Source organism: Sporanaerobium hydrogeniformans (assembly GCF_002735925.1).
In the GTDB taxonomy this organism is placed as follows: Bacteria; Bacillota; Clostridia; order Lachnospirales; family Cellulosilyticaceae; genus Sporanaerobium; species Sporanaerobium hydrogeniformans.
Map to the genome: position 1 here is coordinate 57,672 of NZ_PEDL01000008.1, position 57,671 is coordinate 115,342.

At 34.4% G+C, this 57,671-nt stretch carries 58 protein-coding genes and 1 pseudogene (2 of these 59 cut by a window edge); 53 read left to right on the forward strand and 6 right to left on the reverse strand.

Features of this window, described 5'->3' with window-relative positions; translation table 11 throughout:
• Window positions 1-15, reverse strand: partial view of a flagellar brake protein gene (locus CS063_RS09130; RefSeq protein WP_099449392.1) — the start only. The gene continues 702 nt to the left of window position 1, outside the view; only the first 15 of its 717 coding nucleotides appear in the window; it begins with the start codon at window positions 13-15; its stop codon lies off the left edge, out of view.
• Window positions 16-186: 171 nt separating this feature from the next.
• Between CS063_RS09130 and CS063_RS09135 the strand changes: the two genes are divergently transcribed.
• From CS063_RS09135 to CS063_RS09285, 30 genes are all read left to right on the forward strand, one after another.
• Window positions 187-1,137: a 1-phosphofructokinase family hexose kinase gene (locus CS063_RS09135; protein WP_099449393.1), complete on the forward strand. Its 951-nt coding sequence runs from the start codon at window positions 187-189 to the stop codon at window positions 1,135-1,137.
• 15 nt (window positions 1,138-1,152) lie between these two features.
• The gene (gene rlmD, locus CS063_RS09140) at window positions 1,153-2,505 is read left to right on the forward strand and encodes a 23S rRNA (uracil(1939)-C(5))-methyltransferase RlmD (protein WP_099449394.1); all 1,353 of its coding nucleotides are present in this window, start codon (window positions 1,153-1,155) and stop codon (window positions 2,503-2,505) included.
• A gap of 224 nt (window positions 2,506-2,729) precedes the next feature.
• Window positions 2,730-3,332 (forward strand): hypothetical protein, encoded by a 603-nt coding sequence (locus CS063_RS09145; RefSeq protein WP_099449395.1) that lies wholly within the window; start codon window positions 2,730-2,732, stop codon window positions 3,330-3,332.
• Window position 3,333: 1 nt separating this feature from the next.
• Entirely contained in the window at window positions 3,334-3,525 is a 192-nt protein-coding gene (locus tag CS063_RS09150; protein WP_099449396.1) for a YwbE family protein, read from the forward strand.
• Window positions 3,526-3,861: 336 nt separating this feature from the next.
• On the forward strand, window positions 3,862-4,077 hold the full coding sequence (locus CS063_RS09155) for a helix-turn-helix domain-containing protein (RefSeq protein WP_099449397.1): 216 nt from the start codon (window positions 3,862-3,864) through the stop codon (window positions 4,075-4,077).
• Window positions 4,074-5,864, forward strand: a complete 1,791-nt coding sequence (locus tag CS063_RS09160; protein WP_099449398.1) for a DNA cytosine methyltransferase — start codon at window positions 4,074-4,076, stop codon at window positions 5,862-5,864. The genes CS063_RS09155 and CS063_RS09160 overlap by 4 nt, the downstream gene beginning before the upstream one ends.
• A 14-nt stretch (window positions 5,865-5,878) precedes the next feature.
• Entirely contained in the window at window positions 5,879-7,576 is a 1,698-nt protein-coding gene (locus tag CS063_RS09165) for an AAA family ATPase (protein ID WP_099449399.1), read from the forward strand.
• An 11-nt stretch (window positions 7,577-7,587) separates the two neighbouring features.
• Window positions 7,588-9,075, forward strand: coding sequence for an LlaJI family restriction endonuclease (locus tag CS063_RS09170; protein WP_099449400.1), 1,488 nt, complete (start codon window positions 7,588-7,590; stop codon window positions 9,073-9,075).
• Between the two features lie 179 nt (window positions 9,076-9,254).
• A complete protein-coding gene (locus CS063_RS17865; protein WP_308415472.1) occupies window positions 9,255-10,334 on the forward strand; it encodes a hypothetical protein in 1,080 nt (359 codons plus the stop codon).
• A 173-nt stretch (window positions 10,335-10,507) separates the two neighbouring features.
• Complete coding sequence (locus CS063_RS09180) at window positions 10,508-11,887, forward strand: MATE family efflux transporter (RefSeq protein WP_099449401.1); 1,380 nt, start codon at window positions 10,508-10,510, stop codon at window positions 11,885-11,887.
• Between the two features lie 207 nt (window positions 11,888-12,094).
• The gene (locus tag CS063_RS09190) at window positions 12,095-12,679 is read left to right on the forward strand and encodes a glycosyltransferase family protein (protein WP_099449403.1); all 585 of its coding nucleotides are present in this window, start codon (window positions 12,095-12,097) and stop codon (window positions 12,677-12,679) included.
• An 87-nt stretch (window positions 12,680-12,766) separates the two neighbouring features.
• Complete coding sequence (locus tag CS063_RS09195) at window positions 12,767-13,324, forward strand: DUF4275 family protein (protein WP_099449404.1); 558 nt, start codon at window positions 12,767-12,769, stop codon at window positions 13,322-13,324.
• An 84-nt stretch (window positions 13,325-13,408) separates the two neighbouring features.
• A complete protein-coding gene (locus CS063_RS09200; RefSeq protein ID WP_308415473.1) occupies window positions 13,409-13,735 on the forward strand; it encodes a CPCC family cysteine-rich protein in 327 nt (108 codons plus the stop codon).
• 77 nt (window positions 13,736-13,812) lie between these two features.
• Complete coding sequence (locus tag CS063_RS09205) at window positions 13,813-14,199, forward strand: hypothetical protein (protein WP_143452456.1); 387 nt, start codon at window positions 13,813-13,815, stop codon at window positions 14,197-14,199.
• Window positions 14,200-14,279: 80 nt separating this feature from the next.
• Window positions 14,280-14,471, forward strand: a complete 192-nt coding sequence (locus tag CS063_RS09210; RefSeq protein WP_099449406.1) for a YwbE family protein — start codon at window positions 14,280-14,282, stop codon at window positions 14,469-14,471.
• A gap of 230 nt (window positions 14,472-14,701) precedes the next feature.
• Window positions 14,702-15,760 carry an acyltransferase family protein gene (locus CS063_RS09215; protein WP_099449407.1) on the forward strand — a complete coding sequence of 353 codons (1,059 nt, stop codon included), beginning with the start codon at window positions 14,702-14,704 and terminating at the stop codon, window positions 15,758-15,760.
• An 889-nt stretch (window positions 15,761-16,649) separates the two neighbouring features.
• Complete coding sequence (locus CS063_RS09220) at window positions 16,650-17,936, forward strand: Glu/Leu/Phe/Val family dehydrogenase (RefSeq protein WP_099449408.1); 1,287 nt, start codon at window positions 16,650-16,652, stop codon at window positions 17,934-17,936.
• Between the two features lie 211 nt (window positions 17,937-18,147).
• Window positions 18,148-21,276 (forward strand): PEP/pyruvate-binding domain-containing protein, encoded by a 3,129-nt coding sequence (locus CS063_RS09225; protein ID WP_099449409.1) that lies wholly within the window; start codon window positions 18,148-18,150, stop codon window positions 21,274-21,276.
• Window positions 21,277-21,454: 178 nt separating this feature from the next.
• Window positions 21,455-22,276, forward strand: coding sequence for a helix-turn-helix transcriptional regulator (locus tag CS063_RS09230; RefSeq protein WP_099449410.1), 822 nt, complete (start codon window positions 21,455-21,457; stop codon window positions 22,274-22,276).
• 3 nt (window positions 22,277-22,279) lie between these two features.
• Entirely contained in the window at window positions 22,280-22,750 is a 471-nt protein-coding gene (locus CS063_RS09235) for a VOC family protein (protein ID WP_099449411.1), read from the forward strand.
• A 129-nt stretch (window positions 22,751-22,879) separates the two neighbouring features.
• Window positions 22,880-23,602 carry a DUF5131 family protein gene (locus tag CS063_RS09240; RefSeq protein WP_099449412.1) on the forward strand — a complete coding sequence of 241 codons (723 nt, stop codon included), beginning with the start codon at window positions 22,880-22,882 and terminating at the stop codon, window positions 23,600-23,602.
• Between the two features lie 242 nt (window positions 23,603-23,844).
• Window positions 23,845-24,387, forward strand: coding sequence for a GNAT family N-acetyltransferase (locus tag CS063_RS09245; protein WP_099449413.1), 543 nt, complete (start codon window positions 23,845-23,847; stop codon window positions 24,385-24,387).
• Between the two features lie 182 nt (window positions 24,388-24,569).
• Window positions 24,570-25,160 carry a hypothetical protein gene (locus CS063_RS09250; RefSeq protein ID WP_099449414.1) on the forward strand — a complete coding sequence of 197 codons (591 nt, stop codon included), beginning with the start codon at window positions 24,570-24,572 and terminating at the stop codon, window positions 25,158-25,160.
• A gap of 209 nt (window positions 25,161-25,369) precedes the next feature.
• Window positions 25,370-25,807, forward strand: coding sequence for a GNAT family N-acetyltransferase (locus tag CS063_RS09255; protein ID WP_099449415.1), 438 nt, complete (start codon window positions 25,370-25,372; stop codon window positions 25,805-25,807).
• Window positions 25,808-26,113: 306 nt separating this feature from the next.
• Window positions 26,114-26,587, forward strand: a complete 474-nt coding sequence (locus tag CS063_RS09260) for a GNAT family N-acetyltransferase (RefSeq protein ID WP_099449416.1) — start codon at window positions 26,114-26,116, stop codon at window positions 26,585-26,587.
• Between the two features lie 624 nt (window positions 26,588-27,211).
• A complete protein-coding gene (locus tag CS063_RS09265; protein ID WP_099449417.1) occupies window positions 27,212-27,433 on the forward strand; it encodes a hypothetical protein in 222 nt (73 codons plus the stop codon).
• Entirely contained in the window at window positions 27,423-27,605 is a 183-nt protein-coding gene (locus CS063_RS09270) for a DUF6273 domain-containing protein (protein ID WP_099449418.1), read from the forward strand. Before CS063_RS09265 ends, CS063_RS09270 begins: the two co-directional genes overlap by 11 nt.
• 57 nt (window positions 27,606-27,662) lie before the next feature.
• Entirely contained in the window at window positions 27,663-28,088 is a 426-nt protein-coding gene (locus CS063_RS09275; RefSeq protein ID WP_099449419.1) for a C-GCAxxG-C-C family protein, read from the forward strand.
• A 279-nt stretch (window positions 28,089-28,367) separates the two neighbouring features.
• Window positions 28,368-28,565, forward strand: coding sequence for a helix-turn-helix domain-containing protein (locus tag CS063_RS09280; protein WP_099449420.1), 198 nt, complete (start codon window positions 28,368-28,370; stop codon window positions 28,563-28,565).
• A gap of 105 nt (window positions 28,566-28,670) precedes the next feature.
• The gene (locus CS063_RS09285) at window positions 28,671-29,525 is read left to right on the forward strand and encodes an AraC family transcriptional regulator (protein WP_099449421.1); all 855 of its coding nucleotides are present in this window, start codon (window positions 28,671-28,673) and stop codon (window positions 29,523-29,525) included.
• Between the two features lie 42 nt (window positions 29,526-29,567).
• Here CS063_RS09285 and CS063_RS18205 read toward each other — a convergent pair.
• Window positions 29,568-29,639: pseudogene (locus CS063_RS18205) on the reverse strand (IS3 family transposase); the annotation flags it as partial.
• 195 nt (window positions 29,640-29,834) lie between these two features.
• On the opposite strand from CS063_RS18205, the gene CS063_RS09295 reads away from it, so the two are divergent.
• Both CS063_RS09295 and hcp read left to right on the forward strand, forming a co-directional pair.
• Complete coding sequence (locus CS063_RS09295) at window positions 29,835-30,701, forward strand: SPL family radical SAM protein (RefSeq protein ID WP_099449422.1); 867 nt, start codon at window positions 29,835-29,837, stop codon at window positions 30,699-30,701.
• A gap of 233 nt (window positions 30,702-30,934) precedes the next feature.
• Window positions 30,935-32,563: a hydroxylamine reductase gene (gene hcp / locus CS063_RS09300; RefSeq protein ID WP_099449423.1), complete on the forward strand. Its 1,629-nt coding sequence runs from the start codon at window positions 30,935-30,937 to the stop codon at window positions 32,561-32,563.
• Between the two features lie 72 nt (window positions 32,564-32,635).
• On the opposite strand, the gene CS063_RS09305 is transcribed toward hcp, so the two are convergent.
• The gene (locus tag CS063_RS09305) at window positions 32,636-33,334 is read right to left on the reverse strand and encodes an ATP-binding protein (RefSeq protein WP_099449424.1); all 699 of its coding nucleotides are present in this window, start codon (window positions 33,332-33,334) and stop codon (window positions 32,636-32,638) included.
• A gap of 87 nt (window positions 33,335-33,421) precedes the next feature.
• Between CS063_RS09305 and CS063_RS09310 the strand changes: the two genes are divergently transcribed.
• From CS063_RS09310 to CS063_RS09365, 12 genes are all read left to right on the forward strand, one after another.
• Window positions 33,422-34,081, forward strand: coding sequence for a Crp/Fnr family transcriptional regulator (locus tag CS063_RS09310; RefSeq protein ID WP_099449425.1), 660 nt, complete (start codon window positions 33,422-33,424; stop codon window positions 34,079-34,081).
• A 288-nt stretch (window positions 34,082-34,369) separates the two neighbouring features.
• Entirely contained in the window at window positions 34,370-35,179 is an 810-nt protein-coding gene (locus CS063_RS09315; protein WP_308415474.1) for a transporter substrate-binding domain-containing protein, read from the forward strand.
• A 96-nt stretch (window positions 35,180-35,275) separates the two neighbouring features.
• Window positions 35,276-35,944 carry an amino acid ABC transporter permease gene (locus tag CS063_RS09320; RefSeq protein WP_099449426.1) on the forward strand — a complete coding sequence of 223 codons (669 nt, stop codon included), beginning with the start codon at window positions 35,276-35,278 and terminating at the stop codon, window positions 35,942-35,944.
• Between the two features lie 64 nt (window positions 35,945-36,008).
• The gene (locus CS063_RS09325) at window positions 36,009-36,674 is read left to right on the forward strand and encodes an amino acid ABC transporter ATP-binding protein (protein WP_099449461.1); all 666 of its coding nucleotides are present in this window, start codon (window positions 36,009-36,011) and stop codon (window positions 36,672-36,674) included.
• Window positions 36,675-36,695: 21 nt separating this feature from the next.
• Window positions 36,696-37,298 carry a cytidylate kinase-like family protein gene (locus tag CS063_RS09330; protein ID WP_099449427.1) on the forward strand — a complete coding sequence of 201 codons (603 nt, stop codon included), beginning with the start codon at window positions 36,696-36,698 and terminating at the stop codon, window positions 37,296-37,298.
• 90 nt (window positions 37,299-37,388) lie between these two features.
• The gene (locus CS063_RS09335; RefSeq protein WP_099449428.1) at window positions 37,389-37,709 is read left to right on the forward strand and encodes a (2Fe-2S)-binding protein; all 321 of its coding nucleotides are present in this window, start codon (window positions 37,389-37,391) and stop codon (window positions 37,707-37,709) included.
• A 175-nt stretch (window positions 37,710-37,884) separates the two neighbouring features.
• Window positions 37,885-38,652, forward strand: coding sequence for a sulfite exporter TauE/SafE family protein (locus CS063_RS09340; protein ID WP_099449429.1), 768 nt, complete (start codon window positions 37,885-37,887; stop codon window positions 38,650-38,652).
• A gap of 275 nt (window positions 38,653-38,927) precedes the next feature.
• Entirely contained in the window at window positions 38,928-39,182 is a 255-nt protein-coding gene (locus CS063_RS09345) for a TM1266 family iron-only hydrogenase system putative regulator (protein ID WP_099449430.1), read from the forward strand.
• Between the two features lie 17 nt (window positions 39,183-39,199).
• Entirely contained in the window at window positions 39,200-40,252 is a 1,053-nt protein-coding gene (gene hydE / locus CS063_RS09350; RefSeq protein ID WP_099449431.1) for a [FeFe] hydrogenase H-cluster radical SAM maturase HydE, read from the forward strand.
• Window positions 40,253-40,275: 23 nt separating this feature from the next.
• Complete coding sequence (gene hydG / locus CS063_RS09355) at window positions 40,276-41,694, forward strand: [FeFe] hydrogenase H-cluster radical SAM maturase HydG (RefSeq protein ID WP_099449432.1); 1,419 nt, start codon at window positions 40,276-40,278, stop codon at window positions 41,692-41,694.
• A 23-nt stretch (window positions 41,695-41,717) separates the two neighbouring features.
• Complete coding sequence (hydF, locus tag CS063_RS09360) at window positions 41,718-42,938, forward strand: [FeFe] hydrogenase H-cluster maturation GTPase HydF (RefSeq protein WP_099449433.1); 1,221 nt, start codon at window positions 41,718-41,720, stop codon at window positions 42,936-42,938.
• A gap of 250 nt (window positions 42,939-43,188) precedes the next feature.
• Window positions 43,189-44,874, forward strand: coding sequence for a ribonuclease J (locus CS063_RS09365; RefSeq protein ID WP_099449434.1), 1,686 nt, complete (start codon window positions 43,189-43,191; stop codon window positions 44,872-44,874).
• Window positions 44,875-44,954: 80 nt separating this feature from the next.
• Here the strand turns inward: CS063_RS09365 and CS063_RS09370 are convergent, their stop codons facing one another.
• On the reverse strand, window positions 44,955-45,824 hold the full coding sequence (locus tag CS063_RS09370) for an ROK family protein (protein WP_099449435.1): 870 nt from the start codon (window positions 45,822-45,824) through the stop codon (window positions 44,955-44,957).
• A gap of 224 nt (window positions 45,825-46,048) precedes the next feature.
• On the opposite strand from CS063_RS09370, the gene CS063_RS09375 reads away from it, so the two are divergent.
• The 6 genes from CS063_RS09375 to CS063_RS09400 all read left to right on the forward strand — a co-directional run bounded on the left by CS063_RS09375 (window position 46,049) and on the right by CS063_RS09400 (window position 51,972).
• Window positions 46,049-46,882 carry a transporter substrate-binding domain-containing protein gene (locus CS063_RS09375; protein WP_099449436.1) on the forward strand — a complete coding sequence of 278 codons (834 nt, stop codon included), beginning with the start codon at window positions 46,049-46,051 and terminating at the stop codon, window positions 46,880-46,882.
• Between the two features lie 70 nt (window positions 46,883-46,952).
• Window positions 46,953-47,750, forward strand: a complete 798-nt coding sequence (locus CS063_RS09380; RefSeq protein ID WP_099449437.1) for an amino acid ABC transporter permease — start codon at window positions 46,953-46,955, stop codon at window positions 47,748-47,750.
• A 1-nt stretch (window position 47,751) separates the two neighbouring features.
• Window positions 47,752-48,492, forward strand: coding sequence for an amino acid ABC transporter ATP-binding protein (locus CS063_RS09385; RefSeq protein WP_099449438.1), 741 nt, complete (start codon window positions 47,752-47,754; stop codon window positions 48,490-48,492).
• 137 nt (window positions 48,493-48,629) lie between these two features.
• Complete coding sequence (locus CS063_RS09390) at window positions 48,630-51,026, forward strand: GH36-type glycosyl hydrolase domain-containing protein (RefSeq protein ID WP_099449439.1); 2,397 nt, start codon at window positions 48,630-48,632, stop codon at window positions 51,024-51,026.
• Between the two features lie 65 nt (window positions 51,027-51,091).
• The gene (locus CS063_RS09395) at window positions 51,092-51,631 is read left to right on the forward strand and encodes an NADH peroxidase (protein ID WP_099449440.1); all 540 of its coding nucleotides are present in this window, start codon (window positions 51,092-51,094) and stop codon (window positions 51,629-51,631) included.
• 17 nt (window positions 51,632-51,648) lie between these two features.
• A complete protein-coding gene (locus CS063_RS09400) occupies window positions 51,649-51,972 on the forward strand; it encodes a DUF1540 domain-containing protein (RefSeq protein WP_099449441.1) in 324 nt (107 codons plus the stop codon).
• A gap of 65 nt (window positions 51,973-52,037) precedes the next feature.
• Here the strand turns inward: CS063_RS09400 and CS063_RS09405 are convergent, their stop codons facing one another.
• The gene (locus CS063_RS09405) at window positions 52,038-53,246 is read right to left on the reverse strand and encodes an FprA family A-type flavoprotein (RefSeq protein ID WP_099449442.1); all 1,209 of its coding nucleotides are present in this window, start codon (window positions 53,244-53,246) and stop codon (window positions 52,038-52,040) included.
• A gap of 273 nt (window positions 53,247-53,519) precedes the next feature.
• Between CS063_RS09405 and CS063_RS09410 the strand changes: the two genes are divergently transcribed.
• The gene (locus CS063_RS09410) at window positions 53,520-55,067 is read left to right on the forward strand and encodes a methyl-accepting chemotaxis protein (protein WP_099449443.1); all 1,548 of its coding nucleotides are present in this window, start codon (window positions 53,520-53,522) and stop codon (window positions 55,065-55,067) included.
• Window positions 55,068-55,127: 60 nt separating this feature from the next.
• Here CS063_RS09410 and CS063_RS17640 read toward each other — a convergent pair whose 3' ends face one another.
• A complete protein-coding gene (locus tag CS063_RS17640; RefSeq protein WP_180270741.1) occupies window positions 55,128-55,283 on the reverse strand; it encodes a hypothetical protein in 156 nt (51 codons plus the stop codon).
• A 160-nt stretch (window positions 55,284-55,443) separates the two neighbouring features.
• Here CS063_RS17640 and miaB point away from each other — a divergent pair, with 160 nt between their 5' ends.
• Together miaB and mutS are read left to right on the forward strand one after the other, a co-directional pair.
• Entirely contained in the window at window positions 55,444-56,853 is a 1,410-nt protein-coding gene (gene miaB, locus CS063_RS09415; RefSeq protein WP_099449444.1) for a tRNA (N6-isopentenyl adenosine(37)-C2)-methylthiotransferase MiaB, read from the forward strand.
• Window positions 56,854-56,868: 15 nt separating this feature from the next.
• Window positions 56,869-57,671: the 5' end (the start) of a DNA mismatch repair protein MutS gene (mutS, locus tag CS063_RS09420; protein WP_330401003.1), read on the forward strand. It continues 1,855 nt past the right edge of the window; 803 of the gene's 2,658 nt are visible here — the first part of the coding sequence; it begins with the start codon at window positions 56,869-56,871; its stop codon lies beyond the right edge, outside the window.

Here is a 57,671-nt window from a genome sequence, read left to right on the forward strand (position 1 = left end):
TTCGGTCGTTGCCAAACTAAAACCTCCTCATCTCTATATCCATTAATCCTTATCTTAATTATTATACCTTAGTATTGGATAATCTTTCAACACCTACATACATTTAAAACACTTGCAAATAACAACAGAATGTGCAACAATAAGCTTTGAATAAATTCAAGATCATGAGTTAAAGAGGTTAGTTCCATGAGAAAAATTATTTGTGTCACCCTCAATCCAGCTATGGATCATACCGTTTGTATAGATGGTTACAATGAAGGACATGTGAATGCCATTAAAGAACATTTTTATGAAGTTGGTGGTAAAGGTATCAATGTTGCCAAAGTCCTTAAAAATTTTAAAATTGATAGTATTGTTACAGGTTTTGTAGGAAGTAACTTTCCAGATACTTTTCGTACTAAACTCATGAAAAGAGGTATTGAAACTAAATTTTTTAAACTTTTACAAAATACACGAATTAATATTAAACTGATTGATATGCAAAAAGGGTCTTGTACTACGTTTAAAGAAGAAGGACCTTTTGTACCTGAAGAACTTCTTGAACGCTTTATTAATTCTTTCTCACTTATGTGCCACCCAGGAGATTATGTGATTTTAACAGGTGCCATTCCAACGGGTATCCCTTCTGATATTTATGTTTTGTTAACACAGCTAGCAAAAGAAAAGGGAGCAACCGTTCTCTTAGATTGTGAAGGGCAACTTTTAAAAAAAAACTTGTTTGCTCAACCAGATATTCTAAAATTAAACTATCGCTCTTTAGTTCCACAAAAAAGATGGGGAGACTTAACTAAAGAAGACTTACCTTCTCTTGTTAAATGGATAAAATCTCATTATGAAGGGAAAGCCCTTATTTCACTTGGACAGTTAGGAGCTCTTTGGATTACGCCTCAAGAAACCTATTATGCTGAAGCAATTGAGCTTGGCATTAAACTTAAATATCCTGTGGGAGCTGGAGATGCCATGGTTGCTGCCCTAGTTATGAGCCAAATAGAAGAGTTTAATGATGTTACTACCTTAAAATATGCCATTGCTTGTGCCACAGCCTGTGTGGCTAAAAAAGATCCTTGTAGTTGTACCCCAGCAGAAGTCAATGAACTACTGAGTCAGGTGGTTATTCAATCGTTTATATTGGATTAAAAGGAGTTAGAGTCTATGAAAAAAAGCCAACTTATAGAAGGTCAAATAGAAGAAGTCATTTTTCCCAATCGTGGTCGCTTGACCTTTGAAGACGAACCCGTTTATATTCCTGGTACTTTTAAAGATCAAATTATAAAAGCGCAAATTATTAAGCGTAAAAAAGGTAATTGGGAAGGACGCCTTCTAGAAGTTATTAAAAATCCCCCCCATTTTATTTCACCTGTCTGTCCATACTTTGGCTCATGTGGTGGTTGTAGTTCTCAAGAAGTCCCTTATGTAAATCAAATAGAACTTAAGCATGAGCAAGTAAGAAAGCTTTTACACAAAGCAGGAATAGAAAACTATGAAGATTTAGGTATCTTACCAAGTCCTGAAAAATTTCACTATCGTAATAAAATGGAATTTAGTTTTGGTGATGCTATTAAAGACGGTCCTATGACCCTAGGAATGCACCGTAAACATAGTAGTTATGATATTTTGACAGTAGATGGCTGCAAACTTGTAGAAGAAGATTACAGCCTTATCTTGCGCACAGTTTTAGACTACTGCATAAGCAAAGGCTTACCTTATTATCACAAAACCTCTCACCAAGGCTTTTTACGTTATTTAATCATTCGCCAATCTAAAAGCTTTAATGAGATAATCATTAACCTTGTTACAACCACACAAATGGTTCATGATTGGGGTGAACTTATAGAACAGCTTAAAGCCTTACCACTTCATAATCGTTTAGTAGGGGTTTTAAATACTCTTTCTAATACCTTAGCAGATGCTGTTAAACCAGAAAAAGTTATTTTATTAGAAGGCAAGGATACTTTTATGGAGAAGCTACTTGGACTTTGCTTTCAAGTTTCACCTTTCTCCTTTTTCCAAACCAATACACGTGGTGCAGAAGTGCTTTATAAAAATGCTTTAGACCTTATCGATAACCTTAATGATAAGATTGTCTTTGATCTTTACTGTGGTACTGGAACTATTTCACAAATTATGGCCACAAAAGCTCAAAAAGTCTATGGCATTGAACTTGTAGAAGAAGCTGTAGAAAAAGCTAAAGAAAATGCTGCTCTTAATGATCTTACCAATTGTCAATTCATTGCAGGTGATGTACTCAATCAAGTGGATAAGCTTTCTGCTAAACCAGATATCATCGTTCTTGATCCACCAAGAGAAGGCATTCATCCCAAAGCAATCCAAAAAATCATTGATTTTGGGGCTAAAGAACTCCTTTATATTTCCTGTAAACCCACTTCGCTGACAAGAGATCTTCCTATTCTGAAAGAAGCAGGCTATCATGTTGACAAAGTACTTTGTGTTGATATGTTCCCTCAAACCGTGCACGTTGAGACTGTAGTGAAGCTTAGTAGATAAAACCTATATATATCAAGGCTTAGAGCGATTTTTCGTTCTGAGCTTGATGTGTTTTTAGGGTGTTTTATGGTAACAACATGTTCCTAAATGAGTAGGGGGGATACTAAAGCGCGTAAGTCGGTAGTTTACGCGTAAAAGTATAAGGCAACGCGAAAAGGTTTGTAATTAGTCCATACTGCCTATACAATAATAATAAATGAATTAAAATGTGAAAGGTGATTTATATGAAGAAAAGGTACCTGGTAATAATCTTAGTGTTTATTTGCTTTAGTTCCCTTGTTTTAGCTGGAGATATACCTGAATCAATTATGCTAGGAGAGAATAAGGGTTTGCTTATTGGTAAGCTCTCTATTCAAGCAGATATGTATACTATAATGCCTTCTACTATCATGATGGGAGAAGTACTAGCTGAAGAAATTACAGTTGATAAGTTTGATTCCTATTATGGTACAGCAGATAAACCTTTAGATGGAGATATAATAGTAGCTGTGCTGATAAATGATCATCAAATAGATGATAGTTGGGTATTTAAATGTACATCTGAGGACTATAAGACATTAAAACTTGTTAGTGAGCGCTATAATATAGTAGAACGATATGAGAAATACATTAATGATGGGGAATATTTTAGAGCACAACAAAAGTTAAATAAAAATAACACAACAGATGCTATAGAAACTGAACAAGTTTTAGATACCAATGTGACAGTTAAAGATTCCGTAAATAAGCTAGGGACTAATATACCAGGTATAGGTATTTCTATTCTATTGTTTATCACCTTTATAATCTTCATAGTATTTAAAAGAACACAGAATAGAGGTAAATAGCATGGATGGAACAAAGAGAAGTAACATTAAACTAGGAGCAACTGTTCTAGTTGTTCAAAAGCAGGATCAACGTACTGGAAAGCTAACAGAAGGAATAGTGAAAAAGATACTTACCAATTCACCAGAGCAATATCATGGAATAAAAGTAATGCTAGAGAGCGGTATTGTAGGGCGAGTGAAAGAGCTAAGATAAGACTACTGCTAAAAGATACATAGGGGGATAATAGTAGGTCTACCCGTAACATTGAAGTTTAGACTAACTATTACACATTGAGATGGTAGTAAAGCTTATCAAGTAAAACCTAGAACCATCAAGATTCTAATCTTTTTGCCGTTTGTAGAGTTGTGTACTTTTAGGGTAAAAGTTGGACTATTAAAAAATATGGATGATAGGGATAGCCTTATGCCACAAGGCATACTTTTTAGCAAATAGTTAAACCTAAAATAGAGTATACAGATATATAAAAACGATAATTAATATCGTTTTTTGATATTTAGTGTGATATAATATTATAGGGAGGTGAATATATTGATTAATATAAAGCTAGCTGAACTATTAGGTAAGCATAAGATGACAAGAAAGAGGTTAGCTGAACTAACTGACACCAGACCAAATACGATAGGTGATTTATATAATGAGAAGTGTAAAAAAATTGATATTGAAGTACTAAATAAGATATGTACAGTTTTAGAATGTAATATAGAAGATATTTTGGAGTATAAGAAGGATGGAGACAATAAATGATTAAGTTAGCAACAGCGTTTAGCGGAATAGGAGCAATTGAACATGCTCTACAAAGAATGGATCTAGAGCATAAGTTGATTTTTGCTTGTGATAATGGAGATGTTGATATTTTAACTAAAGATATAAAGGTTGATATTAGTGAAATAGATAAAGAGTTTATTTTGCTAGAACAATTAATTAATAAGGTTAAAAATATTTCAAATGATAAAACTACAGATGAACTGTACGAAGACTTAAATAAAAACAGGTTAGAATATGAGGAGCAATTAAAGGAGCTTAGTAATTTAAATTTTGAAGAAATAGAATACCATACATTAAAAATCTTAAAGAATATTGTGGGACAAGATGATCTTAAGACAGTTAGAAAGAAAGAGTACTGTGGATTTATTAACAACATTAGTAGAGAACAATCCATTAATAGCAAGATAATAGAAGTTTTAAAGTCTACATTAGAAATCTTAAATGATTTTAAAAAGGATAATGACTTATCCCTCTTAGACATAACTGGCACTAGTCTCTATAAGAGTAGCGATAAAATTAATTGGGAAATAGTCATAGATAATCTAAAAAAAGCTAAAGAAATTTTTGAAGGTTATGAAAGTAAAAAAGTGCTTAAGGGAGTTAGAGACATTAGTGAACGTTTGGGTATGTTACATGAAAAGATTAATTCATTTTACATACATAAGGAGTTAGAACAATTACCTACGTATGCCGAAAAAAAGAAATATATTGATAAGTTATATGAAGGAAAAGAGTCTCAAAATAAAGTAAGAACAAGTTATTTAGCTAATTATGATTTGGATCCAAGAGATTTTCATTGGAATGTATCATTTTTGGATGGAAAACAATATCAAAATCAAGTTGATTTGTTTGTTGGAGGAAGTCCATGCCAATCTTTTAGTTTAGTTGGTAAACAAAGAGGTTTGGAGGATACAAGGGGGACTTTATTTTATGAGTATGCACGTTTAGTGAGTGAAATTAGACCAAAAGTGTTTATTTATGAAAATGTAAAGGCCATTTTAAGTAATGATAATGGTAAAACGTGGGAAACTATTAAGCAAGTTTTTACTGATTTAAATTACACATGGAGCTATCAAGTTCTCAATGCAAAAGATTATGGCGTTCCTCAAAATAGAGAAAGAGTATTTGTGGTAGGATTTAGAAATGATTTATTTTTACAAAGACCGTTTGAATTTCCAGTTCCTATACCTTTAGAGAAAAAAATGCAGGATTTTTTATTAGATAATGTTTCCGGAAAGTATTATTTAAATAAAAAGGGCGTGGACTTTGTTACAAGTGAAAAAAATCTTACTAAAAAGTATACACAAATTGATGGAGAAATTCAGCTCTGCCAAAAGAAAAATCAGCAGTTTAATTGGCATGGTGATTTTGTATTCGAAGAAGAGAATAAAGATAAAGAAAAAACTATGAAGGATTTAGAAAAATATTTCTTATCCGAAAAAGTAAAAAAATATGTGCTTGCAAGTGGAACAAAAGGATTCTATTCTAAACCTGAAACAGATTTAGAAATAGCAAGACCGTTGTTAACAACTATGCATAAGATGCATAGGGCAGGAGTTGATAATTATGTAACAACTGATGGTAGACTTCGTAAATTAGCACCAAGAGAATGTTTAAGATTAATGGGATTTTGTGATAGTTTTAAAATAGCTGTATCAGATACATCTATTTATCAACAGGCTGGTAATTCAATTGTTGTAGATGTACTAATAAATATTATGAAACAAATTATATTAAGTTATCCAAACATACTAGATAATAATTAGGGAGATGAGAGATTATGGGGTTTGCACCATTAGTTAATTGGAGAAATTTTACAGTAGATAATTTGAAAGCTATGTTATCTGTATATCCTGACTTAGTATCACAAATAACGTCTAAAGAAGCTCAGGACTTAACACAAATCAACTTAAATAGCTATAAAAAAACGGCTTATCAATTTGCATGCCAATTAGGGCTAGAGGATAGAAGTAAAAATGAATTTAAGGTTCAAGATTATTTATATACATTTGAAGATGACTATTTAAGAAAATATCTTGAATTTTGGTTTAAGATATATTACGCACCCAATCCTTTTGTGCGTTCAGAAGATAAAAGTATTTTATTGTATAGGCGAATTGCAGAAAAGATTTTAGTTAGTGATGATAAACAAATAGATTATACTGAATTCTTTGATAATGAAATCGGGGGACCTAGGAGCGATATTTTACTGAATTGTATCGAGGTTCATGGAGCACCTCTCAAAGTTAAGAATAAAAATCAAAAAACATATATTTATGTTGACCAAGAAGATGTGCTAGTATTACAAAAAGAAATTATTAAGATTGATAAGTTTCCAATGCCTTCAAACACACATGATAGACATGAATTTTTTACAAGATATTCATATGAGAATTTTTGCGAATTTTGGGATATTAGTAAAACTTTAAATATTTCACTTTTAACAACTAATAATGTAATAAAACATCCTCATAATAGGATAATTTTTGGTGCACCTGGAACAGGCAAAAGCTATAATATAGATAAGCAACGAGTTGCTTTTGGAGAAAATTATCAGCGTGTCACATTTCATCCTAATTACTCATTTGCTCAATTTGTAGGGACATATAAGCCCGTTCCTACAAAGGATAGCAGTGAAAGTGAAATTATTACATATAAATATGTACCAGGTCCTTTTATGCGTATATATGCAAATTCTGTTAAATCAATGTATTGTTCAAATCCACAACCATATCTATTAATAATAGAAGAAATTAACAGAGCTAATATTGCAGGTGTCTTTGGAGATGTTTTTCAATTATTGGATAGAAAGTGCGGAGTTAGTGAATATGAGATTGAGTCAAGTGAAGATATAAAACGTTATTTAGCAAGTGCTATTTTTGAAAAAGATTATGAGTCTTGTACGTTAGAGGAAAGAACAGCATGTGATAAGATGCGTATCCCTTCAAATATGTATATTTGGGCAACTATGAATAGTGCTGACCAAGGTGTATTTCCAATGGATACTGCATTTAAACGTAGGTGGAATTTTGAATATATAGGTGTTGATGATGAAGAAGCTGATATGGCAGAAATAGTGGTTACATTAGGGAGAGAGGAATATGAGACTACTATTAGATGGAATGATTTAAGACATGCCATTAATAATCAACTGGCGAAAAAGGTAAACGAAGATAAATTATTAGGACCATACTTTATATCCAAAGAGGTAATGCAAGATAGTAGTAAATTATTAGAAGCAATAAGAAATAAAGTATTAATGTATCTTTTTGAAGATGCTGCAAGGCAATGTAGGGGGGATATTTTCAGGGTTGATGAAAATAATATAAGAAGATATTCAAGCATTTGTAATACCTTTGATTTATTAGGTCTAGCTTGTTTTCATGATGATATAATAAAAGAAGTTTCTAATAGGACTCCTATTACAGAAGTAAAACTAGAAGTAGCACCTACAGATGAAGAAGACAAGAAAGCGTAGGTATTTATATAGTGAGTGATTTAATTTCTGAATATGTTTATGAACAGCGTAGATATAAGAAAGAAGAATTAATATCCTTGTTTAAACTGTCATCATCAAAAACAAGCATAGAGTTTCTTAAACAACTCAAATCCTATGGCATATTAAAAACAGTAAGAATTATATCTAACGAAAAGGATTTTAATGATTTAAGGGATGATGAAGTCGAAATTATTGATATAGATACATCTACGAATGAATGTCTCTATGTATTTACATTTGTGGGGGTACTTACTATAGGAAGACGAGTAATAAAAAGCTTACCTAAGTATATAAAGCGTACATCTAATTCAGTGTTAAAGCTAAAACAGGTTTTACGTGTACTAGAAAAGTATAATGCTAAACAACAACTGATTCCTATGTTAAACGGAGAGCAACAAGAAAATTCATTTAATACCTTGGGGATTATGATTTTCATGCTGAGGGATTATCATGAGCATGGAATCTATTCTAATCATCAAGACATTATTGAGACAAATGGCGAGGGTGAGATATTATGGGATCAAACAATAAATGAAACTTTTGCATATATTAACAATAAGCGTCCTTACTATTTTGAGTTACAAACAAGAAATACTATTGACGATAGTGAAAACTATTTTAGACGATTGCATCAATTCGTATTAACAGAATGTTCCAACTTATTAGAGGGGTATGATTTACTTTCGCTATTTGATATAGAGAGTGTTCAATTATCAGATGAAAATCTTAGTGACTTTGGGGAAACAGAATATATCTTGTATAGATTGCAAAGTGAATTAAATGCTCAATTTATAACGAGTAAACAGACAATACTTATGACCTTATATACCTATGTAGCGCACTCTAAGGCTTTTCAAAATATATCGGGCATTAACATGTTTGGAACAACAAGTTTTAACCTTGTTTGGGAAAAAGTTTGTGCCGAGGTATTCGATAATCAGCTAAAGACTTGTTTGCAAAATCTTAGGTATCCAAAGTTATTAGATAAAGATTATCAAAAAAAATCTAAGCATACATTATTGGAAATTATCGAAAAACCTAAATGGATATGTTATGCAGAAGATAGAAAGTTCGCTCATGATGCAAAAGACACACTTACACCTGATTTAATTTCTATATATGAAAATAATAAGGGAATGTGTTTTGGTATTTTTGATGCTAAATATTATAATATTGTCCTAAACAAGGAAAGGGTAGCAAATCAACCTGGAATTGGAGATGTAACAAAACAATACTTATATCAATTGGCGTACCAAGATTTCATTAGTAGACATAAATTTGATTATGTTAAGAATGCTTTTCTCATGCCAATAGATGGTGAGATATGTATGCTAGGAAAGGTAGAGTTAGGAATATTACAGAAAATTACAGACCCTACTTTAGCCGATATTTTAATAATTCAACTACCTGCAACGAGTATGTTTAAATGGTATATAGAAAATCAAAGAATAGATATATATAAGGAATTTAATATTTAAGTAAAATAGTGTAATTTGAGGACTTTCGGGTCAGTTTGAAGTTTTATTATAAATTTCAAGCCCTGAAAGTCCTTTTTGTAAATGTTGTAAATTCCCAGTTTTTCTCCTCAAATTCTTGCGACCATATCCCGTTTCTTTTATAATCATTTTTTGAATAAAAAACGACAGCCGAGGTGAAAATGACTAAGCATTACTTGAAGAAATTTATTAAATATGCGAAGAAAGTTTATCATATAGAAGATGGACTAAAATCGTTAAAAGATGGTAGAAAAAATCCCTTATATACTACTGGAGAGGCTATTCTGCCAGTATTTTTAGGTTTTTTATTGAGAATACAAAGCTTTAATGAACTTAAATATAAAATTAAAAGCAATGATTTTATAAATATTATTTCTAGAAAAATGAAGTTACCGCAAATAGACACTATTCGAGATACGCTTAAAGTTATTGATAATCAAGGACTATATAAAATACATAATAAAATTATTAAGAAGGCTAAGCGAAATAAAGTATTAGAGGAAGGTACCATAGATGGCTATACAGTAGCGGCTATAGATGGTACTAAATTATTGGGAAGCTATAAGAAAAATTGCGTGGAATGTTGCAGTACAACTGTAAGAAATAATAAAACAAACTATTTTCATAGTGCTGGATTTATGTCATTAATAGGTAGTGAACCTAGGCTGATTATAGACTTTGAGCTTTATAAAGGTTGTGAGGATAGTAGTAAAAAGGATGAGGGAGAACTAACAGTAGCCAAGAGATTATTAAGTAGAGTAATGAAAGAGCATAAACATGCAATAGAGGTAGTGGTATATGATGCCTTGGCTTGCAATAGTAGCTGGATTAATCATTGCTTAGATCATAAAGTAATACCTATTGTCCATGTGAAGGATAATAATATTACTAGTATTAAGGAAGTCAAAACTAAAATTAACAAAGGTAATGTAAGAGAAGTATGGCAAGATGAGAAAAGAGAATGTGAAGTAAAAGCCTATGAAGAAACTTTTAAAATGGATGAAGTGATTGAGCCACTTAGGTTTGTAAAGTTTAGTAAGAAAAGGAAGCAAGGAAAATATAGTCAGGTTTTAATGGTGACAACTGATTTTAATATACCACTTCAAACTTTATATAAGATGATGCACATGAGATGGGATAATGAAATACAGAGATTAACGATAAAGGAAATAATAAGATTGTTACAAAAAGAGCTTTATCTATTGAAGTATAATAGGAAGTACATTTTTGATACGACATAAGGACATGATCTAATTGAATACTGAGATAAAGTTGGGGTAAGGGGGAACTATACCTATTTTTAGGAAAAACCACATAAATAGTATACAAGATAGTAGAAGTTAATTGAAAATTCTTTAACTATAGTATAAAATCAGGGTAGAAGCGAAAGTGCTCATAAATGGGGAGATAACACATGGGGAAAGATAAAAGAAAATGGCAAGATTATACGTATATCTTACAAATAGCAATCCCGCTTATACTGGCAACAGGATATTTAGCGATTTTAGAGTTTTTTGACAGGATGTTTTTGGCATGGTATTCAAAAGAAGCTCTAGCAGCGGTAACACCAGCCAGTGCATTAGCTCTAACATGTACAAGCCTGTTTACTGGAATACTGGTTTATGTAGGAAATATTGTATCACAATATTATGGTGCAAAGATGGAGGAGAAAATAGGCAGCATTTTATGGCAGGGTATATGGCTTACAGTATTGAGCGGAGTGATATTAGTGATCATTTCATGTTTTTCCGAGATGCTATTTAAAATGATAGGACATGATGGAGCACTGCAGCCTATGCAAATACTGTACTTCGAAATCATTACGAAAGGTGCTGTTTTTTCATTATTGACAACTTTATTTATGAGTTTTTATGCCTCAGTTGGTAAGTATGTAATCGTGGGAGTAACCATTGTCAGTTCTATGTTTATAAACGTTTTTTTAGATTACTGTATGATCTTTGGCAAGTTTGGATTTAAAGAAATGGGAGTTAAGGGTTCTGCGCTATCAACGATTATTGGCAGTGCTATAACAGCGCTTATTTTCATTATTTATTTGCTTTTTTCAAAATGCCGAAAGAGATTTCATATCACATCCGCAAAGCGTATAGATATTAAGCTGTTCCAGCATATTTTTAAGTATAGCCTATCAAACGGAGTTGTCTTTTTTCTGGATTCCATAGGATTTACCCTCTTTTTGTTATTAATAGGCCGTGCAGGGGTGAATGAATTAGCAGCTTCTAATGTTGCTGTGAACATCAGTAATGTGATATTTTTGCCGGTATTTGGATTCGGAATGGCCATTTCAATTATTGTAGGAGAATGTATGGGAAAAAAAGATGCAGAGGCCGCTAAAAGGTATGTAAGGAAAGGATTTTGCTTAGTTTATCTTTATGTCATACCAGTTTGCCTTTTGTTCTGGTGTGTTCCAGAGCTGTTTGTAAATATGTTTGTCAGAAATTTGGCAACTGGACAAAGAGAAACCATTATGTCAGTGAGTTCAGATATCTTGAAAATTGTTGCAATCTATACATTATTTGATGCCATAGATATTAATTTAACCTCTTGTTTCAAAGGTGCTGGGGATGTAGTTTATGTCATGTACGCAACTGTTTTTGCAAATGTATTTTTACTGATGCTGCCTGTATATGTTTTAGTGTTAAGGTTAGGAATGAGTATATATGTGGGATGGGGTATTTTTGCACTGACCATTATAGCTATGAGCCTTGTCTATACTATGAGGTATAAATCCTGTAAATGGCAAAAAGCAACGCTTGTTAAACCAGAACTGATATAAGAAAGTTGGTTAAAATGAGGACAGGTAGAAAAAAACGCATTTTAATACTATATGGTGATTCAGGATATGGCGGATATAATATTGCACAAGCAATTAAAGAAAGCATAGAAAAGGAAAATACATCGAAAGTAAAAATATATTTGGTTAATCCCATAATGATGAGTGATAAAATATATCACATTTATATCAGATGCAAGTGATGACTTTATGAGTGCATGGATAAATCCAGAGATAGATGAGTTCTTAGTTAGTTCAAGAGAAAGTAGAAAACAATTGATAAAATCCTCCATTCCAAGGGAAAAGATAAGAAGCATAAAATTTCCTATAAGAAACTCCTTAAGAAAAAATGAAATAATAGAAGATAAGAAAATTCTCATTGTGTATTGCGCAAGAAAAGGAAGTGGATATTTTGCAAATGATGTAAAGAAGATATATCCGGATAATCAAATAAAACTTGTTTTTATATGTGGACAATTTGGAGCTGTTTTGTATTTTGAATGTATACATAAAGGCGTTATACCTCTAATAGGCATCCGAAGAAATATAATAAAACATGAGGCAGCATTATTTAAAGATATATGTTGCAAAGGACTAGGGTATATAATACATGATTCTAAGAACTTAAAAAAAGTAATAGAAAAACTTACGGATTATAGCATATATAACCAAGGCTTAAAGCAATTATGCTTTAAGCCTTTTAGTGTGTTTATTGGTCTGAGCAAACATATTTACATGTTCCCAAATGAGCAGGGGGGTACTAAAGCGCGTAATTCAGTTGGTTTTGCCAAATAGTATAGAGAATTGCGAAAAAAACAGAGGTGTATAAATAGTGTCTGTGCTATAATTATTAGAAACCACATTGAATAAAGGAAATATCATATGAATAATAGAAAATGGATTTTGAAAGAAGCATTGAGAATTAACGCTATTGAAAATGAGCTAGATAAAAAAACTCAGCAGGACAAATTAGATGAAATCATCGAAAAGATAAATGAACTTGATTGTTTAGAATATGAGAGGCAATATTGCATAATGCAGCAAGATATTAAGAGCAGAGGTATTGAAATTTGTGATTCACCTGTTTCAAGTACGAAATTAAAACAAAAATGGAGAGAAGTATTCTTAAGCAAATTAAATAAACAGGAGCAGAAGAAAATTTATATTAACCAATTTTTATGGCATGGATTTAGTTATGAAAAAATAAACTGCATATCAAAAGGCAAAGCTAGAAGAGCTTTAATAAATCACAAGAAAAATGAAGTTTTTGTTTTCTATCAACATAAGGAAGCAGCCTATATCTATAAGAATGCTTCTAAGATTAAAGCAAGCGATTTTGATATGGATGATGATGTCTATGTAGTAGATAAAGATTTCCAATGGACTTATGTAAAAACACATGAAAAAATGTGTGGGCCTTATTTCACTAAAAGCAAATAATATTTAATTTGAATAAAGGACTAGATGGGATAGCTATAATGGATAGGACAAAAAGAAATAGTTTAAGGCAGGGGTGTGAGGTAATTGGAGTATAAATACTTACCTAAAGTAACAAAAGATTCTAAGATAGCAACTACCTATGAAATACTAGATGAAGTAGTAGGAGTATATCCTTGTTTATGTTGCGGCTACAAAACGTTGCCGGTTCCAAAGGAAGACGCTATAGCATATATATGCCCTGTATGCTTTTGGGAAAATGATGTTTTCATATCAAGTGATGATAACTCGAGTGATGAGAATAGTGGGATGTCACTAAATGAGGCAAAACAAAACTTTAAGATGTATAGAGCATGTAAAAAAGAATATCTTAGTAATGTAAGAGAGCCTTTTGAAAGTGAAATGCCAAAATAAAAACATACAAAAGAGATGGCTAAGCAACTTTAAGCGTGATAAAGTATAATTAAAAATCATTCATAGGTTAGGTGGAATTGAGTAATATGAAAAAGATTAATTCTATCAATGTAGGAACCAAAGTTTTATCTATTATTGCTGTTTTTCTTATAGTATTACCTATATGTTTTTTCGGCATGAAACAAATAGGGTTTATTGTATTGGGTGATTTTTTAATAAAAGCAAGTTTAGTCGTAGGGAGTATTATTACAGTAATCTCACTTATTCTGCTAATAATAGAACTCAGACAGGATCGACAATTAGATAAATACTTTACAAACCATTGTAATACCAAACTATTATTAGCCAATAGTCTATGCGAATGCCAGAAGTATGGGAATAAGCTTGTTAGAGCAGAAGATACCTGTTGTAAAATATGTGGTATCCATTTTGAGAAATATTATGATTCTCCTCCCTATATATAGATTTCTACGATTTATAAAAACCACTGAGTAATAATTAGGTGAAAATAAGCATTATATTAAAATAATACAGGAAGTATAAAATGGACGGGCAAAAAAGAAGTAACATTAAAATAGGGCAGGCGGTTCTAGTTGTTCAAAAGCAAGACCAGCAGACTGGAAAACTGACAGAAGGTATTGTGAAAAGGGTGCTCACCAACTCACCAGAGCATCATCACGGCATAAAAGTAATGCTTGAAAGTGGTATTGTAGGTAGGGTAAAAGAGATAAGGTAAGATTTTCGTCAAAAGATACGTAGAAGAGTAATAATAGGCTTACTGGCAAGACTGAAGTTTAGACTAACTATGACACGTTGAGTGGGTATATTTTTCAACGAAGAGCCAAGGGCTTGGCCCTTAGCTGGAAAGTAAGTTTAGGTGTGTTTTAACATGAAATAAGAAAATCCTCTATCTTCCTATTAGAGGGGGATAGGGGATTTTTACATTGTATATATAATGAGGTGGGTATGGAGAAAAACAGAAATTATTATTTGGATTATTTAAGAATCATATCTATTATACTGCTATTTCCTGTCCATACATTGATGATTTGGAATGATTATGGACAAAAGTTTTATGTCTGGGGTGGAGGAAATAGATTATTAAGTAGTTTGATTATACTGATTAATCCTTGGTTTATGCCAATCCTTTTCGTGATTGCAGGTATGTGTGCAAGATATTCCTTAGAAAAAAGAACGATAAAACAATTTGTTTCTGAAAGAGTGGGAAAGTTATTCGTTCCGTTTGTAAGTGGTGTTATATTACTCGTGCCCTTTCAAACATTATATGCAAGAAAATATTTTTACAATTATAGTGGAAGCATATTCGGTAATATTATTTATTTCTTCACTCATTTTACAGATTTATCAGGATATGATGGTGCATTTACACCTGGACAATTATGGTTCATTTTATTTCTCTTTGTAATTTCATTAATAGGTATATTGGTTACAAAATTTTTTTCATACAATAAAGTTCAAAACAATATTTCTGATATGAATATATATATTGTTATTGCTATGTTCATTCTTGTATGGGGAGGATACTATATAGGGAATTTTGGAGGATTTAGTATTGGAAAAAATCTTGTGTTATATTTATTAGGATATTATGTTTTAAGTAATGATAGTATATTGAGGTTACTAGAGAAGTATCGAATTTTATTAATGATTATGTTTTGTAGTAGTTTATTTTTGCTTGTTATTACATATTACAAATATTCATATTATGGAGATGCATTGGTTAATTTTGTAGCATGGATAGGCAGTTGTGCATTGATTTCATTTGCTATGAAATGTTTAAATAAGAGAACCAAATTCTTGGATTATTTTAACAAATCATCATTTCCTATATATATTTTGCATCAATCCATTTTAGTAGCGGTAGCATATTATGTGTTGTTACATGTTAATGGTTTATATTTTCAGGTAGGAATTATAATGGTGATGAGTTTTATCGGGACTTTGTGTTTATATGAGATAATAAAAAGGATTCCTTATGTTAGATTATTATTAGGCATTAAGTAATTTTATGATACAGTATTTGAGTATGACACGAATAATTATATAACTAAAATAGTGAATAGTTTGGAAGTTATCATAGGCAGTAAAACGACATTTTATATAAAATAGCCTAACTATTACACGTTGAGGCTGTAGTTAAGCTGAGTAGATAAAGCCTAGATATATCAAGGCTTAGACCTATTTTTCATTCTAAACCTTGATATGTTTTTGGGCACTTTTGAACTAAAAATATGTTCCCAAACAAGTGAGGGGGTGTTTTGCGTAATTAAGGTAAATGCGTAAAAGTATATAAGTCTCTGATGCACAAAGGGTTTTATATGTAACATGAGCTTTGCTTGAGTGAGTTATAAATAGTAGAAATAAATTTAGGCTACTTACCATTACTTCTATCCATATTTATAAGGAAGAAGTACATGTTTATTGCTAATTGGAGAGTAATTATTTGAAAATCCTATGTTATGGGCTTAACGATAATTCTAGTAATTAGATGCCAACAGCTAAAGAATTTATTAATATGGGATATACAAATGTCTATGACTTTGGTGGCATTGCTGACTGTTCATGTGAAGTAGTTAAAGAATATCCTTTTTTAGAAAATGACTGCACAACATTATAAGAATCTAAGAGATTTCTAAAAGCAAAGGTAGTATACTCAGATCCTTGGCCAGAATGAAATAGGAGACTTTATTTAATATGGCGACTTTTATAGGCCTTATTATAGTGATAAAACTATAAAAAATGATTAGGGAGATAATGGCAGAAATCGACGACATTTAAAAAGTTTGGAAAGTTGACATTAGAAATTTTCAAGGTATAATTAATGATATATTTTACAAAAAAATATAATTTTATTTTCAATTGGCAAAAATAACAATTCAAGTGAGGAGATACCATGGAAAAAAAATCTTACAATCCTTATGAAACAGCACAACTTCAATTTGACAATGTAGCAGATAAGCTTGATTTGAATCAAGCTACCCGTCAATTACTTCGTCAGCCAAGCCGCGAATATCATTTCACGATTCCGGTAAAAATGGATGATGGATCAACAGAGGTATTTAATGGTTATCGTATTCAGCATAATGATGCAAGGGGACCTGCAAAGGGAGGAATTCGATTCCATCCTCAGGAAACCGTCGATACAATAAAGGCGCTTTCCATGTGGATGACATGGAAATGTGCAGTAGTAGATATTCCTCTGGGAGGAGGGAAGGGCGGCGTTATTTGTGACCCACATAAACTTTCTTTGAGTGAGCAGGAGAGGTTATGCCGCGGTTATGTAAGACAGCTTTCCAGAAATATGGGACCGATATCTGATGTACCCGCACCAGACGTTATGACCAATGGACAGCATATGCTCTGGATGATGGATGAATATGAAACGATTCTTGGTGGACACTATCCAGGAGCTATTACCGGTAAACCAGTGGGAATGGGTGGTTCTCTGGGACGTACAGAAGCTACAGGCTATGGTGTGATTTTTACATTAAGAGAAACGTTAAAAAATTTAAATATTGACATAACAACCAGTACAGCCAGCATTCAAGGGTTTGGTAATGTTGCGGAATACGCAGCTCGCTTATATTCCAGACTGGGTGGTAAAGTTGTGGCTGTTTCCAGTTGGGATAATAAGGATAAGAAGTCTTATACTTTCCGTAAACTTGATGGACTTGATATTCAAAAGATGGTTGACATCAAGGATTCCTTTGGAACCATTGATAAAGAAAAGGCTAAGGAGCTTGGATGTGAGGTCTTACCTGGTGAAGAGTGGATTGCTCAGGAGGTAGATATTCTTCTTCCTTGTGCGTTAGAGAATCAGATTACACCGATTACTTTTGCCAAAATCAGCGATCGGGTAAAGGTGATATGCGAAGGAGCCAACGGCCCTACAACACCGGATGCAGATGAATTGATTAAAGCAAGAAATATTTATCTTATTCCTGACTTCTTATGTAATGCAGGTGGAGTTACTTGCAGTTATTTTGAGCAAATTCAATGTAATATGAATTATTTCTGGTCCAAAGAGGAAGTTATGGAGAAATTAGATTTCAAAATGACTAGCGCTTACCATGCGGTACATAACCTTGCGATAGAAAAAGGCTTATATATGCGAGAGGCAGCATATGTCATTGCCATTAATCGTGTTGTAGATGCAGTGAAGCTTCGCGGATGGGTATAATATTTCCAAGAGATGTTGCAAAATGAATCAATATGCCTGATATTGTGGTGATAAGCAATTATATCACAATATTAGGTACATATTTTTAATTTTGCCATAGTCCTTTTTTCATATAGGCCAATAGGATAGGTGGATAATCTGCCTATAAATTCATCTTGTATGATTTTTTAAAACATTTGCCAGGTAAATTTCAAATCAAGGGGTAATAGAAATGAATCGATTTAAAGATCATGACTTGGATGTTTTGGTAGAAAGAGCTAAGGAACTGGAATGCTTTTATTTGGTGGATGAAGCTCTCGCCATCCCTTCTCTTTCGGATAGTTTATTGAAAATCACAGAAGTAACACCGGTGGGGTTTCACGATTATAAGAACTGCTCGGTTTACATTGTACTAGATGGACAAATGTATGCTACAAAACCTGTCATAGCAGATGGCTATACATTACAGTCTGAAATTATACTGAATGGAATATCTCACGGAACGATAAAAGCAATATATCCGAAACATATTTTTATCAATACAGACAGCATTTTCCTTCCTGAAGAACAGAAGCTTTTAGATACCATTGCCAATCGTATTGCAGAAAGACTTTTTAAAGTAAATTTTCAGCCTAAGAACCGATTTCGAGGAGATTGGGAAGCGATTGTCACATTATTGAAGAATACAAATCGCAATATGCTTCTTTATGTATGTGAAAAAATGATTGCTCTTCTTGCCAGAACCAGTCCCAGCTTGGTGGATGATATTTTTGATAGAATGGACTGGAAAAAATATAGAATTCAAGGTGAAATTAATTTTCCCCTAGAAACCTTACCAGCTTTTGACGTTACACAATTAAGTCAGATACTATTTTCTTATGCGGGATCCTGCATGGAAGATGCTTCGATTTACAATTACATCAATTTATGGATTTATCAGGGAACAACCTATGAACTCATCAAAAAAATTGATAAGAAGGATACTGATTTAAAAGATATTACCCATGCGCTGTCCCAATATATGAATACAGTCAAGGGCAATGAAATGGCAAGTGAGGCTACGAAACGGTGGCTGACAGTGGAATTGATACAAAGATTCCTGACTGATAAACCAACCATGATTACGAATGCACAAAAGTACATATCCATAGAAGCCCTTTGTAACCTTCTTGATAATGTAATCTGTTCTCCAAAAAGCATTGGAAAAATAGGAGGCAAAGGCACCGGTTTCTTTATTGCAAATCAGATTGTAGCCTCTCACATTAAGGATAATCCAGAATTTTCCAAGATTAAAATTCCTAGAACCTGGTACATTACCTCCGATGAATTGTCCAATCTGATTGAAAGAAATGGCTTAGATGAACTAAACGAGCATAAATATCGACATATTCTTGATATACGAACAAGTTATCCCAGGATTATACATATGATGAAGAATTCCAAGTTTTCTTCTTATATTATAAATGAATTGGGACAAATACTAGAGAGCTGCCAGGATAAGCCTTTAATTGTCCGATCTTCAAGTGTATTGGAAGATCAGGTGGATACCTCTTTTTCCGGAAAATATAAAAGTCTTTTTATAATCAATGCAGGGACTAAGGCAGAAAGACTTCAGCAATTGATAGAGAGTATTTTAGAAGTTTATGCCTCTTTGTTTAACCCGGATTCGATTCAATATCGAAAAGAGCGTAATTTAATCGACTGCGCCGAACAAATGGGTATTATGATTCAGGAGGTAGTAGGAACCAGGGTGGGACCTTATTTCTTTCCACTCTATGCCGGAGTTGCTTTTAGCAATAATGAGCTCAGGTGGTCTCCCAGAATCAGGCGAGAGGATGGTCTGCTAAGAATGGTAATGGGACTGGGAACCAGAGCTGTGGACCGAATCGGAGATGATTATCCCATCTTGATTTCTCCAGGGCAACCAAACCTTCGGGTAAATCAGTCAGCAGTCGATTTAGTAAAGTATTCGCCTCAGATGATGGATGTATTAGATGTTGAAAATAACTGCTTCTTAACCCTTCCCATTGCTCAGATGATTAAGGAATATGGAAATCAAATCCCTCACATTAACTATGTCGCTTCTGCTCTGAAAGAGGACATTCTAGTTGGCGTGAATTCATTTACAACGAACTTTAAATCAGATGAACTTGTCATTACCTTTGATCATCTGATCAGAAACACATCCATGATAAAGCAAATTCAGTCTGTCATGATCTTGCTGAAGGAGAAATTAGGTTATCCCGTAGACATTGAATTTGCCAGTGACGGTGATAATCTTTACCTGTTGCAATGCCGTCCACAAAGCAGAAATTACGATAATAAACCCGTTGCCATTCCTCCTGATATACCTTATCAAAAAACTATTTTTACAGCAGATAAGTATATTTCCAATGGAAAGGTTACTGGAATTAAGACGATAGTGTATGTGGACCCTGTAGAATATGCAGCATTAGAAAAGTATGAGGATTTAGTGAATGTAGCATATGCAATCAGCCATCTGAACAGTATCCTTCCTCGGAAAAGCTTTATTTTAATGGGTCCAGGACGATGGGGTAGCCGTGGTGATATTAAGCTTGGAGTTCCTGTTGCCTATTCCGATATTAATAATACAGCCATGCTCATTGAAATTGCAGCAAAGGAGTCAAGGTTTCAGCCAGAGCTCTCCTTTGGCACACATTTTTTTCAAGATCTGGTGGAAGAAAATATCAAGTACCTTCCCCTTTATCCAGAAGATAAGCACATTATTTTTAATAAATCCTTCTTTTCCAATAAGAACAATTTCCTAGAGGAGATGGTTCCGTCCTACTCCTATCTAAGTCACGTGATTAAAGTAATTCGGGTAGAAAAAGTCGACTTCGATAAAGAACTAGTTATCTTAATGAATGCTGATTTGCAAAAAGCGATTGCCTATCTCGATTCTCCTTCCAAGCCTACGGAGACATCTAGTTTTGAACAGCCAGGAGCAGAGAGCATAGAAGATAATAAGGAAGACTATGGCTGGAAATGGCGTCACTATATGGCGGAACAAATAGCCGCAGGAATAGATATGCATACTTTTGGAGTAAAGGGCATCTATCTTTTTGGAAGTACTAATAATTGTTCGGCAAGGTGTAATAGTGATATTGATCTAATTCTTCACTTTGATGGTACCGATGCGCAGAAGGAGCAGCTTTCTAACTGGCTTGATGGCTGGAGTATGGCTTTATCCCGAATGAATTATTTGAAAACAGGATATCAGTCCGATGGACTTTTAGATATCCATTATGTTACGGATCAAGACATTATGAATAAAACCTCCTATGCCATAAAGATAAATTCTATCTATGACCCTGCTTTTCCCCTTCGTATTAGGGATTAGGAAAATGACCTTAATCAGTACAGTATGTACTGATTAAGGTCATTTTCTATATTAAATCCATTCAAGGAGAGGTAATTGATTGAAAATTATTTAACTATAGTATAAAATCAAGTTAGAAGTGAAGGCGCTCAAATGAATATAGTAAAATTTCACTTTGGAAAGCAAGGAGGAAAACAATTTGATTATCAAAAGAGATAAGCAATTCAATATATTGCCCTCACATGTTGGATTGAGAAAATATATTCTGTATTACAATATTGTATTTCCAGAGAAAGGTATGTTCATGACACAATACACGCTCATGCCAAACGCTTGTGGAACCTTATCAATTGCTTTCGACGGTTCCTCTATAATTGCCGAATTGTGGGGAGCAACTACAATACCTATTTCATTAGGTGCAGAGCCAAATAACTATCGTGTCCTCCTGCTTATCCAACTTTCGCCCTATGGCTTGTATCAAATTACACGTCAAAGCCAAGCTGAGCTTGCGGATAAACGCCTTTCGCTTGCGGATATTGACAATGAACTATTCAATTCCCTATGTCAGGCTTTTGTAATATCAAAAACTGTAATAGATTTGGCAAATACTTGTGAGAGAGTTTTATATAGACGTATGGAAAAGCACGTTATATCGGACGCTTTGTTATTAGCGTCCACTGTGATTTCTGATAGTCATGGACAAGTACAAGTGAAAGAAGTCGCCCGGCAATCCAGCTATAGTGAGCGACAGTTAAACCGCCTATTTCTTACACAAATCGGAATGAATATTAAAAGCTATGCACGCGTAATTCGCTTTAACTATGTGTTAAAGCACATTCAAAAATCCCCTTGCTTCTTTGCAACATTGTCGCAACAAGCTGGATATTTTGACCAAGCCCATTTTGATAAAGATTTCAAGGCTATTAGTGGTGTTACCCCTCAAGAATATTTGAAAACTATGTCGGATTTTTACTATGACGGAACGGAGATATACAATAGAATATCCTCAAAGGAGGAATGAAAAATGAAATATCAAGGTTGTCTTTTAGCGGTTAGAGATATCTTCGCCTCTAAGAACTTTTATGAAAAAGTGCTTCATCAAAACGCCGTAATGGATATTGGCTTACATGTAACCTTCGAGGGTTTTTCTCTACAACAAGGATATGCCGAACTCATTGGGGGAGCAGTTGAGAGTGTGAAAGAACAGTCGCACAACTTTCAAGTCTATTTTGAAGTGGAAGATTTAGACAAAGTATATGTCGAAATGAAAAGCATATCCGACTTGCAATGGGTACATGAAATCAAGGAATATCCATGGGGGCAGCGTGACATTCGAGTATATGACCCAGACAAGCATATTGTGGAGATTGCAGAGGACATGAATACGGTTATTAAACGCTTTTTTAATCAGGGCATGTCGGCTGAAGAAGTTGCCAAGCGCACTATGTTCCCTCTTGAAGTCGTGAAACAGTATGCGTCATGCTTTGATATATGACACCTGACATAGCGTCTTTGGTAAATCAAAGCTACTATTTTACTCTGAACATATAGGTCATTTACTATAATAAAATGGGTATTGTGCCTTGTATGTGCCAATAAAAACCCAATAATAAGGAGAGTGTCTATGAACTGGGAGCCGTGGACAGGTTGTTACAAAATAAGTGATGGTTGTACAAATTGTTATTTTTACGGACCACATGCGAAACGCTACGGTCAAAATACAATACAAAAAACAGATAAATTTGATTGGCCTATAAGGAGAACTGCAAAAGGCGAATACAACATTAAAGGAAACAAAATTCTTGCGACCTGTTTTGCAACGGACTTTTTTCTTCCCCAAGCAGATGAATGGCGTAAAGAAGTTTGGGCTATCATCAAGGAAAGAACTGACATAGAATTTTTGATTTTGACAAAGCGAATTGACCGTTTTCTTGTATCACTTCCATCAGATTGGGGGGCAGGATATGACAATGTGAATATTGGATGTACTGTCGAAAATCAAAAGTTAGCTGATTATAGACTTCCATTATTTTTATCCTATCCGATAAAACGACGTTTTATTGCCTGTGCACCACTTTTAGAAGCGATAGATTTAACACCGTATTTTCATGGGGTAGACCATGTTACAGTAGGCGGTGAAACGGGGCAGGAAGCTCGTGAGTGTGATTATGATTGGGTACTTCATATCCGTGAACAATGCATAAAAGCGAATGTAACATTTTGGTTCAAAAATACAGGTTCACTTTTCAAACGTGACGGCGTAGTGGAAAAAATAAATCCATTTAAGCAAACCAGTATGGCGAAAGAGCTTGGTATAAATATTTTAGATGGAAAAAGATTGTTTTGATAAAATACTTAATGCGTGGCAGCTTATGGCTAGTCAAAATATACGAAGACTTTTGAATCAGCTTAAAGTTTTATTATAATTAGTAATACCAAGCCTTAGAATGATTATTCGTTCTAGGGTTTGATGTGTTTTTAGGCATATTAAAAGTAAGTTTTATTTAAGTTATAATAAGTTTAATCAAGAATGTACAATAACGGCACTTAGCGTTAAATGAAATCAATTTTAGATGGGGAGCTGGTAAAATGATATTAGAAACAAGTAGGTTAATTTTACGTCCTTGGAAAGAGGAAGATGCACATTCGTTGTATGAATATGCAAAAAATCCTGAGGTAGGACCTATAGCCGGATGGCCAGTTCATACAGATGTTGAAAACAGTAGGCAAATTATTAGAGATGTTCTTTCGGCATCAGAAACCTATGCTGTTACATTGAAGAACCAAGATATGGCTATTGGTAGTATTGGTCTTATGATAGGTAAAAATAGTAATATCGCTATTGAAGCTGATGAAGGAGAAATAGGTTACTGGATTGGTGTACCCTATTGGGGGAAAGGTCTAATTCCAGAAGCAGTTTATGAACTTATGCGTCATGGATTTGAAGACCTTAATCTAAAGACTATTTGGTGTGGTTATTTTGAGGGAAATGAAAAGTCTAGACGTGTTCAAGAGAAATGTGGTTTTAAATACCATCATACAGAAAAGGACAAAGAATGGCCTTTAATGAATGATGTTAGAACAGAATATATTACTTGCATTACAAAAGAACAGTGGCATGAGATGTTATAAGCAATAGTATAGATTAGAGGGAAACATAAGGGATGGAATAAAGAGAAGTAAGGCATTAATATTGGCAGAAAAAATGTTATATATACTTGAAAAAATATATAGAATAACACTTAAAGAAATAAAAGTAGTACAGGACAAGATTAATGAAATTATAAAATAACTAGCATATAGGGGGAATTTTTTTGAAGATAAGGACTAAAGTGATAGGGTGGGGAATATTAGTTTTAATAATATGTATAACTATGTACCTATTGGGAGTTAGGCAACAATTTATATACTATCTTAAAGAACAATATCCTAAGAAGTCTTTTAAGGTAGGTATGGTAGTTGTAGATATTCTTTATGATAAATATTACGCAAATATCATTTGTAGGGAGGATCAAACGGAATTTTATATCCGAAAATATTTCTCAAATTCAAAAATAGATGATAATTATTGGGAAGCTAAGAGAAAAAAACAAAATACTGAGAAATCTAAAGCTTTATTTAAGGATACAATGATAGAGCAATATATTTCTCACGTGTCTTTGATAGAATCTAAAATAGAGCTAACAGATAAATCATATGAAGAAATAAATATAAGTCTCGTAGAAAAATGTAATCATATAGACGTTATGGCAGAAATACTCAAAATGCTAACAGTGAGCAATATTAAAGTAGCTAATATACATTTTACTTATGAAAAAACTCAAAGTGTTTATGAAGTTCAACTTAATACGAGTGATGAGTTGACAAAAGAAGATATTGAATCAAAAGTCATTAAAATAAAATAGTAGCTTATGAAATTTTGGTATGAATATCTTTTATTATATAGTGACTGTTTTAGTCCAATTTGCTAGTGTATCCCCTATAAAACTTGTCCCCCTAGGGGTACAAACTATTTTTTAAAATTCATGTATTTTGCGAGGAAGTATAATTGTCAGAATATTTTTTGTATGATACCATGGTATAAGCAGTAATTAGATTTTGTGAGGTGAAAGTTATGGAGATAAAAAAATTGGCTAAAGATGATATTCTAATGGCATTAGACTTAGTTTTAAATGTTTTTATGGAGTATGAGGTACCTGATTATTCCCAACAAGGAATTGAAACATTCCAAAAGTGTATTAAAGATGACCAATGGTTAAAGTCTCTTGAAATCTTTGGGGCTTATATGAACAATAGTCTTGTAGGTGTTATTGCAACTAGAAATAACGGTAATCATATCGCATTATTCTTTGTTAAAGGTAACTATCATAGACAAGGTATTGGAAGAAGATTATTTGATAGAGTAATTGAAAATTGTACAAATAATACAATTACTGTTAATTCATCCCCATATGCTATTAAAATTTACAGGCATCTTGGTTTTGTTGAGACGCAAACTGAACAACTAACAGATGGAATACGATATACACCTATGTCATTTACAAAAATATAAAGAGTAAAAGAGATAGTGGTCTAGAGGAACCTAGGGTTTTTTTGTTATACTGAAATTTATGTATTAGCTGCATAATTGGGGTCTTGCATAGCTGAAATAAGCAACTTTTTTGCTTGTACATAGTTCATAAAGCAACAACTCTTTAAAAGGTTAAGAAACAAAGAAGAAAGTCGTACGACAACATATTCAGGAAGGACGCACTATTTTAAGTTTAGTTGCAGAATTTGGTGCTTCTCATGCTACTATTTCAAACTGATCAAGAATTATCGCCAAGAAAAAATAACGGTATTAAAAGGAGGAACGCAAATGAACAAAGTATTATTGAAGGAATTTTCTGATGACAATATTCCTCTCTTGAAAAAATGGTTATATATACCCCATGTTGCAGCATGGTATCACGCCCCTTTAGATTGGCTTGAGGAAGTAGAAAAGCGCAATGATGAGTTTTCATTTTTACATCATTTCATAGTTGAAGTTGGAAATCACACAATTGGATTTTGTCAGTTTTATGAATATCACTATAGCGGTGAGGACTGGCATGGCAACACTGATGTTGATGGGACTTACAGTATAGATTATTTGATTGGTGATATCGAATATCTTGGTAAAGGGTATGGAACCGCAATCATTAAAGCTTTAATTGAAAAAATTAAAATGCAGAACAATGCAAAGCGTATTATTGTGCAACCCGAACCGGAAAACAAGGCATCTTGTAACACTCTGTTATCCTGTGGATTTTCTTTTGATAAATTCAATGAAATTTATATTTTGGATTTGTAAAGCTGTTGCCTAAGGAGATGATCCATGAGTTTAGGACTTTCGGGACAAATTGAAGTTTTGTTGTAAATTTCAAAGGCTTGAGGTTCTTCTTGTAAATAATGTAAATTTGCAGTTTTTTACCTCAAATTCTTGCCTCTATACTCAAATTCTTTTATAATCATTTCTTGTATATAAAAGATGCCTTAAAAGTTTTAAGAATTGCTTTACTTATATTTGTATCCTTTTGTAATGGTTTCAATGAAGAGATGATAAAAGTATATAAATCATTTCAAGACCTGAAAGTCCTTTTTGTAAAATATTTAAATTCGTACTTTTGACTCTAGAAAAATGAAGTTGCCACAAATAGATACAATTAGAGACACTCTTAGAATTATTGGTAATCAAGGACTATACAAAATACATAGCAAAGTTATTAAGAAAGCCAAACGACATAGAAAATCAAACAAGAAAAATACACCCAGATCTTAATGGTCACAACTGATTTTAATATACCTCTCTACACTTTATATAAGATGATGCACATGAGATGGGTATTGAAAATGGCTTGTTTAATCTGTTCAACTCATATAAGAAATGGTACTATATATTTAAGGATAGTCAAAACTTACAGGAGGAGTGATAAGTATGAAAAAGCTGTTGAATTATGGTAATGAGTTTGTAAAACAATCTGATTGGAGAGACTTGGCCCTCGTTAAACTCTGTCTATGTGCCGTAGGGATGATGTGGGGAATGGCCCTTCCAAGAAAGGCACACAAGCCAGCAGCTTTTATTAGTGTAGCGGTATTTGTATGTACCTATATTCCACTTATGTTAAAACTATTTAGGATAATGGATAATGACAAATAAAATAGGGGGGACTTGGTGGTGGCTTCGGTCACCTGGTCGCGTTAATGTAAAGACCGTATATATCCATGGTGATGGTAATATAGGTATCCAAGGTAATAATATATTGAAAGGTAATATCAGTGAAGGTGCCAATAAAGGCGGTGTTCGTCCTGCTTTGTGGTTGAAACTGTAATTCTATGCTATAGTCAAGCATTTTTGTAACATCATTTATTATGAGGAGAATGTATGAATAAAAAAAAGTGAAAAAGCAGCTGAATTATTTAAGAAAGGGTTTAACTGTTCTCAAGCAATAATAGGGGCATTTTGTGAAGATTATGGCATTAAAATGCAAACCGGTCTTAAAATTGCTTCTGGTTTGGGGAGTGGTGTAAGAAGTGCTGAAATATGTGGAGCTGTTTCTGGTGCCGTTTTGGTAATCGGGTTGAAATATGGTTCTGATAATACTGATTCAAAAACATTGTGCAATACAAAAACAGAGGAATTCATTAAGATGTTTAGAGAAATAAATGGAAGTATTGTTTGTCGTGATATTTTAGGTTGTGATATTACTACACCACATGGGAAAGAAAAAGCATTGGCGGAACAATATTTTACTACTGTTTGCCTTGATATGGTTGTTAGTGCAGCTCAAATACTTGAAGATTTATACTATTAATCTACAATCATAATAAATATAATTATACATATTACCACACACTGTCTTATTTACATGTGTGCTCTCATAGGAGCTTAGAGAAATCTAAGCTTTTTTCTTTATAGGAGTATTGCTAAGAGGTATAAAATAGAAGATAATTAATAGAAGATAGAAGAAGGTAATCATATGATTAAATCAGGTAGATATAGACAAGGCGACTTATGGGTAAGGCAGTAAGCATGTAGAATGAAATTATTGAGAGAAATGGAAAAACATTTAGAAGGTTTGAGAGGATAGAAGATGCAAAATAAAATTAACAAGCTAATGGAAGATTATTACGTGACATTTGGAGAGCTTGCTATGCGTTTAGGAATCAGTAAACAAACACTTACAAGAAAGTTAAAGGGCACTACAGATTGGACTTATGCTGAAATGATACTCCTTGCGCAAGTATTCAATATTGAAGATATAGAAGAATTTTTCTTTGGAGGTAACTAACGGATTATTTCAATAAAAAACATCAAATTACCTCTCTTTAACAAGTCGGAAAATGAGAGGTAGTAGTCTCTAAAATAGGGTATTTTATTGTTAGGAGCTGAAGATATGGAATGGATAGAACGATTAAATAATGCAGTTAATTATATCGAAGAGAATATAAAAGAAACTATTGATTTAGAAGAAGTTTCGAAGATTACATGTTGCTCAACCTATCATTTTCAAAGGATGTTTGCATATATAGCGGATATACCATTATCTGAGTACATACGCCGTAGGAGAATGTCCTTGGCAGCTGTAGATTTACAAAATGGCAATGAGAAAGTGATAGATATTTCGTTAAAGTATGGATATGATTCACCTACAGCATTTAACAGAGCTTTTAAAAACATACATGGAATAGCACCATCTCAGGCAAGGAAAGAAGGTATGAAATTAAAAGCATTTCCTCCTATCAGCTTCAAAATAACAGTAAAAGGAGATAGTGGGATGAATTATAGAATTGAAAAGAAAGAAGCATTTAGAATTATAGGTATTTCTGAACCATTGGAAGTAGAGATTGAGAAAAACTTTAAAATAGTCCCTCTGATGTGGGGGCAAGCAGCAAGAAGTGGAACAATCTCAAAACTTGCTTCTATGATGGAAGGAATGCCAATGGGACTATTAGGAGTAAGCTCCTGTAATAAGTTAGAGCATTGGAAATATTATATTGCAGTTACAAGTAGTCAACCAATAGAAAATGATTTAGAAGAATATATTGTTCCCGCCTCTACATGGGCAATATTTTCAGGAGAAGGTAGTAATCAATCTATACAAGAACTAGAAAAAAGAATTATAACAGAATGGCTTCCTACTTCAGGTTATGAGTATGGAAATGCACCAGATATCGAAGTCTATTTAAATGCAGATCCAGAGCATGCTCAATATGAAATTTGGATTCCAGTTATAAAAAAGATGAATTAGATACGTTATATTTAATATACTTTGATGATAAAGAAAGATTTTTTATGCTATTAATAAGGATTGAATCCTGTATTGCACAGGGCTCAGTCCTTTTATTTTGTCTTTGATTCGTTTGTTATTACACTAATTTATCTATTTTTCTAATTCCTTTTTAAATTCTTCAATAGATTTATTGGTATCAAGATTAACTGATCTAAAAAAACTTAAATTCAACCATGTTACTCTAGTAATATTTATAATATGACATATTGTAATCTTATTTATATGTTATAATCCAGTTAGATAAAATATAAATGGAGGCCCTTATGTATGCATTATTCTGATTATAAAACCATACTATCCTCACAGAATGGCATTAACCTATATCGTGGTTGCACTCATGGTTGTATTTATTGTGATAGTCGAAGTAAATGTTATCAAATGAAGCACGACTTTGAAGATATAGAAGTAAAACGCAATGCCCCCTTTATTTTAGAGAGACAACTACGAGGAAAACGAAAGCCCTGTATGATTGGAACTGGGGCAATGTGTGACCCATATATTCATTTAGAGGAAGAACTGCAGCTTACTAGACAATGTATTTCTATTATTGAAAGATATGGCTTTGGATTATCCATTCTGACTAAGTCTTCTCGTATAATACGTGATTTAGATTTATTAAAGGCCATCAATAAAAAAACAAAGTGTGTTGTTCAAATGACACTAACAACTTATGATGAAAATTTATGTCGTAAAATTGAACCTAATGTATCTACTACTTTTGAACGTGTTCAGGTTCTTAACACTATGAAACAAGAGGAAATACCAACAATAGTTTGGCTAGGGCCTATCCTACCTTTTATAAATGATATGGAAGAAAATCTAATAGGATTATTGAATTATTGTGCTGAAGTCAATGTACGTGGGATATTATGCTTTGGCTTTGGTGTCACTATGAGAGAAGGGAATAGAGAATACTTTTATGCGCAGATTGATCAGCTTTTTCCCGGTTTAAAAAAAGAATATATTCAAACCTTTAAAGATGCCTATGTTTGTAATAGCCCTAATCATAATCACTTAATGTCTATTTTTAAAAATTTTTGTGAAAGGCACCAGATACTTTGGAAACCTAATGATATTTTCTCCTATTTGAAACAATTTGAAGAAAAAGAACAACAACTATCCTTTTTTTATTGAAGACGATCAATAAAGTGTCATATGAAAAGAATAGATGATTTATTTGCAAACTAATAAATTATTATTATAAAAATAATAAAAATATTGCAAATGCAACCGAAAATTCACTTTAAATAAGCTATACTAAAACTATCAACTTAAGAAAGGAAATAGGCTGTAAAAATTCCAATGAACAGGTGTTAGAACCTATTATTGTTAAAACACCTACATCCTAAAATTAAAGGAGGTTTATAATGAGTATGTTTTGTTATCAATGCCAAGAAGCAGCAAAGGGAACAGGTTGTCAAATTAAAGGGGTTTGTGGTAAAGATGAGGAAGTTGCTAGATTACAGGATCTTTTGATTTATACTTTAAAAGGACTTGCAGAAATTGTAGTTAAGGGAAATTTAGAGATAGAAAACCTTAATGAAATCAATCATGAAGTTATAAAGAGTCTATTTATTACTATTACTAATGCCAATTTTGACAAAACAGCTATTGAAAAACAGATTGAAAAAATGCTTGGTTTTAGAAATGAACTAAAAAAGAGAATAGCTGAAATACCATTAGGAGATGCTACATACTTTGAAGTGACTGGTACTACCTCTATGCTTGAGAAGGCCTCAAAAGCAGGTGTACTTGCTACTGAAAATGAAGATATCCGTTCCTTAAGAGAGCTAGTTATTTATGGTATAAAAGGTATGGCTGCCTATGCTCATCATGCCCTTAATCTTGGAAAAGAAAATAGGGACATCTATACTTTCATCTACGAAGCACTCGCAGCAACGTTAGATGATGCATTATCAGTAGATGAACTGATTACACTTACCTTAAAAACGGGTGAATTTGGGGTTAAGACCATGGCACTTCTTGATGAGGCAAATACATCCAAATATGGTAATCCTGAAATAACACATGTAAATATCGGTGTTGGTAAAAATCCAGGTATATTAATTTCAGGTCATGACCTTACAGACCTTGAACAATTGCTTGAACAAACTAAAGGAACGGATGTGGATATATATACTCATAGTGAAATGCTCCCTGCTCATTACTATCCCTTCTTTAAAAAATATGAAAACTTTATAGGTAACTATGGTCATTCATGGTGGAAGCAGCTTGAAGAGTTTGAAACATTTAATGGTCCTATCTTGTTTACAACTAACTGTATTGTTCCACCAAAAAACGAAAAAGTTAGAGACAGAATATTTACCTCAGGAGCATCTGGTTATCCTGGATGTATCCATATCGAAGCAAATCAAGATGGCAAAAAGGATTTTTCACCGCTCATTGAGATGGCAAAAAAATGTAAGGCTCCAATAGAAATAGAAACTGGTAGCATCGTTGGAGGCTTTGCACATGCACAAGTACTTGCCTTAGCAGATAAGGTAATAGATGCTGTAAAATCAGGGGCTATAAAAAAATTTATTGTTATGGCAGGGTGTGATGGTCGAATGAAAGCAAGAGAATATTATACAGAGTTTGCTCAGAAGCTTCCTACAGATACCATTATTCTTACTGCAGGTTGCGCTAAATATAGATATAACAAACTCGCTTTAGGGGATATAGATGGCATACCAAGAATACTTGATGCAGGACAATGTAATGATTCGTATTCCCTTGCCGTAATAGCCCTTAAACTAAAAGAAGTGTTTGGTTTAGAGGATGTAAATCAACTTCCAATTGTCTATAATATAGCCTGGTATGAACAAAAAGCTGTTATAGTACTTTTGGCTCTCCTTTATTTAGGAGTTAAAAATATTCATTTAGGACCCACACTGCCTGCTTTCTTGTCACCAAACGTTGCAAAAGTTCTTGTTGAAACTTTTGGAATAGCAGGTATAGATACTGCTGAAGAAGATATACAATTTTTTATGGCATAAAACATATAAAATAAATAGCAACTCCTGATAATTGGTTAATTGTCAGGAGTTGCTATTTCATAAAGGATAAATCTATAATTCAAGAATCCTACCATCTGTTGAAAGAGTTACAACTTGCCAAGGAATGAGTTTATCACACTCTTTTAAAGCAGTTTTAAAAGCCTTTTCAATTCCTCCACAGCATGGAACTTCCATTCTTACTACTGTTACTGATTTAATCGTATTCATTTTAAGAATAGCAGTAAGTTTTTCACTGTAGTCACCTTCATCAAGCTTGGGACATCCGATAAGGGTAATTTTGTTTTTCATAAACTGACTGTGAAAATCACCATAGGCATATGCTGTACAATCAGCTGCAATCACTAAGTGAGCATCATTAAGATAAGATGCATTAGATGGAACAAGTTTAATTTGTACTGGCCACTGATTCAAGTGGGTTTGCACAGTTAAAGGCTTTTCTGCTACACTGCTATTACGCTTCAAAGTTTTAGACTGTGTACCAGGACAACCGCATGCTAAGTTTTTCGGGTGTTTGTTTTCCATATTTATTTTGACAGCCTCTTCATCAAATGCTGCCGCTTCTCTTTCTTCAAAACTAATGGCATTAGTTGGGCAAACCGGCAAACAGTTCCCTAGTCCATCACAATAATCATCTCTAAGAAGTTTTGCTTTTCCATTTACCATGCCAATAGCTCCCTCATGACAAGCCGTTACACATAATCCACATCCATTACATTTATCTTCATCTATTTTTACAATTTGTCGAACCATTTTTAATACCTCCCTTGTTTTTAATACTTTTATTATAATATAATAATTATAAAGTTTATGTTGCATTTGCAACACGAGAGGTGATTTATGAAAAGATATATTCAACAATTACAAAAAAATGATTTATTTAAAAATTTTAACTTAAATAATATAGAGATTATACTTAATTGCTTATCTGCAAAAATTGTGACATATAATAAAAGAGAGAGGATATTCCTTCAAGGTGATCCTATTAATTTTGTTGGTATTATTTTATCAGGAAGTATTCGAATTATAAAAGAAGATATTGAAGGTAACTGCAACATTCTTGCACATTTAGGTGTAAATGATATTTTTGCAGAGGCTTTTGCTTGTGCTGGTATTGATGAATGTCCTGTAACAATACAAGCTTTAGAAAATTGTGAAATACTTTTTATTGATTGTAAACGCATTATTAGGACATGCCATCAGGCTTGTACTTTTCATTCTAGCTTAATCCAAAATATCCTTTCTCTTATTTCTAAGAAAAATATTTTATTAAATGAAAAAATAGAAATATTATCCAAACGTACTATAAGAGAAAAATTAATGGCTTATTTAAATATGCAAATTCAAAGTACACACTCAAAAAAATTTTCAATTCCTTATGATAGAGAAGGTCTTGCCAACTATCTTTGTATAGATAGGAGTGCTTTGTCACGTGAACTATGTAATATGCGTAATGAAGGTGTGATTGCATTTAAAAAAAATGAATTTGAAATTCTATAATTTTATAGTTATTGCCTCTCAAGGCGAGCTATAACATGCATATTAATAGTATGCAACAGACAAAATAAGAAAAAGTTGATTGAAAACTTTAGAGTAACAGTGTAAGATTTAAATAAGAATCTATATACTTTATTCCTATAGATCAACGTACATAATTATACAAATTGACAATATATATACAATTGTATATAATATTAATTGTGATATTATGGTAAAAGATGGTTAAACCTTTCCATTAGAACATAGGTTTAGCTTTTTTAATTAATAAATTTTATATGGAGGGAAATAATGATGAAAAAATTTTTAGCTTTAACCTTATGCACAGCCTTAATGACAGGTGTTGTATTAACAGGATGTGGTTCTGCAAACAAGAAAGAGGCAGCTGACAACTCACCTAATGCTTCTAGTGGCACAACAAACGCCAAAACATGGATTATCGCTACAGATACTGTATTTAAACCCTTTGAATACACCAATGAAAAAAATGAATTTGTAGGTATTGATGTGGATTTAGTTGCTGCTATTGCAGAAGATCAAGGATTTAAGTATGACTTAAAAAGCCTTGGTTGGGATGCAGCAGTTGCAGCCGTTCAAGTTGGTCAAGCAGATGGTCTTATTGCAGGAGCAACCATCAAACAAGAGCGTATTGATTCTGGCTGGATCTTCTCAGAAGGTTATTACAATGCAACTCAAACCTTTGTAGTAGCAGAGGGAAGTGACATTAAGAGCTTTGAAGATCTTAAAGGTAAAAATGTTGCAGTTAAAAATGGTACAGCAGGTGCTGACTTTGCGAATAGCTTAAAAGATCAATATGGATTTACAGTAACTGTTTTTGAGGACTCACCCACTATGTATCAAGATGTATTACTTGGAAACAGCGTAGCATGTGTGGAAGATACACCTATTATGGCAGCTTCTATTAAAGAAGGTGGTCTTAAACTTACAATCCCTGAGGGAATGGAAAGTGAAGGGGCTCCTTATGGTTTCGCTATTATGAACAAAGATAACCAAGAATTACTGGATATGTTCAATGCTGGACTTGCAAACATTAAAGCAAACGGAAAATATGATGAAATTCTTAATAAATATTTAAAATAATAGTATATTAAAGCTGATTAAGGACGTGAGAAACTATTATAGGTCTCTCACGTTCTTGCTGTCATCTTTAGATGCTAAGAATAAGGAGGTTTATTTATGGTTGCAATACTTCAAACGTATGGTCCCATGCTCCTTCAGGGATTGGGCAAGACTTTACTACTTACATTGTTATCATTGGTTTTTGCCATGATAATTGGTATGATTTTCTCATTGATGAACGTTGGCAAAAATCGATTTTTTAACTTTATAGGTACGGCATATGTGGATGCAGTTCGTGGTGTGCCACTGATTGTTTTAGCTTTTTATATCTATTTTGGCTTACCGTCTGGCATTAAGATGCTAGGAATACAGGATTTTAGGCTATCCGCACTTCAGGCTGGTACCATTGCACTTTCCATGAACTGTGGTGCTTATATGGCTGAGATTATACGAGCAGGTATTGAGAGTGTTGACAAAGGACAGATGGAAGCTAGTAGAAGCCTCGGTTTAAATTATAGTAAAAGCATGCGGCTAGTTGTGTTGCCACAGGCTATCCGTACAATGATTCCTTCTATTATCAATCAGTTTATCATTACCTTAAAAGATACCTCCATTCTTTCTGTTATTGGGTTCCCTGAGCTTACTAATCTGGGTAAAACCATTAGCGGTAATACATTCAAGAGTTTGGAAACCTGGACAATCATAGGCCTTATGTATATGGTTGTCATCATTACCCTTAGTAAGGTTGCTAAGCGAATTGAAAGGAGGATTAGCCGTGACAGATAGAAAAATTAAAATCCATGTTGAAAACTTAAAGAAAAGCTTTGGTAAATTAGAAGTTTTAAAAGATATGAGTATTGATATTTTTGAAGGAGAAGTTGTCGTTTTACTAGGACCTTCAGGAAGTGGTAAATCTACTTTCCTTCGTTGTCTTAATCAGCTTGAGGTAGCCACATGTGGCAATATCCTCATTGATGGCAAGAACATTACAGATAAACATACAGATATCAATAAAGTACGTGAAAATATCGGTATGGTGTTTCAACACTTCAATCTTTTCCCACACAAGACTGTTTTAGAGAATATCATGCTTGCTCCAGTAGAATTAAAGATTATGACTAAGGCTGCTGCTAAAGAAAAGGGTATGCAACTCTTAAAACGCGTTGGACTAGATACCAAAGCAGATACTTATCCTTCTCAGCTTTCTGGGGGTCAAAAGCAGCGTGTAGCTATTGCAAGAGCATTGGCTATGAATCCTGCTATTATGCTTTTTGATGAACCTACATCCGCACTAGACCCTGAAATGGTTGGAGAAGTTCTAGCAGTTATGCAGAAGCTTGCAGCTGAGGGCATGACTATGGTTATCGTAACCCATGAAATAGGTTTTGCAAAAGAAGTGGCAGATAGAGTTGTATTTATGGATGATGGTTACATTGTAGAACAAGGTACACCACAAGAAGTTATTATGAATCCAAAAGAACCCAGAACCATTGATTTTTTAAATAAAGTTTTATAGTCTGTTTTGGAGGATGAGCCTATGAAAAAGATTATTACAATTAGCCGTGAGTTTGGAGCTGGTGGAGGAGAAATTGGAAGAAGAGTAGCTCAAGCTCTTAATTATGACTATTATGATAAAGAACTGATTTTGAAAGCTGCAAAAGAATCTAACATTGACTTAGAAAGCCTATCAAAATGGGATGAAAAGGTTCCAATGAATTTTGGATTTGCCCAAAGCCTTTTTGACTTTTATAATAAACCCTTAAACGAAAAACTTTTTAAAGCGCAGTATCAGGTTATTAAAGCCGTAGGTGAAAAGGGAAATTGTGTAATTGTTGGACGAAATGCAAATACTATCTTAAAAGAGTATGATCGTGCCCTCCATGTCTTTGTACATGCAGAGTCTTATTGGCGACTAAAGCGTATGGCAGCTAAAATGCCTGAGGCAACTGAAGCTAAAATCAGTGAGCAAATTCGTGCGATAGATAAAATGAGAAGAAAATATTGTACTTATTATACCAATACCGAATTTGGCGTTGCTGATTACTATGACATTAGTTTTAATACTTCTAAATTGGGTATTGATGCTTGTGTAAAAATCATCTGTGATTTGGCAAAAAGTGATGACTTAGATCTCGAATGAAATAAGTGACATTATCATTTTTTAAAGATGTGGTATACTAATATCAATAAGTTTAAATCATTCTATTTAAAGCTAGAAGGAGAGGACAAAATGGCAGGAAATAAAATTGTTTGTCACTGTAAACAAGTGGATTATATTACAATTCGTAAAGCAATGATTGACGGTGCACGTACAATCGAAGAAATCAAGGAAAAAACGGGTGCAGGCACAGGGTGTGGGGGATGTATCCCTGCAATTGAAGAAATTTTAGCCTCTGTTTGTGGCTGTAAAGGGACTTCTCTTCAAAGTGTTATTGATGCCGTTAAAAAGGGTGCTGATACCGTAGAAAAGGTAGGGCAGATAACCGGGGCTGGTACTGAATGCGGTAGATGTAAGGCTCTTATTCAAAATGTTATTGATCTTGGAAAATAAAAAAGTATCATTCCAAATACAGACCTATGAAGCTGGTTTAGAATTTCTAGCTTCATAGGTCTTTTATTATTAGTGGTTTATACTAGTAATCCATTGTCCTCCTTAAATAGTTTATTGAAACTTATTGGGATTAAGTATACAATGGGTAAGAAAATAATAGACATAGGAGATAAATATGCACCCTTTACTTACTCAACTATTTATTATCTGCCCTTTAGTTTTTATGGCTGGTTTTATAGATGCCATAGCAGGAGGAGGCGGTATTATTTCTATTCCAGCTTATCTTTTTGCAGGACTCCCTATCCATAATGCATTAGGAACTAATAAAATGGCTATGTGTTTTGGAACCAGTGTAGCAACAGCCAATTATATCCGTTCAGGAAAAATCTATTTTAAAATTGCTCTTGTAGCTGCTCTAGGCTCTTTTCTAGGAGCAGCTATAGGTTCTAGTCTTGCGCTTTTTATCAGTGAAATTATCTTAAAAATTACCATTATGACACTATTGCCCCTTGTAGCCGTTTTTTTAGCTACTCAAAAGGGTTTTGGCCGACATTCTCATACTAAAATTCTCACACCTGTAATGCAGTTTCTTTTATCTTTTTTCATTGGCTTCTTTATTGGTATATATGATGGACTTATTGGACCAGGAACAGGAACTTTTTTTATTCTAGCTTTTACAGGCTTCTTAGGTTTTGACCTTATTACTTCTTCAGGCTGCGCTAAAATCTCAAATTTAGCTTCCAATTTAGCTTCTATGCTTATTTATACTTTTAGTGGAAAAGTTCTTTTTGCTATTGCACTTCCTTCAGCTGCTTGCGCAATGCTAGGTGGGCATCTTGGTGCCCAACTAGCCATTAAAGGTGGAACAAAATGGATTCGCCTTTTTATTTTTTTAGTTCTTATCTTATTGTTTATTAAAACAGCCTATGAATTTTTTATTTAAATTCTACAACACTATGGATTTATTCATATTTTATTTCAAAAAATACATATTATTATATGTTTTATTGACTTTTATAAGCTAGCATGGTACGTTTAAATAAAGTGTGCGCTGTTAAGTTGCCAATTCTTCTTGCAGTAAACCGTATCTCAACTCACCGATTCTGACACCTAAAGCTTAGGCTGAAGGGGAAGACGAGCTTAGTTAAGTAGTCAAACACAAGCTACGTCTTTTGACGTGGCTTTTTTTATGGATTTTGATAATAGGGAGGTTGAAAAATGGAAACACGTGTTGCATTAATCGGTATTGTAGTTGAAGATCTAAACTCAATCGATCAGTTAAACCAATTACTTCATGAGCAAAATAAGTACATCATTGGACGTATGGGTATTCCTTATAGCAAAAGAGATATTTCTGTCATTAGCATTGTGCTAGATGCACCAATGAACGTAATTAGCGCTTTATCCGGTAAACTGGGGATGCTTCCTGGCATTAGCACTAAAACACTTTATTCTAAAATAAAAGGGGAATAACCAAAGAAAGGAAGGCTATGAAACAATTTATAGAGCAGTTAGAACATGAAAATAAACTTCCACCCGAAACTTACAAGGCATTATTAGAAGGCTATACATCAGAGCTTGCTGAATTTGTATTTTCACGTGCTCAAGCTACACGTGAAAAGTATTATGGACGAACGATCTATTTAAGAGGTCTTATTGAATTTACTAACCATTGCCAAAATGATTGCTACTACTGTGGGATCCGTAAAAGTAATAGGGATCTTACACGTTATCGCCTGACTCCAGAAACTATCCTAGCTTGTTGCCATAAAGGTTATCAGTTAGGTTTTCGTACCTTCGTTTTACAAGGTGGAGAAGATGGCTATTTCCAGGATGAAAAATTGATTCCACTTATAGAAGCTATTAAAACAGCTTATCCTGACTGTGCTCTTACCTTATCCATTGGCGAAAAAAGTTATTCAAGCTATTTGGCTTATTATAAAGCTGGAGCAGACAGATATCTTTTACGTCATGAAACAGCTAACACGCTACATTATAGTAAACTGCATCCTAAAAGTTTAACTCTTTCAAAACGCCTTCAATGCCTAAATGACTTAAAAGATATTGGTTATCAAGTAGGCATGGGCTTTATGGTAGGGTCACCTTATCAAAGCATAGACTGCTTGGTAGAAGACCTTTTGCTCATCGAACGCTTTAAGCCTGAAATGGTGGGTATCGGTCCTTTTATTCCACATCATGCTACACCCTTTGCTAAAGAAGTAGCAGGCAGTATCGAACTTACTTTCTATCTTATCGGATTGATTCGCCTTATGCATCCTCGTGTTTTGCTTCCGGCTACTACTGCACTAGGCACATTAGATCCTAATGGAAGAGAGAAGGGTATTTTAGCTGGAGCCAATGTTCTCATGCCTAATCTATCACCTGTAGATGTACGTAAGAACTATCTGCTTTATGATAATAAAATATGTACAGGTGAGGAAGCAGCAGAGTGTCAACAGTGTCTTAAAAACCGCATGGAAAACATCGGCTATCAAATAGTTGTTTCAAGAGGCGACTATACGACTAGTCCTAGTGTTTCATAACCTAGAGAAAAGAGGATAAGTGTATGTATAATGTCAAATCACCTCATGCTGAGGAATTTATTAATGATCAAGAAATTCGAGATACCTTAGCCTATGCAAAGGCTAATCAAACAAATGCTCCCTTAATTACTGCCATTTTGGAAAAGGCTAAAGCACGTAAAGGCCTCACTCATCGTGAAGCTGCTGTTTTATTAGATTGTGCACTAGAGGATAAAAATCAAGAAATTTATGCTTTAGCTGAACAAATAAAAAAAGATTTTTATGGTAATCGTATTGTTTTATTTGCTCCACTTTACTTATCTAATTACTGCGTGAATGGCTGTGTCTATTGTCCTTATCATGGTCAAAATAAACATATTTTACGTAAAAAATTAACTCAAGAAGAAATACGTCAGGAAGTTATCGCCCTTCAAGATATGGGGCATAAACGCCTTGCTATTGAAGCTGGTGAAGATCCCCTACACAATCCTATCGATTACATTTTAGAGTCCATTAAAACCATTTATAGTATTCAGCATAAAAATGGAGCTATTCGCCGTGTCAATGTCAATATTGCAGCCACTACTGTTGAAAATTACAAAAAGCTTAAGGAGGCAGGTATTGGTACCTATATTTTATTTCAAGAAACCTACCATAAACAAAGCTATGAAAAACTCCATCCCACAGGTCCTAAACATCATTATACCTACCACACAGAAGCCATGGATCGTGCCATGGAAGGAGGTATTGATGATGTAGGCCTAGGAGTTCTCTTTGGTCTTGAGCTTTATCGTTATGAATTTACAGGTCTCTTGATGCACGCTGAACATCTTGAAGCTACTTACGGTGTAGGTCCTCACACCATTAGTATGCCACGTATCCGTCCAGCAGAAGATATTGACCCCAATACCTTTACTCATGGCATCAGCGACGACATTTTTGCTAAATTAGTAGCCTGTACGCGTATTGCTGTTCCTTATACAGGCATCATTGTTTCTACGAGAGAAAGTCAAGCCTGTCGCGAAAGGGTATTACACTTAGGTGTCTCTCAAATTAGCGGTGGGTCTCGTACCAGTGTAGGTGGCTATGTAAATCCCGAAGTTGAAGAAAAAAGCACTGCTCAATTTGATATAAGTGATACACGTTCTTTAGATGAAGTGGTTCACTGGCTTATAGAAAAAGGCTATATTCCTAGCTTTTGTACAGCTTGTTATAGGGAAGGGCGAACAGGCGACCGCTTTATGAGCTTGTGTAAAAACGGACAAATTCAAAACTGTTGTTTGCCTAATGCTTTGATGACTCTACAAGAGTACTTAGAAGACTATAGTAGTAGTTCTACCAAGGAACTTGGAAAAAAACTAATTCACTCTGAACTCAGTCATATTCCTAACGAAAAGATAAAAAATTTTGTTGAAACTCATTTAAGGGAAATTGAAGCCGGTCAAAGAGATTTTCGTTTTTAATTTAAATTTGAAAGGAGAAGCTTATGGGACTTAATCATACCCCTCAAGCCGAACGTCTGCATATTAGCTTATTTGGCAAACGTAACGCCGGCAAATCCAGTCTTATTAATGCCATTACCAAGCAACAGCTTGCCATTGTTTCCCCTGTTAAGGGTACCACTACAGACCCTGTTTATAAGGCCATGGAGCTTTTACCTTTAGGTCCTGTTGTCTTGATTGATACCCCTGGCTTAGATGATGAAGGCGATTTAGGACAACTACGTATCCAAAAAACTTATGAAGTACTTCATAAGACAGATGTAGCTCTTTTGGTCATAGACAGTACAGTTGGATTAACAAAAGAAGATTTAAAAATGCAACAGCTTCTTGAAGAGCAGAACATCCCCTACCTTATCGTTATGAATAAATGTGACTTATTATCTGATACACAGAGCGTTTTAAAAAAAGATAAGAAACTTTGGGTAAGCTCTCAACAAGGCATCCATATTGAGGAGCTTAAGGAAGCTATTATTTGCAAAGCACCTACAGAAGAAATAAAATTACCATTGGTCGCAGACCTCATTGAGCCTTCTGATTTTGTAGTGCTTGTAGTACCTATTGATAAAGCTGCACCTAAAGGACGTCTTATCTTACCTCAACAACAAACCATACGTGATATTTTAGAAGCAGATGCTACAGCTATTGTCGTTAAAGAATACAAGCTCTATGAAACACTTAGTCAGTTGGGTAAGAAGCCCAAATTAGTCATTACAGATAGCCAAGTTTTTGGAAAGGTTGCTGCTGATACTCCTCATGATATTTTACTAACATCCTTTTCTATTTTATTTGCGCGCTATAAAGGGAACCTTCCTCAATTTATCGAAGGTATAAAAGCATTAGAAACCCTTCCAGAAGGTGCACGAGTGCTCATTGCAGAAGGATGTACCCATCATCGTCAATGTGATGATATCGGCTCCGTGAAATTGCCCTGTTGGATCAGGGAGCATACGGGTAGAACTTTACACTTTGATTTTTGCAGCGGAGTCAGTTTCCCTGAAGATTTATCACCTTATCAACTCATTGTTCACTGTGGTGGATGCACACTTACCTCACGTAGCATGCATTATCGTTTAAAAGAGGCCCAAAGGCAAGGCATTCCTATAACTAATTATGGTATTTTGATTGCCTTTATGCAAGGCATCTTAAAACGTAGTCTTGCACCTTTTCCTACCTTGATTTCCCTGTTAGAAGAAGCTAGTAATTAAATTGTATAAGAGATTGCCATGAAACTATGAAATAATTTTATGGCAATCTCTCTATTTTTATATAAAAATAATAGTTTTTCTGCAAAGCATAATTTGACAAGAAAACATCCAAACTATATAATAGATTCTATCATGACAATGATCGGTATAAAAATAATTTTTAACTTGAAAAGAAATCTTCGTGGTGCGGGCAAACAGAAGGTTCTTTTAGAGTAATAAACATTAAAACAAAACGATAGCATAGAAATAAATGGAGGAGCAACACGTGGCTATAAAAAAACAAAAAAATAATATGAAAGTGATTTCTTTAGGTGGACTAGGTGAAATCGGAAAGAACATGACAGTCTTTGAATACAAAGAGGACATCGTTGTAGTAGACTGTGGGCTTGCTTTCCCCACAGAAGAAATGTTAGGAATTGACCTAGTTATCCCAGATATTACTTATCTTAGAAAAAACAAAGAACGTATAAGAGGAATCGTTCTTACCCATGGACATGAGGACCACATTGGTGGCCTACCTTATGTCTTAAAAGAACTAAATGTTCCAGTCTACGGAACAAAACTCACTATCGGTTTAGTAGAAAATAAACTTCGTGAGCATAATCTATTAGCGTCTACTGAACGTATTAATGTTATGCCAGGAGAGACTATTAAATTAGGTACTCATTTTAAAATAGAATTTATCGCATCAAATCATAGTATTGCCGACGCTGTCATGTTAGCATTTTTTACACCAATAGGTACACTTCTTCATACAGGAGATTTTAAACTCGATTATACACCTATTCGTGGTAAGACTTTAGATTTACATCGTTTAGCCCAATTAGGACAAAAAGGTGTATTAGCTCTTTTTGCGGATAGTACAAATGCTGAAAGACCAGGTCATAATCCTTCCGAACGTATGGTGGGCCGCACTATTGACAATGTTTTTCATAAATATAATGATAGACGTATCATGGTAGCAACCTTTGCTTCCAATATTGATCGTGTACAACAAGTCATCCATGCTGCTTATGAGCATAACCGTAAAGTAGCTGTACTAGGACGTAGTATGGTGAATGTAGTGCGTACAGCCAGCGAATTAGGTTATTTAGAAATCCCTAAAAATACATTAATTGAAGCGAATGAAATTAAGCGTTATAAAGATAATGAAGTTGTTACCATCATGACCGGAAGTCAAGGTGAACCTATGGCTGCCTTATCACGCATTGCTGTGTCTGAACATAAGCAAATTGATCTTAAACCAGGAGATGTCATTATCTTAAGTTCGACACCTATTCCTGGGAATGAAAAAACTGTTTCCAAAGTAGTTAATGAACTCATAAAAAAAGGAACAATTGTTATCCGTGAAGATACTCACGTTTCAGGTCATGCAACTCAGGAAGAACTCAAACTCTTACATGCGTTGGTTCGTCCCAAATATTTCATACCTGTACATGGTGAGTATAGACACTTACAAAAGCATGTAGAGCTAGCCGTTAGTTTAGGTCTTGATAAACAAAATGCCCAAATTCTTTCTATCGGCGATGTTTTGGAATTAAATCGTCACACCTGTCAGGTGACAGGCACTGTACCTTCTGGTCAAATCCTTGTAGATGGCTTAGGTGTAGGTGATGTTGGTAACATTGTTCTTCGTGACCGTAAAGCTCTTTCACAGGATGGTCTTGTGATTGTGGTCATGACTATTGAAAAGGAATCACGTCTTATTGTATCTGGTCCAGATATTATTTCTAGAGGATTTGTATACGTACGTGAAGCCGAGGGCTTAATGGATGAAGCCAAAAAAGTCATCCAAAAAGCTTTAGAGCGTTGCGAGGAAGAGCGTATTCGTGAATGGGCTCAGATTAAAGTACTTGTACGTGATGAACTTAAAAACTTTATTTGGAAAAAAACAAAACGTAATCCAATGATTCTCCCTATTATTATGGAAGTTTAAGAAATAGCTTTATAAAAAACCCCTATATATGTGCGATAAATCGTACATATATAGGGGTTTTTAGTTGGAGGAAAGCTTATTTAAGCTAAAGCTCTTACAGCTAACTGTAAGCATCCCATGATCCCTTGATTGCCTTGCAAGCTAGCTGGAACAATATAATTCTCAATATTTTGAAGTTCCTTGGTTACAATATAGCCATTTAAAAGTTCGACTACTTTTTGACGAATAAGAGGGAAAAGCTGTGCTTGATGCATAACACCACCTCCTAAAATAATCTTATGAGGAGCTAATGTTAAGATATAATTCACTAAAGCTTGAGCAATATAGTAGGCTTCTAATTCCCATACTTCTTGTGAATCAGCCAATTCTTTAGCTTTTCTTCCCCAACGTTCTTCAATAGCAGGTCCTGCTGCTAATCCTTCCAGACAGTTTGGGTGATAAGGACATTTCCCTTCATAGGTATCTAAAGGATGCTTAGGTAGTAGGATATGACCTGCTTCGGGATGGAGCATTCCATGTAAAAGTTCACCTTTTTGATAAATGCCTACTCCTACACCTGTTCCAATTGTAATATAAATACTACATTCTAATCCCTTTGCACATCCCCAAGTGGCTTCCCCTAAGATGGATCCATTTACATCTGTATCAAAACCAATAGGACATCCTAAACTTTGCTTAAAGGCACCTACTATATTATAATCTCTCCAAGCTTTCTTGGGTGTAGAGGTGATATAGCCATATGTAGATGAATAAGGATCTAAATCAATAGGCCCAAAACAACCTATTCCCAAACTTTCAATTTTCTTCTCCTTAAAGTAAGCAATTAATTGCGGCATTGTTTCTTCAGGTGTAAGAGTAGGAATAGAAACTTGTTCAAAAATTTCTCCTTTCTCATTTCCAATGGCACAAACCATCTTTGTTCCACCTGCTTCAAGTGCACCTAATCTCATGTTGTAAGCCCTCCTTTAATTTTTATTCTTCTTTCTTTGATTCTAGCTTATCTTTAATAGAAAAGAAAGAAAAATACTTATATATAATTTAAAATTTTTGCTAATAAGTCTTGTCCTCGAAGATAAACAATGATAAAATAACTCAATTAATAAGTATAGACTATTTAAATATTTCATAATAATATCTATATTTAAAACACTATAAAACAAGAGGGGGCATGTATATGAAAAAAAATAGAATTTTAATAGTCACTTTATTTTTAGTGACGGCTTTAGCTTTTACAGGATGTGGTGCTAAAAATAAAGAGAAAGAAGAGCTTACTAAAAATACGTTTAAAGTGGGGTTAGAATGTGGTTATGCACCATTTAACTGGACACAAATGGATGATTCTAAAGGTGGTGTTCCTATTGATGGAAACGCTGAATTTGCAGGTGGATATGATGTAGAAATTGCTAAAAAAATTGCAGAAGGACTAGGTAAAGAATTAATTATTGTTAAAACAGAATGGGATGGTCTTGTACCTGCACTTATATCTGGTAAAATTGATGCCATTATTGCAGGTATGTCTCCTACTGCAGAGCGTGCTAAAACCATCGATTTTAGCGATAACTATTATAAATCAGATTTGGTTATGGTTGTTAAAAAGGGAGGAATCTATGAAGGAGCTACTTCTATTCAGGATTTCAGTGGTGCAAAAATAACAGCTCAGCTCAATACTTTCCACTATACTGTTATTGACCAAATTAATGGGGTACTTGCACAACCTGCTATGGATAATTTTCCAGCTATGCGCGTAGCTCTTGAATCTGGAATCATAGATGGTTATGTATCTGAGCGCCCAGAGGGTGTAAGTGCAAGTGCTGCTAATAAAAACTTTGCTATAGTTGAATTTAAAGATGGTTTCCAAACCTCTGATGAAGATACCGCTATTGCTGTAGGTCTTCCCAAAAATAGTCCACTTAAAGACAAAATTAATGAGGTTTTAGCAGGTATTTCTGAAGAAGAACGTATGCGTATTATGGATGAAGCTATTACTAATCAACCTGCTGCCCAATAATAAAAGAAAATGAACTAAAAACCGAATGCTGCTATGCATTCGGTTTCATGACGCCTAGAGGAGGAATACTATGAGTTTAGATTGGCTGATTATTATATTACAAAATAATTTACCAATGTTTCTAAGAGGTGCAGGGGTTACTCTCTATATCTCTATTATTGGTACCTTATTAGGTTCCCTTATTGGTTTATTAATTGGTATTATTCGAACAATCCCACTTCCAGAAAAGGGGATACAAAAAATCCTCTTAAAAGTTATTAACGGACTTCTTTCTGCTTATATTGCATTTTTTAGAGGTACTCCCATGATTGTACAAGCTATGGTCATTTACTATGGTTCTGCCGCAGCCTTTGGTATAGATATGAACCGTATAGTAGCTGCCATTTTTATTGTTTCCATCAATACAGGTGCCTACATGGCTGAAATTGTGCGTGGAGGAATTATTTCCATTGATAGAGGACAATTTGAAGCTGCTCATGCTATTGGCATGAATCATTTACAAACGATGCTGCATGTAGTGCTTCCTCAAGTTATTCGTAATATTTTACCCGCTACAGGCAATGAATTCGTTATTAATATTAAAGACACTTCTGTTCTTAATGTCATTTCTGTTACAGAGCTTTTTTTCCAAACAAAATCCATTGCCGGTAATAACTTCCACTATTTTGAAACTTTCTTTGTAGCCTGCATTTTATATTTCATTATGACCTTTAGTGTAACGTGTATTCTCCGCTTTATCGAAAGACATTTAGATGGTCCTGATAACTACACTCTAATAGGAAATCAAATGCAAGTACAGCGTCCTGAAGATCAAACGTTGCACGAGAAAAATGCTGGTATTTATCATTTAAATGAAGGGAGCAGATAAAATGGAACAAGTAATTGCTATTCAACATTTAAATAAAAGTTTTGGTCAACATGAAGTTTTAAAGGATATTAATTTTTCCGTTTATAAAGGGGAAGTAGTTTGCATTATTGGCTCTTCTGGTTCGGGTAAATCAACTTTGCTACGTTGTGTTAACCTCCTTGAAAAGCCTACAGGTGGTCAAATTATTTATCAAGCTAAAAATATCCTAGATGATAATCACAACTTGACTGCTTATCGCACCAAGTTGGGTATGGTCTTTCAACAGTTTAATCTTTTTAATAATCATACCGTTCTCGGAAACTGTACCATTGGTCAGATGCAAGTTCTTAAACGAACAAAAGCTGAAGCTGAAGAAATTGCTATGCATTATTTAAAGGTTGTAGGGATGGAAAACTATATCCACGCACGTCCTAGACAACTCTCTGGAGGGCAAAAGCAACGTGTCGCTATTGCTAGAGCTCTTTCTATGGAGCCTGATGTTATGCTTTTTGATGAACCTACCTCTGCACTTGATCCTGAAATGGTGGGTGAGGTGTTAAAGGTTATGAAAGAACTCGCCGAATCAGGTCTAACTATGTTAGTAGTTACTCACGAAATGGGCTTTGCCAAAGAAGTAGCAGACCGGGTTGTTTTCATGGATAAGGGAGTTATTGCAGAAGAAGGGAATCCTGAACAAATCTTTAACACACCTATTCAAGAACGTACACGTGAATTTTTAAAGCGTACTTTAGAAAAGGGTTAAATGTTTTTAATGGAATTATTTGTTTGAAGGTGGTTATATTTGCCGACTTCTTTAAGGAGTATAGCAAACAATTCGGTGTATGATATATGATAGGCTTAGTCAGAAACCTGAAAAAATTCTGTAAGGAGAGATAAAATATGAACTATGGTTATTTCGACGAGCAAACTAAAGAATATGTAATTACACGCCCTGATACACCTGCCCCTTGGGCTAACTATTTAGGTTCACCCGAATATGGTGCTATTATTTCTAATAATGCAGGTGGCTATAGCTTTGTTAAATCCGGTGCAAATGGCCGTCTTATTCGTTATCGTTTTAATGCGATTCATTCTGATCAACCTGGCCGCTATATCTACATACGCGATGATGAAAGTAAGGACTTCTGGTCTGGCTCTTGGCAGCCTGTTGGTAAAAGCTTAGAAACCTATGAAAGTCGTTGCCATCACGGGACTGCTTATACCAAAATGGTAGCTCGCTATGCCAAAATTACATCTGAAACTCTCTATTATGTTCCTCTTGGTAAAACCTATGAAGTTTGGCGTACACGTATTACTAATCAAGATACTAAACCCCGTCACCTCTCTCTTTTTGGTTATGTGGAATTTACAAATGATAGTAATTATGAGCAAGATAGTGTCAATCTTCAGTACACCCAATTTATCACACGTACTTATTTCAAAAAGAATAAAATTCTTCAAACCATTAATGAAAATGTGAAAGAGCAAATCAATGGTTCCAATGCCAAAGAACGCTTTTTTGGAGTAGTGGGAGAAACTGTTTCCCATTATGATGGTGACCGTGAAGTTTTTGTAGGAAGATATCGTAGCTATGCCAATCCTATTGCTGTAGAAGGTGGTACTTGTTCAGATTCTTTAAACTTCAATGGTAACTCTTGTGGTGCCTTACAACTTACCTTTACTTTAGCACCCGGTGAAACTAAAGAAGTTGCTTTTCTTTTAGGTGCTTATGGTGATGAAGTCGCTTCTCAACTTTTAGCAAGCTATGAAAACTTTGAACTTATTCAAAAAGAAATAGAAGAGCTTAAAAATTATTGGCATAGTAAGCTGAATCGTTTCCAAATTAAAACACCGGATGTCGCTTTTAATCATATGATGAATACTTGGAATGCTTATCAATGCTTCATTACCTTTATTTGGTCACGTGCAGCTTCTTTCCAATATTGTGGCCTACGTAATGGCTATGGTTATCGTGATACGGTACAAGATATTCAGGGTATTATCCACCTTGAACCTGACCTTGCATTAGAAAAAATTCGTTTTATGCTTTCTGCACAAGTGGATAATGGTGGGGGACTACCTCTTGTAAAATTTAATCATCATGCTGGGCATGAAAATACTCCAGATGATCCCTCTTATGTTGCAGAAACAGGACATCCTTCTTATCGTGCAGACGATGCTCTTTGGTTATTCCCTACAGTACTCAAATACATCAATGAGACGGGACATATAGATTTTCTAGATGAAGTCATTGTTTTTGCTAATGGAGGAGAAGCAACTGTCTATGAACATCTTAAGCGTGCCATTGACTTTAGCATGAAGCGTTTAGGTGCACATGGTATGCCTGCTGGACTTCATGCCGATTGGAATGATTGTCTACGTATGGGTAAAAAAGGAGAGTCTACTTTTGTTGCCTTCCAACTTTATTATGCCATGACTATTTTAAATAAATGGGCTAAAGATAAACAGGATATAACTTATAGCACTTATCTTACAAAGCAATTAGCAATCCTCCATGAAACCCTTCAAAATTGTTGGGAAGATGACCAATTCATCCGTGGTATCAAGGAAAATGGAGAAGTGGTTGGCTCCAAAAAGGATCCAGAGGCAAATCTTTGGTTAAATCCTCAATCTTGGGCAGTCATAAGTGGTTGTGCAACAAAAGAGCAAGCCCAAAAAGCTTTAGATAAGGTTTATCAAAAACTTAACACACCTTATGGTGCTGTACTTTTGGATCCACCTTATAAAGAGCATGCCTTTGATGGGGCTCTTATGCTTCTTTTTAATGCTTCTACCAAAGAAAACGGTGGTATTTTCTCTCAGTCACAGGGCTGGATTATTTTAGCAGAGGCATTAATGGGGAATGGTAATCGTGCCTTTGAATACTATCAAAAATGTAATCCTGCACAGATGAATGATCAAGCGGATATTCGTCAATTAGAACCTTATGCACATGGCCAATTCATTGAAGGGAAACGAAGTCCTTTTCATGGTAGGGCACATGTACATTGGTTAACTGGAACAGCCTCTACTGTTATGGTAGCCTGTGTAGAGGGGATTCTAGGGATGCGTCCTCAAGTAGATGGCCTTCTTATTTCACCAAGTATCCCTTCTGATTGGAAAACCTTTGACATTACTAAAACTTTTAGAAATAAACAGCTCTCTATGCATTTTCATAATGAAGAAGGTCATGAAAGCGGTGTACAAAAAATATTCTTGAATGGTCAGCTCCTTAAAGATAATTTTGTCCCTGTTCATTTGCTAGAAGCTGAAAATACGCTTGAGATCTATATGTAGGAATAATTTTTAAAAAAGTGAACACACTAACTCCGTAAAACCTATCTTTTATTGGAGGAATACGGATGAAAAAATTTGTATGTACTGTCTGTGGGTATATTCATGAAGGTGATACCCCTCCTGAAAAATGTCCTATTTGTAACGCACCCGCTAAAGCCTTTAAAGAACAATCTGGGCAACTAGAATGGGCTGACGAACATCGCATTGGTGTAGCAGAAGGAGTAGACTCAGAGATTTTAGAAGACTTGCGTGCGAACTTCTTAGGAGAATGCACAGAGGTTGGCATGTACCTCGCTATGAGCCGTCAAGCTGACCGAGAAGGCTACCCTGAAATTGGGGAAGTCTACAAACGAATTGCCTATGAAGAAGCTGATCATGCCTCTCGCTTTGCTGAACTTTTAGGTGAAGTAGTAAAGGCCGACACACGCGCCAATCTGCAAGTGCGTGTTGATGCTGAATTTGGTGCTTGTGAAGGTAAAAAGAAACTAGCTACGCTTGCCAAAGCACAAAATCTTGATGCCATTCATGACACTGTTCATGAAATGGCAAAAGATGAAGCAAGACATGGACGTGCTTTTAAAGGACTATTAGACCGTTATTTCTAGAAGGAGGAGAAAAGAATATGACACAAGTAAACTGTGCTGTTAAAGGATGTTCTTATAATCATAATGAAATCTGTTATGCCAAACGTGTGGCCATTGGTGGTAAAGGTTCTACAGAAATAAAGGGAACTTGCTGTGGCACTTTCTTAAATGAAGACGTTTACAGCAACTTGGCAGAGCATACAGACTATCTTTCACCTTGTGATGCTGTAACGTGTACGGTAGCTATCTGTAGATATAATGCAGAAAATCTTTGTCAACTTCAAGCCATTCAAGTAAGTGGGGCAGAGGAGACTAGTCTTTATACCCAAACAGATTGCCTAAGCTTTAAAAAACAACAATAATAGACTTAAAAAGCTAGACTTCTCACTTTTAAGAAGTCTAGCCTTTTTAGGTAATCTGTCGTACCCTATTTAATAGAGTTTGCAAACTCTTTTGCAAAAGTAGTAGCTTTCATTAAATCAGCTTCACTTGGTTTAAAGACAACGCCTAGTGGTTCCAGTGGCACCTGACATTTAAGCTGTTTAAGGCGTTCTTGCATATGAGGCAGAGCTTCTCCGCTCCAACCATAAGCTCCAAAGCAACCTGCTACTAATTTCCTATCTAAAATAGGATTTAAAAGGCCAAGAAGTTGCCAGATAGGAGGAAGTGCATCGGCTAGAAGAGTGGGAGAACCTACTAAAAGCCCTTGCGCATTATGAATAGCACCTGCTACTTCATTGATATCACTTTCTACAAGATCATAAAGCTTTATTTCTAAATCAGAGTTTGCTTCCTTTAAACCTTTAGCTAATGTCTGTGCTATTTCTGCTGTATAGCCATAAGCTGAAACATATGGAATAATAACGGTAGGGTGTGTTATTTCCTGTGCTTTAGACCATTCATCATAAAGGTCTATATATTCTTTCATATTAGATTCTTCTAAGATCATCCCATGACCTGGACAAATATATTGAAGAGGCAAATCTTTAATTTTAGCTAAAGCTTTTTGTACATAGGGTTTAAACGGTCCCATAATCATATCGAAATAATAACGGTATGCTTCTTTAAACATCCCTTCTTTTTCGGGTTCAAGTTTACTTTTAAAGAGACGTTCATCACAATAGTGCTCACCAAAAGAGTCACAAGTTACTAAAACCTGTTCTTCTTCAATATAAGTATACATGGTATCTGGCCAATGAAGACAGGGTACACTAAGGAAACGTAATGTTTTATCACCTAAAGAAATTTGATCACCTTCTTTTACAACTTTACTTTTAAAAGGCTTATTAGCTATTGCTGCCATATATTTAATAGCTAAACCACTTCCTACAACCGTAGCTTGTGGTGCGTAATCTAAAAGTTTAGCAACAGAACCTGCATGATCTGGTTCTGTGTGATTAACAACAATATAAGTAATATCTTCTAAAGCTGTTAAACTTTTAATATTTTCTAAGTACTCCTCAAAAAAACGTTCTTTAACAGTTTCAAAAAGAACAACACCTTCTTTCCCTTTTAATAAGTAGGCATTGTAAGTTGTACCAAATTGAGTTTCCATGATAATATCAAAAACTCTTAAATGAGGGTCAAGAGCTCCTAACCAAAATAAACTGGGGGTAATGTTTTGAACTTTAGACATAGGTCATTCCTTTCTGAGGCTTTTAATAATTACTATCATATAAAACAAATTATAGATTATTTCTACAACATGTCAAGAGTTGAGGGAGGATGTTTTTAAAAAGATACAATCATACACAAAATCTTCTGAATTAATTTTATTGCTTCTTGCAACCTAAAAAAAAGTATGCTATAGTATTCACATATTCTAATAATACTATTATTTTAAACAATGGCGTTTAAAAATCCTCTTTTAGGGGTTTTTAAACGCTTATTTTTTTAGGGGGGTATCTATATGAAAAAAACAGCGCTATGTCTTGGTTTATTAATGGCATGGATAGGAGGCACTTTAGGAACTGTTATGCTTTATGGGCAGCATTCTATATGGAGTGGAAGTATTCTCTTACTTATTGTAGGTGTTTTTCAATTTTATACGATTCAAAAATTTTTTCAGTATTTCACCTATTTAGATGACAAGCTAAGAAACTATGAGCAAACATTTAAACAATTAGGCTATAACCTATCTGTAGCCTCTAGTCAAGTCTTTTCTGTCTCCAAAAGTCTCTCCCTTACACTAGAAGAAAATAATGCCTTCACACAAGAGCTTTTTTCCCAAACAGAAGAAATGTCAACCTTAAATAAAAAAGAAAGTTTAACAATACAAGAAACCCTTTTATCCATTAAAGCTGTATTAAGCGGTCTCAAACAAATAGAGGAAACAACAACTCAGCTTCAAAATTTAAGTGATACTTCTCAAGGCATTATTCATGAAAGCCTTAGTGAAGTTTTAGAAGTTTTGGTGACTATTCAAGAAATGAAAGCTTCTTCCTCTACTACCATTACTTCAGTCAAAAAACTTACAGGTATTTCACAAGAAATCCTTAACCTTTTAGGTACTGTAAATGCTATTTCTGATCAGACACATTTGCTTGCACTTAATGCCTCTATTGAATCTGCAAGAGCAGGTGAAGCGGGTAAAGGCTTTGCTGTGGTAGCAGAAGAAATTCGTAAGCTTTCTACTAGCACCTCTTGTGCAGTAAAGGATGTCAATACCCTTATTGATAGTATTCAACATGCTCTAGAAGGTGTTAATTGTGAGGTGCTTAAAAATTTCCAAAAGGTAGAGCTAGGTGTTCTAAAATCTAAACACATAGAAGAAAGCTTAGAAAAAATGAAACTTTCCTTTGGAGAAGTCGTTACTTTAGTAGGGACTATTTCTGAACTTTCAAAAGAAGAAATGCTTCTGGTAGAAAAAGCTGGTGAAAATATTAATTTAGTAGAAAACTCCATGGAACAAACTGCCTCAAGTGTAGAAAATGTTTCACATTCTGTCTCTAATCAAAAAACAAATATGGAAGAAGTTGCAGAAATGGGAGTACGTTTAAATCAATCTGCACAACTTCTTTCTTTACTTTTAAAAGATTATAATTTAGGTGATCTTTCTTGTTTACAAACAAAAGGTTTAGAAGATGCTTTAGCTCACTTTAAAGAAATGGTCAATAAACTTTCTAAGGCAACTGCCTTTGTACAGCTTGATACAGCTTTCCATCGTCAAGCCCTTCAGGATTTAAAGGATACTTATCCTTTTATTGAAGCCATTTGGACGAATGAGTGCCACGGACGCTTTATCGTCTCTTTGCCTCCAGCTGGTATTGCTAATGCTTCTGTGAGAGAATGGTTTCAAAAAAGCATCGCTGGTGAACTTTATGTGTCCTCTCCTTATATTTCTGCCATTACTCGTATGCCTTGTATCACTTTATCTGCACCTATTTGTGAAGGCTCTGGCCGTATTTGTGGTGTAATAGGGTTAGATATTACCTTAGAATCAAATGAAGGCTATTGATTGTATAAAGCGCCTAGCGAGTGGTTTCACTCACAAAGGCGCCTTTTATTCAGTAAAGTATTAGTTAATATGAGGACTTTGAAAACCTTCACGCTTTACGGAATGTTTTTTTGCTGTTGCATTGTGATTTTTCCCTTCCTCAGAAGTAAGGGGTGTTTGTCCATTACATTTTTTCATACGTACTTCTTTAGGGTCGATTTGACTATCTTTTGACATTTGCATTCGCTCCTTTCTTTTCTTAGTTTGGGTGTTTTTTTACTTTTATAATCTGTTAAATTTTGCTTTATAAACTTCGTAATAGAGCGTCTCTTGAAACTCTAAGTCAATTCATGTAGAATGGTAAAGAAGTTAAATAGCTAGGAGGATAAAAACATCTATGAGTAAGCGACAAGTTGTCCATGTTACATCGGAAGAGGCACTTCGCCAAACCACCATTATTCATAAATTAGCCGAGCGCCAAGCTGGCAAACATCTCAAATATTGTATAAGTACCTTTGGCTGTCAAATGAATAGCCGCGATTCTGAAAAAATCGAAGGTATGTTAGAACAAATAGGTTATACAAAAACAGAGATTGAAAAAGAAGCTGATTTTATTCTTTATAACACCTGTTGTGTACGTGAAAATGCAGAACTAAAAATCTACGGTCGTTTAGGTGCTTTAAAGGGTATAAAACGTAAAAACCCCAATCTTATTATTGCCTTATGTGGTTGCATGATGCAACAAGATATTGTTTTAGATACCTTAAAGAAAAAATATAATTTCGTAGATATTATATTCGGAACCTATAATATTTATAAATTACCTGAACTTTTACAAACGCGTTTAGAAACCAATAAAAGCGTGATAGATATTTGGGATTCTTATCAAGATATCGTAGAAGATTTACCTAATGCTAGAAAGTATGATCATAAAGCATGCGTTAACATTATGTATGGTTGCAATAATTTTTGTACCTACTGTATTGTACCTTATGTACGTGGAAGAGAACGAAGCCGTGAAATGAGTGATATTCTTCATGAAATACAGGGATTAGTTGCTGATGGTGTAAAAGAAGTCATGCTCCTTGGCCAAAATGTTAATTCTTACGGTAAAAACTTAGAAACCCCTGTTAGCTTTGCTGAGCTTTTAAAAGCTATTGGTGACATAGAAGGTCTTAAACGTATCCGTTTTATGACCTCTCATCCCAAAGATTTAAGTGATGAGCTTATTGAAGTAATGGCTAGCTGTGAAAAAGTATGTAAAAGTATTCATTTACCTGTTCAAGCAGGTAGTTCACGCTTGCTTGCTAAAATGAATCGCCATTATACAAAGGAAAGTTATTTAGAGGTTGTTCGTAAATTACGCCAAGCTATGCCAGATATCGAAATCACTACAGACCTTATTGTTGGTTTTCCTGGAGAAACAGAAGAAGATTTTCTTGATACCTTAGATCTTGTTGAAAAGGTTGGCTATGCAAGTGCCTTTACTTTTATTTATTCTAAGCGCACAGGTACCCCTGCTGCTACTATGGAAGAGCAAGTTCCAGAAGAAGTTACCAAAGAACGTTTTAATCGTCTACTTAAGGTAACTAATCAAACTGGATTAAAGGTAATGGAGCGTCAAGTGGGTAAAACATTAGAAGTTTTCTTCGAAGAAGTAAGTAAACAGGATGAAACTGTATTAAGTGGACGTACGGAAAGTGGCCTCCTTGTTAATACAAAGGCATCAAAAACCCTTTTAGGTGAATTTGCACAGGTGAAAATAATAGGAACCAAAACTCACTATCTCATCGGTGAGCTGGTTTAGGTAAGGATGATGAAGATGAATGTCACACCTATGATGAAACAGTATTTAGAAATGAAAGAAGCCCATAAAGAGTGTATTCTTTTTTTTCGTTTAGGTGATTTTTATGAAATGTTTTTTGATGATGCCTTAACCGCCTCTCGTGAATTAGAAATCACATTAACAGGACGTGATTGCGGTCTAGAAGAAAGAGCCCCCATGTGTGGGGTTCCTTTTCATGCTGCTGACACCTACATCTCTCGACTTGTAGAAAAGGGTTATAAAGTAGCTATTTGTGAGCAAGTAGAGGACCCTAAAGCTGCTAAAGGCTTAGTTAAAAGAGATATTGTTCGTATTGTGACGCCTGGAACACTTTTAGAGGGAAACTCAGTTGCTGAGGGTAAAAATAACTATATTGCAGCTATTGTCTCTTCAGAAGCTGCTTATGGTCTTAGCATCAGTGATGTGACGACAGGTGAGTGGCGCACTACACTTATTCAGGGTGAAAATGATCTACGTAAGCTATTAGATGAACTTGCTAAATTTGCACCTGTAGAATGTCTTATATCAGAAAATTGCCCTCATTATGAAGATCTTTGTACTTTTTTACAAACACGTTTCAATGCCTTAGTTGAGAAGATTCCCCCTCACTGTTTAGATGAAACACTTTCTTATCAGCTTCTTGCAAAGCATTTTGGTGTGCTGTCATTAGAAGGAATAGGTCTTTATCCTAAAGAAGCTAACACCCTTGCAGCTTCTTGTCTACTCCATTATTTAAAAGAAACACAAAAAAATGAACTGAGTCATATGCATAGTATAGAACTCTATAATGTGGACACGTA

Coding starts and splice junctions, on each gene's coding strand:
- CS063_RS09135 (WP_099449393.1), top strand. CDS start 187: ATGAGAAAAATTATTTGTGTCACCCTCAATCCAGCTATGGATCATACC.
- rlmD (WP_099449394.1), top strand. CDS start 1,153: ATGAAAAAAAGCCAACTTATAGAAGGTCAAATAGAAGAAGTCATTTTT.
- CS063_RS09145 (WP_099449395.1), top strand. CDS start 2,730: ATGAAGAAAAGGTACCTGGTAATAATCTTAGTGTTTATTTGCTTTAGT.
- CS063_RS09150 (WP_099449396.1), top strand. CDS start 3,334: ATGGATGGAACAAAGAGAAGTAACATTAAACTAGGAGCAACTGTTCTA.
- CS063_RS09160 (WP_099449398.1), top strand. CDS start 4,074: ATGATTAAGTTAGCAACAGCGTTTAGCGGAATAGGAGCAATTGAACAT.
- CS063_RS09165 (WP_099449399.1), top strand. CDS start 5,879: ATGGGGTTTGCACCATTAGTTAATTGGAGAAATTTTACAGTAGATAAT.
- CS063_RS17865 (WP_308415472.1), top strand. CDS start 9,255: ATGACTAAGCATTACTTGAAGAAATTTATTAAATATGCGAAGAAAGTT.
- CS063_RS09180 (WP_099449401.1), top strand. CDS start 10,508: ATGGGGAAAGATAAAAGAAAATGGCAAGATTATACGTATATCTTACAA.
- CS063_RS09190 (WP_099449403.1), top strand. CDS start 12,095: ATGAGTGCATGGATAAATCCAGAGATAGATGAGTTCTTAGTTAGTTCA.
- CS063_RS09195 (WP_099449404.1), top strand. CDS start 12,767: ATGAATAATAGAAAATGGATTTTGAAAGAAGCATTGAGAATTAACGCT.
- CS063_RS09210 (WP_099449406.1), top strand. CDS start 14,280: ATGGACGGGCAAAAAAGAAGTAACATTAAAATAGGGCAGGCGGTTCTA.
- CS063_RS09215 (WP_099449407.1), top strand. CDS start 14,702: ATGGAGAAAAACAGAAATTATTATTTGGATTATTTAAGAATCATATCT.
- CS063_RS09220 (WP_099449408.1), top strand. CDS start 16,650: ATGGAAAAAAAATCTTACAATCCTTATGAAACAGCACAACTTCAATTT.
- CS063_RS09225 (WP_099449409.1), top strand. CDS start 18,148: ATGAATCGATTTAAAGATCATGACTTGGATGTTTTGGTAGAAAGAGCT.
- CS063_RS09235 (WP_099449411.1), top strand. CDS start 22,280: ATGAAATATCAAGGTTGTCTTTTAGCGGTTAGAGATATCTTCGCCTCT.
- CS063_RS09240 (WP_099449412.1), top strand. CDS start 22,880: ATGAACTGGGAGCCGTGGACAGGTTGTTACAAAATAAGTGATGGTTGT.
- CS063_RS09245 (WP_099449413.1), top strand. CDS start 23,845: ATGATATTAGAAACAAGTAGGTTAATTTTACGTCCTTGGAAAGAGGAA.
- CS063_RS09255 (WP_099449415.1), top strand. CDS start 25,370: ATGGAGATAAAAAAATTGGCTAAAGATGATATTCTAATGGCATTAGAC.
- CS063_RS09260 (WP_099449416.1), top strand. CDS start 26,114: ATGAACAAAGTATTATTGAAGGAATTTTCTGATGACAATATTCCTCTC.
- CS063_RS09265 (WP_099449417.1), top strand. CDS start 27,212: ATGAAAAAGCTGTTGAATTATGGTAATGAGTTTGTAAAACAATCTGAT.
- CS063_RS09270 (WP_099449418.1), top strand. CDS start 27,423: ATGACAAATAAAATAGGGGGGACTTGGTGGTGGCTTCGGTCACCTGGT.
- CS063_RS09280 (WP_099449420.1), top strand. CDS start 28,368: ATGCAAAATAAAATTAACAAGCTAATGGAAGATTATTACGTGACATTT.
- CS063_RS09285 (WP_099449421.1), top strand. CDS start 28,671: ATGGAATGGATAGAACGATTAAATAATGCAGTTAATTATATCGAAGAG.
- CS063_RS09295 (WP_099449422.1), top strand. CDS start 29,835: ATGCATTATTCTGATTATAAAACCATACTATCCTCACAGAATGGCATT.
- hcp (WP_099449423.1), top strand. CDS start 30,935: ATGAGTATGTTTTGTTATCAATGCCAAGAAGCAGCAAAGGGAACAGGT.
- CS063_RS09305 (WP_099449424.1), bottom strand. CDS start 33,334: ATGGTTCGACAAATTGTAAAAATAGATGAAGATAAATGTAATGGATGT.
- CS063_RS09310 (WP_099449425.1), top strand. CDS start 33,422: ATGAAAAGATATATTCAACAATTACAAAAAAATGATTTATTTAAAAAT.
- CS063_RS09315 (WP_308415474.1), top strand. CDS start 34,370: ATGATGAAAAAATTTTTAGCTTTAACCTTATGCACAGCCTTAATGACA.
- CS063_RS09320 (WP_099449426.1), top strand. CDS start 35,276: ATGGTTGCAATACTTCAAACGTATGGTCCCATGCTCCTTCAGGGATTG.
- CS063_RS09325 (WP_099449461.1), top strand. CDS start 36,009: ATGAGTATTGATATTTTTGAAGGAGAAGTTGTCGTTTTACTAGGACCT.
- CS063_RS09330 (WP_099449427.1), top strand. CDS start 36,696: ATGAAAAAGATTATTACAATTAGCCGTGAGTTTGGAGCTGGTGGAGGA.
- CS063_RS09335 (WP_099449428.1), top strand. CDS start 37,389: ATGGCAGGAAATAAAATTGTTTGTCACTGTAAACAAGTGGATTATATT.
- CS063_RS09340 (WP_099449429.1), top strand. CDS start 37,885: ATGCACCCTTTACTTACTCAACTATTTATTATCTGCCCTTTAGTTTTT.
- CS063_RS09345 (WP_099449430.1), top strand. CDS start 38,928: ATGGAAACACGTGTTGCATTAATCGGTATTGTAGTTGAAGATCTAAAC.
- hydE (WP_099449431.1), top strand. CDS start 39,200: ATGAAACAATTTATAGAGCAGTTAGAACATGAAAATAAACTTCCACCC.
- hydG (WP_099449432.1), top strand. CDS start 40,276: ATGTATAATGTCAAATCACCTCATGCTGAGGAATTTATTAATGATCAA.
- hydF (WP_099449433.1), top strand. CDS start 41,718: ATGGGACTTAATCATACCCCTCAAGCCGAACGTCTGCATATTAGCTTA.
- CS063_RS09365 (WP_099449434.1), top strand. CDS start 43,189: ATGGAGGAGCAACACGTGGCTATAAAAAAACAAAAAAATAATATGAAA.
- CS063_RS09370 (WP_099449435.1), bottom strand. CDS start 45,824: ATGAGATTAGGTGCACTTGAAGCAGGTGGAACAAAGATGGTTTGTGCC.
- CS063_RS09375 (WP_099449436.1), top strand. CDS start 46,049: ATGAAAAAAAATAGAATTTTAATAGTCACTTTATTTTTAGTGACGGCT.
- CS063_RS09380 (WP_099449437.1), top strand. CDS start 46,953: ATGAGTTTAGATTGGCTGATTATTATATTACAAAATAATTTACCAATG.
- CS063_RS09385 (WP_099449438.1), top strand. CDS start 47,752: ATGGAACAAGTAATTGCTATTCAACATTTAAATAAAAGTTTTGGTCAA.
- CS063_RS09390 (WP_099449439.1), top strand. CDS start 48,630: ATGAACTATGGTTATTTCGACGAGCAAACTAAAGAATATGTAATTACA.
- CS063_RS09395 (WP_099449440.1), top strand. CDS start 51,092: ATGAAAAAATTTGTATGTACTGTCTGTGGGTATATTCATGAAGGTGAT.
- CS063_RS09400 (WP_099449441.1), top strand. CDS start 51,649: ATGACACAAGTAAACTGTGCTGTTAAAGGATGTTCTTATAATCATAAT.
- CS063_RS09405 (WP_099449442.1), bottom strand. CDS start 53,246: ATGTCTAAAGTTCAAAACATTACCCCCAGTTTATTTTGGTTAGGAGCT.
- CS063_RS09410 (WP_099449443.1), top strand. CDS start 53,520: ATGAAAAAAACAGCGCTATGTCTTGGTTTATTAATGGCATGGATAGGA.
- CS063_RS17640 (WP_180270741.1), bottom strand. CDS start 55,283: ATGTCAAAAGATAGTCAAATCGACCCTAAAGAAGTACGTATGAAAAAA.
- miaB (WP_099449444.1), top strand. CDS start 55,444: ATGAGTAAGCGACAAGTTGTCCATGTTACATCGGAAGAGGCACTTCGC.